At 71.5% G+C, this 56,180-nt stretch carries 51 protein-coding genes and 1 pseudogene (2 of these 52 running past the window's edge); 27 read left to right on the forward strand and 25 right to left on the reverse strand.

All coding sequences use genetic code 11. The annotated features are described in order from the left end of the window. Positions 1–814, reverse strand: partial view of a family 16 glycosylhydrolase gene (locus ACVDFE_RS19580; protein ID WP_458431334.1) — the 5' portion only. 410 nt of this gene lie to the left of the window's left edge; the window shows 814 of its 1,224 coding nt (coding positions 1–814); its start codon is at positions 812–814; its stop codon lies beyond the left edge, outside the window. A gap of 209 nt (positions 815–1,023) precedes the next feature. Here ACVDFE_RS19580 and ACVDFE_RS19585 point away from each other — a divergent pair, with 209 nt between their 5' ends. Then, positions 1,024–1,587 carry a TetR/AcrR family transcriptional regulator gene (locus ACVDFE_RS19585; RefSeq protein ID WP_360396356.1) on the forward strand — a complete coding sequence of 188 codons (564 nt, stop codon included), beginning with the start codon at positions 1,024–1,026 and terminating at the stop codon, positions 1,585–1,587. Between the two features lie 54 nt (positions 1,588–1,641). Here ACVDFE_RS19585 and ACVDFE_RS19590 read toward each other — a convergent pair whose 3' ends face one another. Continuing rightward, entirely contained in the window at positions 1,642–2,103 is a 462-nt protein-coding gene (locus tag ACVDFE_RS19590; protein ID WP_458431335.1) for a nitroreductase family deazaflavin-dependent oxidoreductase, read from the reverse strand. Continuing rightward, on the reverse strand, positions 2,103–2,867 hold the full coding sequence (locus tag ACVDFE_RS19595; RefSeq protein ID WP_360396358.1) for a LuxR C-terminal-related transcriptional regulator: 765 nt from the start codon (positions 2,865–2,867) through the stop codon (positions 2,103–2,105). Before ACVDFE_RS19595 ends, ACVDFE_RS19590 begins: the two co-directional genes overlap by 1 nt. A 115-nt stretch (positions 2,868–2,982) precedes the next feature. On the opposite strand from ACVDFE_RS19595, the gene ACVDFE_RS19600 reads away from it, so the two are divergent. The 3 genes from ACVDFE_RS19600 (at position 2,983) to ACVDFE_RS19610 (ending at position 6,744) form a co-directional block, all read left to right on the forward strand. After that, positions 2,983–4,659, forward strand: a complete 1,677-nt coding sequence (locus ACVDFE_RS19600) for an AMP-binding protein (protein ID WP_458431336.1) — start codon at positions 2,983–2,985, stop codon at positions 4,657–4,659. A gap of 76 nt (positions 4,660–4,735) precedes the next feature. Further along, the gene (locus ACVDFE_RS19605) at positions 4,736–5,557 is read left to right on the forward strand and encodes an SDR family NAD(P)-dependent oxidoreductase (RefSeq protein WP_458431337.1); all 822 of its coding nucleotides are present in this window, start codon (positions 4,736–4,738) and stop codon (positions 5,555–5,557) included. Beyond that, the gene (locus ACVDFE_RS19610) at positions 5,533–6,744 is read left to right on the forward strand and encodes a hypothetical protein (protein WP_360396364.1); all 1,212 of its coding nucleotides are present in this window, start codon (positions 5,533–5,535) and stop codon (positions 6,742–6,744) included. The genes ACVDFE_RS19605 and ACVDFE_RS19610 overlap by 25 nt, the downstream gene beginning before the upstream one ends. Here ACVDFE_RS19610 and ACVDFE_RS19615 read toward each other — a convergent pair. Together ACVDFE_RS19615 and ACVDFE_RS19620 are read right to left on the reverse strand one after the other, a co-directional pair. Further along, positions 6,722–7,582, reverse strand: coding sequence for an AraC family transcriptional regulator (locus tag ACVDFE_RS19615; RefSeq protein ID WP_458431338.1), 861 nt, complete (start codon positions 7,580–7,582; stop codon positions 6,722–6,724). The two genes, ACVDFE_RS19610 and ACVDFE_RS19615, sit on opposite strands and share 23 nt — an antisense overlap. A 28-nt stretch (positions 7,583–7,610) precedes the next feature. Next, positions 7,611–8,279: a nitroreductase family protein gene (locus tag ACVDFE_RS19620; protein ID WP_458431339.1), complete on the reverse strand. Its 669-nt coding sequence runs from the start codon at positions 8,277–8,279 to the stop codon at positions 7,611–7,613. A 71-nt stretch (positions 8,280–8,350) separates the two neighbouring features. Here ACVDFE_RS19620 and ACVDFE_RS19625 point away from each other — a divergent pair, with 71 nt between their 5' ends. Beyond that, positions 8,351–9,256, forward strand: coding sequence for a LysR family transcriptional regulator (locus ACVDFE_RS19625; protein WP_458431340.1), 906 nt, complete (start codon positions 8,351–8,353; stop codon positions 9,254–9,256). 250 nt (positions 9,257–9,506) lie between these two features. Then, a complete protein-coding gene (gene paaZ / locus ACVDFE_RS19630; RefSeq protein WP_458431341.1) occupies positions 9,507–11,528 on the forward strand; it encodes a phenylacetic acid degradation bifunctional protein PaaZ in 2,022 nt (673 codons plus the stop codon). A 65-nt stretch (positions 11,529–11,593) separates the two neighbouring features. Here the strand turns inward: paaZ and ACVDFE_RS19635 are convergent, their stop codons facing one another. Continuing rightward, positions 11,594–13,075, reverse strand: a complete 1,482-nt coding sequence (locus ACVDFE_RS19635; protein WP_360396374.1) for an FAD-dependent oxidoreductase — start codon at positions 13,073–13,075, stop codon at positions 11,594–11,596. Between the two features lie 63 nt (positions 13,076–13,138). On the opposite strand from ACVDFE_RS19635, the gene ACVDFE_RS19640 reads away from it, so the two are divergent. From ACVDFE_RS19640 to ACVDFE_RS19650, 3 genes are all read left to right on the forward strand, one after another. Beyond that, the gene (locus ACVDFE_RS19640; protein ID WP_458431342.1) at positions 13,139–14,407 is read left to right on the forward strand and encodes an NAD(P)/FAD-dependent oxidoreductase; all 1,269 of its coding nucleotides are present in this window, start codon (positions 13,139–13,141) and stop codon (positions 14,405–14,407) included. Between the two features lie 31 nt (positions 14,408–14,438). Next, positions 14,439–15,365: an SRPBCC family protein gene (locus tag ACVDFE_RS19645; protein WP_458431343.1), complete on the forward strand. Its 927-nt coding sequence runs from the start codon at positions 14,439–14,441 to the stop codon at positions 15,363–15,365. A gap of 150 nt (positions 15,366–15,515) precedes the next feature. After that, positions 15,516–16,343 carry an extensin family protein gene (locus ACVDFE_RS19650; RefSeq protein ID WP_458431344.1) on the forward strand — a complete coding sequence of 276 codons (828 nt, stop codon included), beginning with the start codon at positions 15,516–15,518 and terminating at the stop codon, positions 16,341–16,343. A 183-nt stretch (positions 16,344–16,526) separates the two neighbouring features. On the opposite strand, the gene ACVDFE_RS19655 is transcribed toward ACVDFE_RS19650, so the two are convergent. The 3 genes from ACVDFE_RS19655 to ACVDFE_RS19665 all read right to left on the reverse strand — a co-directional run bounded on the left by ACVDFE_RS19655 (position 16,527) and on the right by ACVDFE_RS19665 (position 19,603). Beyond that, positions 16,527–17,036, reverse strand: coding sequence for an ATP-binding protein (locus ACVDFE_RS19655; protein ID WP_360396381.1), 510 nt, complete (start codon positions 17,034–17,036; stop codon positions 16,527–16,529). A gap of 621 nt (positions 17,037–17,657) precedes the next feature. Further along, the gene (locus ACVDFE_RS19660) at positions 17,658–18,926 is read right to left on the reverse strand and encodes an ATP-binding protein (RefSeq protein ID WP_458431345.1); all 1,269 of its coding nucleotides are present in this window, start codon (positions 18,924–18,926) and stop codon (positions 17,658–17,660) included. 11 nt (positions 18,927–18,937) lie between these two features. Further along, positions 18,938–19,603, reverse strand: a complete 666-nt coding sequence (locus tag ACVDFE_RS19665) for a response regulator transcription factor (RefSeq protein WP_360396385.1) — start codon at positions 19,601–19,603, stop codon at positions 18,938–18,940. A gap of 23 nt (positions 19,604–19,626) precedes the next feature. Here ACVDFE_RS19665 and ACVDFE_RS19670 point away from each other — a divergent pair, with 23 nt between their 5' ends. After that, on the forward strand, positions 19,627–20,181 hold the full coding sequence (locus ACVDFE_RS19670; RefSeq protein ID WP_360396387.1) for a hypothetical protein: 555 nt from the start codon (positions 19,627–19,629) through the stop codon (positions 20,179–20,181). A 66-nt stretch (positions 20,182–20,247) separates the two neighbouring features. Here the strand turns inward: ACVDFE_RS19670 and ACVDFE_RS19675 are convergent, their stop codons facing one another. Beyond that, the gene (locus ACVDFE_RS19675) at positions 20,248–21,441 is read right to left on the reverse strand and encodes a glycoside hydrolase family 88 protein (RefSeq protein ID WP_458431346.1); all 1,194 of its coding nucleotides are present in this window, start codon (positions 21,439–21,441) and stop codon (positions 20,248–20,250) included. 176 nt (positions 21,442–21,617) lie between these two features. On the opposite strand from ACVDFE_RS19675, the gene ACVDFE_RS19680 reads away from it, so the two are divergent. The 3 genes from ACVDFE_RS19680 (at position 21,618) to ACVDFE_RS19690 (ending at position 23,723) form a co-directional block, all read left to right on the forward strand. Further along, positions 21,618–21,758, forward strand: coding sequence for a hypothetical protein (locus ACVDFE_RS19680; protein ID WP_154697563.1), 141 nt, complete (start codon positions 21,618–21,620; stop codon positions 21,756–21,758). A 20-nt stretch (positions 21,759–21,778) separates the two neighbouring features. Continuing rightward, entirely contained in the window at positions 21,779–22,855 is a 1,077-nt protein-coding gene (locus ACVDFE_RS19685; protein ID WP_360396391.1) for a nucleotidyltransferase family protein, read from the forward strand. A gap of 145 nt (positions 22,856–23,000) precedes the next feature. Further along, entirely contained in the window at positions 23,001–23,723 is a 723-nt protein-coding gene (locus tag ACVDFE_RS19690) for a nucleoside-diphosphate kinase (RefSeq protein WP_360396393.1), read from the forward strand. On the opposite strand, the gene ACVDFE_RS19695 is transcribed toward ACVDFE_RS19690, so the two are convergent. Both ACVDFE_RS19695 and ACVDFE_RS19700 read right to left on the reverse strand, forming a co-directional pair. Next, on the reverse strand, positions 23,670–24,644 hold the full coding sequence (locus ACVDFE_RS19695; RefSeq protein ID WP_458431347.1) for a hypothetical protein: 975 nt from the start codon (positions 24,642–24,644) through the stop codon (positions 23,670–23,672). The two genes, ACVDFE_RS19690 and ACVDFE_RS19695, sit on opposite strands and share 54 nt — an antisense overlap. Then, positions 24,641–25,582: a GNAT family N-acetyltransferase gene (locus ACVDFE_RS19700; protein WP_458431348.1), complete on the reverse strand. Its 942-nt coding sequence runs from the start codon at positions 25,580–25,582 to the stop codon at positions 24,641–24,643. Before ACVDFE_RS19700 ends, ACVDFE_RS19695 begins: the two co-directional genes overlap by 4 nt. A gap of 131 nt (positions 25,583–25,713) precedes the next feature. Between ACVDFE_RS19700 and ACVDFE_RS19705 the strand changes: the two genes are divergently transcribed. From ACVDFE_RS19705 to ACVDFE_RS19720, 4 genes are read left to right on the forward strand one after another with little or no spacing between them, the layout of a single operon-like run. After that, positions 25,714–26,913, forward strand: coding sequence for a tRNA lysidine(34) synthetase (locus tag ACVDFE_RS19705; protein ID WP_360396398.1), 1,200 nt, complete (start codon positions 25,714–25,716; stop codon positions 26,911–26,913). Further along, positions 26,906–28,618 (forward strand): aminotransferase class I/II-fold pyridoxal phosphate-dependent enzyme, encoded by a 1,713-nt coding sequence (locus tag ACVDFE_RS19710; protein ID WP_458431349.1) that lies wholly within the window; start codon positions 26,906–26,908, stop codon positions 28,616–28,618. The genes ACVDFE_RS19705 and ACVDFE_RS19710 overlap by 8 nt, the downstream gene beginning before the upstream one ends. Next, complete coding sequence (locus ACVDFE_RS19715; RefSeq protein ID WP_458431351.1) at positions 28,615–30,267, forward strand: DUF4910 domain-containing protein; 1,653 nt, start codon at positions 28,615–28,617, stop codon at positions 30,265–30,267. The genes ACVDFE_RS19710 and ACVDFE_RS19715 overlap by 4 nt, the downstream gene beginning before the upstream one ends. Continuing rightward, complete coding sequence (locus ACVDFE_RS19720) at positions 30,267–31,451, forward strand: MFS transporter (RefSeq protein ID WP_458431352.1); 1,185 nt, start codon at positions 30,267–30,269, stop codon at positions 31,449–31,451. Before ACVDFE_RS19715 ends, ACVDFE_RS19720 begins: the two co-directional genes overlap by 1 nt. On the opposite strand, the gene ACVDFE_RS19725 is transcribed toward ACVDFE_RS19720, so the two are convergent. After that, on the reverse strand, positions 31,430–32,407 hold the full coding sequence (locus ACVDFE_RS19725) for a hypothetical protein (RefSeq protein WP_458431353.1): 978 nt from the start codon (positions 32,405–32,407) through the stop codon (positions 31,430–31,432). The two genes, ACVDFE_RS19720 and ACVDFE_RS19725, sit on opposite strands and share 22 nt — an antisense overlap. Positions 32,408–32,522: 115 nt before the next feature. Between ACVDFE_RS19725 and ACVDFE_RS19730 the strand changes: the two genes are divergently transcribed. Next, positions 32,523–33,407, forward strand: coding sequence for a Ppx/GppA phosphatase family protein (locus ACVDFE_RS19730; protein ID WP_360396406.1), 885 nt, complete (start codon positions 32,523–32,525; stop codon positions 33,405–33,407). Positions 33,408–33,414: 7 nt separating this feature from the next. On the opposite strand, the gene ACVDFE_RS19735 is transcribed toward ACVDFE_RS19730, so the two are convergent. The 3 genes from ACVDFE_RS19735 to ACVDFE_RS19745 form a co-directional block, all read right to left on the reverse strand. Further along, on the reverse strand, positions 33,415–33,768 hold the full coding sequence (locus ACVDFE_RS19735; protein WP_360396408.1) for an STAS domain-containing protein: 354 nt from the start codon (positions 33,766–33,768) through the stop codon (positions 33,415–33,417). A 78-nt stretch (positions 33,769–33,846) separates the two neighbouring features. Continuing rightward, positions 33,847–34,059, reverse strand: coding sequence for a DUF6480 family protein (locus tag ACVDFE_RS19740; protein ID WP_360396410.1), 213 nt, complete (start codon positions 34,057–34,059; stop codon positions 33,847–33,849). Positions 34,060–34,079: 20 nt separating this feature from the next. Continuing rightward, entirely contained in the window at positions 34,080–34,475 is a 396-nt protein-coding gene (locus ACVDFE_RS19745) for an ATP-binding protein (RefSeq protein WP_360396411.1), read from the reverse strand. A 95-nt stretch (positions 34,476–34,570) separates the two neighbouring features. Here ACVDFE_RS19745 and ACVDFE_RS19750 point away from each other — a divergent pair, with 95 nt between their 5' ends. Beyond that, the gene (locus ACVDFE_RS19750) at positions 34,571–34,939 is read left to right on the forward strand and encodes an STAS domain-containing protein (protein WP_360396413.1); all 369 of its coding nucleotides are present in this window, start codon (positions 34,571–34,573) and stop codon (positions 34,937–34,939) included. An 86-nt stretch (positions 34,940–35,025) separates the two neighbouring features. On the opposite strand, the gene ACVDFE_RS19755 is transcribed toward ACVDFE_RS19750, so the two are convergent. Then, on the reverse strand, positions 35,026–39,174 hold the full coding sequence (locus ACVDFE_RS19755) for a hybrid sensor histidine kinase/response regulator (RefSeq protein ID WP_360396415.1): 4,149 nt from the start codon (positions 39,172–39,174) through the stop codon (positions 35,026–35,028). Between the two features lie 800 nt (positions 39,175–39,974). On the opposite strand from ACVDFE_RS19755, the pseudogene ACVDFE_RS19760 reads away from it, so the two are divergent. Beyond that, positions 39,975–40,676, forward strand: a pseudogene (locus tag ACVDFE_RS19760) (PP2C family protein-serine/threonine phosphatase); the annotation flags it as partial. Positions 40,677–40,754: 78 nt separating this feature from the next. Here ACVDFE_RS19760 and ACVDFE_RS19765 read toward each other — a convergent pair. After that, positions 40,755–41,612 (reverse strand): helix-turn-helix transcriptional regulator, encoded by an 858-nt coding sequence (locus ACVDFE_RS19765; RefSeq protein WP_458434364.1) that lies wholly within the window; start codon positions 41,610–41,612, stop codon positions 40,755–40,757. Positions 41,613–41,745: 133 nt separating this feature from the next. On the opposite strand from ACVDFE_RS19765, the gene ACVDFE_RS19770 reads away from it, so the two are divergent. Further along, positions 41,746–42,690, forward strand: coding sequence for an SDR family oxidoreductase (locus ACVDFE_RS19770; protein WP_458431354.1), 945 nt, complete (start codon positions 41,746–41,748; stop codon positions 42,688–42,690). Here the strand turns inward: ACVDFE_RS19770 and ACVDFE_RS19775 are convergent. Both ACVDFE_RS19775 and ACVDFE_RS19780 read right to left on the reverse strand, forming a co-directional pair. Next, positions 42,656–43,264 (reverse strand): alpha-ketoglutarate-dependent dioxygenase AlkB, encoded by a 609-nt coding sequence (locus ACVDFE_RS19775; RefSeq protein WP_360396422.1) that lies wholly within the window; start codon positions 43,262–43,264, stop codon positions 42,656–42,658. The two genes, ACVDFE_RS19770 and ACVDFE_RS19775, sit on opposite strands and share 35 nt — an antisense overlap. A gap of 37 nt (positions 43,265–43,301) precedes the next feature. Continuing rightward, on the reverse strand, positions 43,302–43,841 hold the full coding sequence (locus tag ACVDFE_RS19780; protein ID WP_458431355.1) for a TetR/AcrR family transcriptional regulator: 540 nt from the start codon (positions 43,839–43,841) through the stop codon (positions 43,302–43,304). Between the two features lie 49 nt (positions 43,842–43,890). Between ACVDFE_RS19780 and ACVDFE_RS19785 the strand changes: the two genes are divergently transcribed. Further along, a complete protein-coding gene (locus ACVDFE_RS19785) occupies positions 43,891–45,486 on the forward strand; it encodes an AMP-dependent synthetase/ligase (protein WP_458431356.1) in 1,596 nt (531 codons plus the stop codon). A gap of 60 nt (positions 45,487–45,546) precedes the next feature. Here the strand turns inward: ACVDFE_RS19785 and ilvD are convergent, their stop codons facing one another. Continuing rightward, on the reverse strand, positions 45,547–47,226 hold the full coding sequence (ilvD, locus tag ACVDFE_RS19790) for a dihydroxy-acid dehydratase (protein ID WP_458431357.1): 1,680 nt from the start codon (positions 47,224–47,226) through the stop codon (positions 45,547–45,549). A gap of 20 nt (positions 47,227–47,246) precedes the next feature. Beyond that, a complete protein-coding gene (locus ACVDFE_RS19795; RefSeq protein ID WP_458431358.1) occupies positions 47,247–48,416 on the reverse strand; it encodes an alginate lyase family protein in 1,170 nt (389 codons plus the stop codon). Between the two features lie 105 nt (positions 48,417–48,521). On the opposite strand from ACVDFE_RS19795, the gene ACVDFE_RS19800 reads away from it, so the two are divergent. Genes ACVDFE_RS19800 through ACVDFE_RS19810 form a run of 3 tightly spaced genes read left to right on the forward strand, consistent with a single transcriptional unit; the run spans position 48,522 to position 50,384 of the window. Further along, positions 48,522–48,986: a TetR/AcrR family transcriptional regulator gene (locus ACVDFE_RS19800; protein WP_458431359.1), complete on the forward strand. Its 465-nt coding sequence runs from the start codon at positions 48,522–48,524 to the stop codon at positions 48,984–48,986. 1 nt (position 48,987) lies between these two features. Further along, complete coding sequence (locus ACVDFE_RS19805) at positions 48,988–49,341, forward strand: hypothetical protein (protein WP_360396436.1); 354 nt, start codon at positions 48,988–48,990, stop codon at positions 49,339–49,341. Continuing rightward, on the forward strand, positions 49,338–50,384 hold the full coding sequence (locus ACVDFE_RS19810; RefSeq protein ID WP_360396437.1) for an alpha/beta hydrolase family protein: 1,047 nt from the start codon (positions 49,338–49,340) through the stop codon (positions 50,382–50,384). Before ACVDFE_RS19805 ends, ACVDFE_RS19810 begins: the two co-directional genes overlap by 4 nt. A 240-nt stretch (positions 50,385–50,624) precedes the next feature. Here the strand turns inward: ACVDFE_RS19810 and ACVDFE_RS19815 are convergent, their stop codons facing one another. Further along, positions 50,625–52,088 carry a DUF1996 domain-containing protein gene (locus tag ACVDFE_RS19815; RefSeq protein ID WP_458431360.1) on the reverse strand — a complete coding sequence of 488 codons (1,464 nt, stop codon included), beginning with the start codon at positions 52,086–52,088 and terminating at the stop codon, positions 50,625–50,627. 84 nt (positions 52,089–52,172) lie between these two features. Continuing rightward, on the reverse strand, positions 52,173–53,066 hold the full coding sequence (locus ACVDFE_RS19820) for a DUF4142 domain-containing protein (protein ID WP_360396441.1): 894 nt from the start codon (positions 53,064–53,066) through the stop codon (positions 52,173–52,175). A gap of 139 nt (positions 53,067–53,205) precedes the next feature. Between ACVDFE_RS19820 and ACVDFE_RS19825 the strand changes: the two genes are divergently transcribed. Next, the gene (locus tag ACVDFE_RS19825; protein WP_360396442.1) at positions 53,206–53,964 is read left to right on the forward strand and encodes an SGNH/GDSL hydrolase family protein; all 759 of its coding nucleotides are present in this window, start codon (positions 53,206–53,208) and stop codon (positions 53,962–53,964) included. 36 nt (positions 53,965–54,000) lie between these two features. Here ACVDFE_RS19825 and ACVDFE_RS19830 read toward each other — a convergent pair whose 3' ends face one another. Continuing rightward, on the reverse strand, positions 54,001–54,771 hold the full coding sequence (locus tag ACVDFE_RS19830) for a hypothetical protein (RefSeq protein WP_458431361.1): 771 nt from the start codon (positions 54,769–54,771) through the stop codon (positions 54,001–54,003). Positions 54,772–54,864: 93 nt separating this feature from the next. On the opposite strand from ACVDFE_RS19830, the gene ACVDFE_RS19835 reads away from it, so the two are divergent. Next, on the forward strand, positions 54,865–56,180 hold the 5' portion of the coding sequence (locus ACVDFE_RS19835; RefSeq protein WP_360396446.1) for a cellulose binding domain-containing protein. It continues 34 nt past the right edge of the window; only the first 1,316 of its 1,350 coding nucleotides appear in the window; it begins with the start codon at positions 54,865–54,867; the stop codon falls past the right edge of the window.

The following is a 56,180-nucleotide window of genomic DNA, read 5'->3' on the forward strand; positions in this document are numbered from 1 at the left end:
GGACCCAGTCGATCACGAGCTGCTGCGGGAACGTCGTGCTGGCGTCGGGGTAGCCGGGCCACTCACCACCGACCGCGAGGTTGATGATGATGAAGAACGGCTTGTTGAACACCCACGGGTTGCCGTTGACGTCGGTCGGGGTGTTGCGGGCGTAGACGTTGCCGTCCACCGACCACGTGATCTCGCCGGGCTTCCAGTCGACCGCGAAGTTGTGGAAGCCGTCGGAGAAGTTCGGGCCGTTGTAGGCGTGCGACTTGCCGCCGGCACCGGAGTAGCCGGGGCCGTGGATGGTGCCGTACACGGTGTTCGTCTGGTGGCCCAGGAACTCCATGATGTCGATCTCACCGGAGCCCGGCCACGGGTTGCCGGTGTTGATGTCGGCGCCCAGCATCCAGAACGCGGGCCAGATGCCCTTGCCGCGCGGCATCTTCATGCGCGCTTCGAAGCGGCCGTAGGTCTGCGTGAACTTGTTCGCGGTGTTGATGCGCGCGGACGTGTACTGGCAGCGGCCGTACCAGCAGTTGTAGTTGCCGGGGTTCTCCTTCTTGGCGGTGATGACCAGGTTGCCCTGGCCGTCGTGCGCCGCGTTGGAGGTACCGGCCTGGTACCACTGGTGTTCCCTGTTGTTGCCGTTGTTGTTGCCCACTTCCATGTTCCACTTGCCACCGTCGACACCGGTGCCGGCGGGAGCGTTGAACTCGTCGGCCCAGGTCACCGCCGCGTTGGCAGGGGGAGCTTGGCTGGTGGTGGCGACGGTGATCCCTGCGGCCACCATCAAGGCGGCGGCAAGGGCCGTCCCGATGCGTCGCTGCATCGAACCGACCTTTCCGGGTGTTTAGTTGTGCGCCCAGTGGTTCGGAAGTGTTGTCGCGCCGTGACTCTCGGTCAACTTGTAAACGTTTTCAGGTTGTCGTCACGTGGGAGCGCTCTCAAGAACTCCAGGCCGTGACCAGCAGGTTTGGAGCCAGTTGACACGAACGGACTCGCTTGCGCGATGAGGCTAAGGGCATTAGCCTCCGGGCTGTGAACGTTCGAGCCAGGCTGAGCACCGCCGCTGTCGTGGACGCCGCGGTGGCGGTGCTGGACGAGCACGGGGTCGAGGGCTTGACGCTCGCCGCCGTCGCCGCGCGCACCGGGGTGGCCACGCCCTCGCTCTACAAGCACGTCGGCAGCCTCGCGGAGCTGAAGGCGCACGTCGCCGTGCGCGCGCTCGACGACATGACCGAGCGCTTCACAAAGGCGGTCCTCGGCAGGGCGGGCGACGACGCGGTCACCGTGCTGATGCACGAGTACCGCGCCTACGTCCGCGAGCACCCGAGGCGGTACGCGGCCATGTCGGTCGACCCGCTGCACGACCCGTCGTTGCGGGAGGCGGGTGTGCGGCTGATGGAGGTCATGCTCGCGACGCTGCGCGGGTACGGCCTCGAAGGTTCCGACGCCGTCCACGCCACGCGCCGGCTGCGGGTCCTCGTGCACGGGTTCGCCGACCTCGAGGCCCGCGGCGGGTTCGGCCTGCCGGAGGAGCTCGACGACACCTACGACCAGCTCGTCCGGATGTACCTCGACAGCCTCGGGGGGACCACGTGAAGATCGCGCACGGCGTGCTGCTGCCGACTGGCTGCGCGTGGCTCGCCCGGGAGCTCAGCCGGACGCGGGAACCAGCCGGAACACCCGCGGTGCCCGCCCGGAGCGCGTGACGTAGCCGTCGAACGCGGGCCACACCGCGAGCATCTTGCCCCACGCCTCGTCCCGTTCGGCGCCTTCGAGCAGCCGGGCGCGGACGGGGCGGATGGTGCCGCGGACGTTCGTCTGCGCGTCCGGGTTCTTGAGCAGGTTCGCGGTCCACGCCGGGTGGTCCGGCCGGCCCCAGTTCGTGCCGGCGACCAGCACGCTGTCGCCGTCGGGCACGTACTGCACCGGCGTCTCGCGGCGCTGACCGCTCCTCGCGCCCGTCGAGATCAGCGTCAGGCCCTTCTGGCCGCTGAACGACGTCGTCATCACCCGGCCGCCGCTGACCCGGTACAGCGCGCGGTCGAACGCCATGACGACCGGGCGCAGGTTCGCGAGCCACCTCTGCTCGCCGAGCCACCGGGCGAGTGCCATCACAGCACCCCTGAGGACCGTGCCGCGTGCACGGCGGCCGTGCGGTTGTGGACGCCGAGCTTGCGCATCGCGCCCTTCAGATACGCCTTCACGGTCTCGGCGCTCAGGCCGAGCTCGCTCGCGATCTCCCGGTTCGCCGCGCCCACGGCCGCCAGCCGCAGCACGTCGAGCTCCCTCGGGGTCAGCGTCGTGGGAACGGAGCCGGTCACGGGTTCGCCGCCGAGGTCGTGGTGGACCTTGCGGAGCCGGTCGCGCAGCGCCGGGTCGTCGACGAGGCGGGCGACCTCGGCCAGTTCGCGGAGTGCCGCTTGGGTGTGCAGAGAAGGCATGTCCAGGTCCTGTGCGAAGCCCTGCGCGATCGCGCCGGCCAGCCTGATCGCCCGGTCGCCGACGGTGGCGTTGCCGCGCACGGCGCCGTAGAGCACGCCCTGCACAGTGCCGCGCACCGCGACCGGATAGGCGAACACCGAGGTCAGGCGCTCCTCACCGACGACCATCGGGTCGAACTCGTGGGTGATCGCGCGGGTGGAGGCGTAGTCGTTGACGCGCACGGGCGTGCCCATCGCGACGGCCGTGCCGCCCAGCCCGCGGCCGGAACCGACCCGCAGGCCGTGCAACGACGTGCCGCGGGTGCCGTGGAAGTGCGAGAGCAGCAGCTGGTTCGCCGCCGTGACAGCGCCGCCGAACACCACGGGCAACCCGGTGGCGCGGCGGAGCATGTCCAGGCGTTGCGGCAGCAACGCGGGGAAGCGGTCCGGCAGCACGTCCAGCAGTCTTGCTGACGGGAGCACCCTCGAAAAGGGGTGCACCCCCGTCCGGGGGTATCGGCGTGCCCTCGGGCCACCGCACCCTCGTCAGCCAGCGAAAGGAGGCCAACCGATGGCCAGTCACGACACCTACCGCGCGGCCCGCGACCTGATGCTCACCGACCCGGGGTCGTTCCGCTGGCCGAGCTTCCCGGACGCCTTCAACTGGGCGCACGACTGGTTCGACGTCATCGCCGAGGGCAACGCCGCCACCGCGCTGCACATCGTCGAGGAGGACGGCCGCGAGCGCGCGCACTCGTTCGACGAGCTGCGCCGCCGGTCCAACCGGGTCGCGCACTGGCTCGCGCGGCACGGCGTCGGCAAGGGCGACAGCGTCATGATCATGCTCGGCAACCAGGCCGAGCTGTGGGAGTCGATGCTCGCGGTGATGAAGCTCGGCGCGGTGATCATGCCGACCACCACCGCACTCGGGCCCGCCGACCTCGCCGACCGGCTGCGGCGCGGTGCCGTCCGGCACGTCCTCGCCCGTGCCGAGGACGCGGACAAGTTCGAGGGCGTGGCCGGGGAGGACACCGGCACGGTGCTGATGGCCGTCGGCGGCGGCGCGCGGGCCGGCTGGCTCGACTACGCGCAGGCCGGCGACGAGCCGGACACCCCGCTGCCGCACCCGCAGACCCGCGCCGACGACCGCTTGCTGCTGTACTTCACCTCCGGCACCACCAGCCGCCCGAAGCTGGTCGAGCACACCCAGGTCTCCTACCCGGTCGGGCACGTCACGACCATGCGCTGGATCGGCATCCGGCCCGGCGACGTGCACCTCAACATCAGCTCGCCCGGCTGGGCCAAGCACGCGTGGAGCTGCTTCTTCGCGCCGTGGATCGCCGAGGCGACGATCTTCGTCTACAACTACGCCCGCTTCGACGCCGCGGCGTTGCTGGAGCAGCTCCGCTCGAAGGGCGTCACCACGTTCTGCGCGCCGCCGACGGTGTGGCGGATGCTGATCAAGGCCGACCTCAGCGGCGGACCCGGTGCGCTGCGGGAGGTCGTGGCCGCGGGCGAACCGCTCAACCCCGAGGTGGTCGAGCAGGTCCGGCAGCACTGGGGCCTCACCCTGCGGGACGGGTTCGGCCAGACCGAGACCACGCTGTCGGTCGGCAACCTGCCCGGTGAGGTCGTGAAGCCCGGCTCGATGGGACGGCCGCTGCCCGGTGTGCCGGTGGTGCTGGTCGACCCGATCACCGGTGAGCGCGGCGACGAGGGCGAGATCTGCATCGACCTGGGGGAGCGGCCGATGTCGCTGATGGCCGGCTACCACGGCGACGAGGAGCGCAACGCCGAGGCGATGGCCGGCGGTCACTACCACACCGGCGACATCGCCTCCCGCGACGAGGACGGCTACCTGTTCTACATCGGACGGTCCGACGACGTGTTCAAGGCCTCGGACTACAAGATCTCGCCGTTCGAGCTGGAGAGCGTGCTGATCGAGCACCCGGCCGTCACCGAGGCCGCCGTCGTGCCCGCGCCCGACCCGCTGCGGCTCGCCGTGCCCAAGGCGTACGTGGCGCTGAGCCCCGGCTGGGAGCCGACCAGGGAGACCGCGCTGCAGATCCTGCGGCACGCCCGCGAGAACCTGGCGCCCTACCAGCGGATCCGGCGGCTGGAGTTCGCCGTGCTGCCCAAGACGGTGTCCGGCAAGATCCGCCGCGTCGACCTGCGCGGCCGCGAGGAGCAGGGCGTCGAGCAGGCGGCGGAGTGGCGCGACGAGCAGTTCCCCGAACTGCGCGGGTGACCGTCGCTCGACCTGGTGCCGACCGGCGATCACTGGGAGCGTGGACGACCTCGCCCACGACGACAGGAGCACACCCATGGTGCGCAAGATCGCCGGTCGGCCCGCTGTGATCACCGGTGCCGCCTCCGGCATCGGCCGCAGCCTCGCGCAGCGGCTGTCCCGGCACGGCTCCCCGGTGGTCATCGCCGACGTGAACGAGGAGGAGCTCGCGAAGACGGCGGCCACGCTGTCCGGGCCGGTGCTGAGCCGGGTGCTCGACGTGCGCGACGCGGAGGACTTCCGGCGCTTCGCCCGGGAGACGCGGGAGTGGCTCGACCTGCCGCTGGCCGCCGTGTTCAACAACGCGGGCGTGGCGACGGCGACGAGCGTGCTGAACGCCGTGCCCGAGGACGACACCTGGCTCTTCGACATCGACTACTGGGGTGTCGTGAACGGCACGCGGGCGTTCCTGCCGATGCTGGTGGAGCAGAACTACGGCGTCGTCGTGAACACCTCCAGCGTCTACGGGCTGGTGGGCATGCCGAACAACAGCGCCTACTGCGCGGCGAAGTTCGCGGTGCGCGGCTTCACCGACTCGCTGCGGCAGGAGCTGCGCGGCACCGGCGTCAGCGCGGTGACCGTGCACCCCGGCGGGATCAAGACCAACATCATCCGCAACGGCCGCATCCGCCGCGACCCCGAGGACCGCGGCCGGGACCTGGAGCAGATCGCGGCCGACTTCGACGCCATCGCGCTCACCACGCCCGACCGCGCAGCCGAGGTCATCCACCGCGGGGTGGAGAAGGGCAAGGCGCGCATCCTCGTCGGACCGGACGCGCACGTGTTCGACGCGCTGGCCCGCATCGCGCCCACGCACTACTTCAGCGCGATGGCGTGGTTGTTCGACCGGCGGCGGTGACGCTGCCGCCGGAGGACTGGGGGAAGATCTCGCGCATGCGTTCCTCGACCGCGGTCCGGCGGACCGAGCAGTGGTTCGTCCGGCAGGGCGCGCCGACCATGATCGAGGGCTACGCCTTCCTCACGCACGTGCTGCCGCGGATGCTGCCGGTGCTCGCGTTCATCGCGGCCGGCAGCCTCGCGTGGCTGGTGCCGCTGCGGGCGGCCGGACCGGGCCGGTGGGTGCTGCTCGGCGTCGTCGTCGCGGTGACGGTGGGCGCCTGGGCGGTGATCTCGGTGTTCGTGCGGCGGCTGCCGACGTTCTCGCGGCGCACGACCTTCCTGCTGCTCGGGGCGTACGCGGCGATGCCGGTCGCGGTTCCGCTGCTGCAGCTGGTGATCGACGACACGATCACCGCGCCGGGCGAGGAGCTGTTCGGGCTCGTCGGGTTCGTCGTCTTCTTCGGGGTGGCGTTCGTCGCGGCGATGGTGTTCACGACCTACGGCGTGGCCGGGCTGGTGCGGGCGGCGGTCCGGCACGTCCTGCACGACCTGCGCAACAGCGTCCACCTGCTCGGCCGCGCGTTGCCGCCGATGCTGTTCGTGACGCTGTTCCTGTTCTTCACCGGTGAGCTGTGGCAGGCGATGAACCAGCTGTCGTGGCAGCGGGTGAGCCTCGTCGTGCTGCTGTTCGCGGCCATCACCGTGCTCGCCGCGGCGGCCCGGCTGCGCGAGGAGATCGGGCGGGTGGAGCAGGACCTGCGCCCCGAGGTGCTGGCGCGGGCGTGCGAGGGCACCCCGCTGGCCGGTGTCGAGGTCGCGGAACCGTTGCAGCCCAAGCGGCTCACCGGCAGGCAGCTGCGCAACCTGCTCGTCATGCTCGCCACCAGGCAGCTCGTGCAGGCCGCGGTGATCGGGCTGGCGCTGTTCGCGTTCTTCGTGCTGCTCGGGCTGATCGTGGTCACGCCGGCGGTGGCCGAGCAGTGGATCGGGTCGCCGCCGGTCATGTCCCCGGTCCTGGGCCTGCCGTCGGCGATGCTGCGCAACGCCACGCTGTTCGCGGCGTTCGGCAGCATGTACCTGTCGGTGACGTCGATGAGCGACAACGAGCACCGGCGGCAGTTCTTCGCCTCGGTCGTGGAACGGGTCGAGCGCACGCTGGCGGTGCGCGCGGTGTACCTGGACCTCAGAAAGCAGGTTCGGGGCTGAGCGCGGTGTCGCGGCTGGGCGGCACGCCGAACCGGCGCCGGTACTCGCGGCTGAACTGCGACGGGCTGTCGTAGCCCACCCGGTGGCCGGCCCGCGTGACGTCCGTGCCGGTGGCGAGCAGCACCCTGGCCTCCTGCAGGCGGATCTGCTTCTGGAACTGGATCGGGCTCAGCGCGGTGACGGCCTGGAAGTTGCGGTAGAACGCCGACTCGCTCATGCCCGCGACCCGTGCGACGTCCTCGACCTTGAACGACTCCGCGTAGTGCGCGCGGATCCAGCTCACCGCCCTGGAGATGTGCGCGAGGCTGGAGTCGCCGCTGCCCAGCTGCCGCACGGCGGCGCCCTGGTCGCTGTTCACCACCCGCCAGAGGATCTCCTGCTTGACCAGCGGGGCGAGCACCCGCGCGTCCCGCGGCCGCGCGACGAGCCGGGCCAGCCGGGTGACGGCGTCGAGCAGCTCGGGGGTGGCGTCGCTGACGGCCAGGCCCTGCGGGGTGCCGGTGGTCCGCGGCAGGTCGTGGCGCAGCAGCAGCTCGGCCACCGCCTCCGGCCGCAGGACGATGCCGAGGCCGAGCGCGGGGTGCGCCGGGCTCGCGCCGACCCAGTCACCGGTGATCGGCAGGTCGACCGAGGCGACGAGGTACTGGCCCGCCCGGTAGTCGTGGACCCGGTCGCCGAGCGCGATGCGTTTGCGGCCCTGCGCCACGAACGCGAGGATCGTGCCGGTCGTCGACGGGCCCTCGTGGCTGCGGACGACCTTGGCCATGAGCACGTCCTCCACCGGTGTGCTCAGGTCCGGCCGGGCGTGCCGGAGGATCAGGTCACGCAGCTCGTCCACCGCGGTGATGGTCCTCGCCGCCGGAGGATCAGGCAAGCCCGTCCACGAACGTCAGCGCCTCCGACAGCGGTTTGCGGTGCAGGTCCGGCACCTCGCAGTCGTCGGCGGGGTACCCGACCGGGAACAGGATGTAGGGCCGTTCGGACTCGCGGCCCAGCAGGTCGGTCAGGAACGTCATGGGGTTGGGCGTGTGCGTCAGCGTCGCCAGGCCCATCGAGTGCAGCGCGGCGATGAAGAACCCGCACGCGATGCCGACGCTTTCGTTGGTGTAGTAGGTCTTCCGGCCGTTCTGCTGCTTCTGCGCGAACACCACCACGAGCCAGGGCGCGACCTCCAGGAACTCCTTGTGCTCGTCGGTCTCCAGCCGCGCCAGCGCCGCGTGCCACTCGGGGACGCCGCGCTCGCGGTAGAAGTGGCGCTCCTCCCGTTCGGCGGCCTCCCGCACCCGGCGCTTCACCTCCGCGTCGGCCGTCGCGACGAACCGCCACGGCTGCTGGTGCGCGCCGCTCGGGGCGGTGTTCGCGGCCCGCACCGCCACCTCGATCGCCTCGGCGGGAACGGGGTCCGGCGAGAACCAGCGCACCGAACGGCGCCGGTCGAGCAGCCGGTGGAACTCCCGGCCGCGGTCGAGGCCCTCCGCGATCGGCAGGCGCGGTGGCGTGTACGGCAGGAACGGGTGGCGGTGCTCTCGGGTCACGCCCTGGACGATGCCGATCCGCGCAGCCGAAGACCAGCTCAAGTTTCTCAGGCCAGTTGTAAGTTCAGCTCATGAATCTGCCGAACGTGACGCTGCGGCAGCTGGAGTACCTGGTCGCCGTCGCCGAGACCGGGTCGCTGACCGGCGCAGCGGCCCGGTGCCACGTCTCGCAGGGCGCGGTCTCGCTGGCGCTCACCGAGCTCGAACGCGTGCTGGACCTGCAGCTGGTCGTCCGGTCACCGCGCAGGGGAGCGGCACTGACCGCCGCCGGCCAGCGGGTGCTCGCCGACGCCCGCAGGGTGGTCGGCGCACTGGGCGACCTCGGCGCGCAGGCCCGCGGGCTGAGCCGGACGGTCGGCGGGACGCTCGTGGTCGGCTGCTACGCGCCGATCGCGCCGTTCCACCTGCCGGCGGCGATGGCCACGTTCGAGCAGGCCAACCCCGGGGTGTCGGTGCGGTTCGTCGAGGGGAGCCTGCCGGAGATCGGCGAGCACCTGCTCACCGGCCGCTGCGAGATCGCGTTCCTCTACGACCAGGACCTGCAGCCGGGTCTCGCGTTCCGCAGGCTGTACGACCAGGAGCCGAAGGTGCTGCTGCCGCAGGGACATCGGCTGCGCCGGCGACGCGCGGTGCGCCTGCGTGACCTGGCGGGTGACCCGTTCGTGCTGCTGGACGTCCCGCCGAGTGAACACTACTTCCGCTCGGTGTTCGCGGCGGCGGGGCTCGACATGGTGGTGGCGCACCGGGCCCGCAGCTTCGAGCTGGCCCGGTCCCTGGTGGCGCGCGGCCTCGGCTACTCGATGACCGTGCAGCAGCCGGCGGTGTCGCAGTCCTACGAGGGGCTGGAGGTGGTGAGCCTGCCGTTGCGCGACGCCGTGCCCACCACGCCGGTGGTGCTGGGCTGGGCGCAGGGCGGTCCGCTGACCCGGCGCGCGCAGGCGTTCGCGGACCACTGCGCGGTCCTCTTCCGCCCGTGAGCAACTGCAAGTACCACCAACACATGATCAAACCTCCGCTGACCACCACCAACATGTTCGTCACCTGCCGAAGCAGACTTGCGTGCGCAGGGCGGCCGGGGGTGCTGTTGGTAGTGGAAAAGTGCCTGTTGATGTTGGGTTGGTGGTACTTGCAGATGCGTGGGTCAGGGAGGGGCGGGGTGGTCGCTGATACGTTGCCGTGGGACGGGTGGTGAGGATCCACCACCCCTCGCGGAGAAGGGTTGGCTCGATGAGCTTGCTGCGCAGTTACGTGTCGGGGAAGTGGCACACGCCGGACGCCGAGGGCGCGCCGTTGCACGACGCCGTCACGGGTGAGGAGATCGCCCGGATCTCGTCCGCGGGCATCGACATGGGTGCCGCGCTCGACCACGGGCGCCGCGTGGGCGGGCCGGCGTTGCGCGAGCTCACCTTCCACCAGCGCGCGCAGCTGCTGAAGGCCCTCGGCCTGTACCTCAAGGAGCACAAAGCCGAGCTGTACGCGTTGTCCGCGCGCAGCGGTGCCACGAGGTCCGACTCGTGGATCGACGTCGACGGCGGCTTCGGCGTGCTGCTCGGCTACGCCTCCAAGGCCAAGCGCGAGCTGCCCAACGACAAGGTCTACGTCGACGGGCCGGTCGAGCCGCTGGGCCGCGGCGGCACGTTCGTCGGCCAGCACATCTGCACGCCCCTGCGCGGTGTCGCGGTGCAGATCAACGCCTACAACTTCCCGATGTGGGGGCCGCTCGAGAAGTTCGCGCCCGCGTTCATCGCCGGGGTGCCGTCGCTGATCAAGCCCGCCTCGCAGACCGCGTACGTGACCGAGAAGCTGGTCGAGCTGATGCTCGCCTCCGGTCTGCTGCCGGAGGGGTCGCTGCAGCTCGTCTGCGGGTCGGCCGGCGACCTGCTCGACCACCTGACCGAGCAGGACCTGGTCGGGTTCACCGGCTCCGCGTCGACCGCCCAGCACCTGCGCACGCACCAGGCCGTGATCCGGTCGTCGGTGCGGTTCAACGCCGAGGCGGACTCGCTCAACTGCTCGATCCTCGGGCCGGACGCCGTGCCGGGCACGCCGGAGTTCGACCTGTTCGTCGGCCAGCTCGTCGCCGAGATGACGACCAAGGCCGGTCAGAAGTGCACAGCGATCCGCCGTGCGCTGGTGCCGTCGTCGCTCATCGACGCGGTGGGCGAGGCGACGGCCGCGAAGCTCGCCGAGGTGGTGATCGGCAACCCGGCCGACAGGTCGGTGAAGATGGGGGCGCTCGCCGGTCTGGAGCAGCGCGAGGAGGTGCTGCGGTCGCTGAAGGCGCTGCGGGAGAACGCTTCCGTGGTCTACGGCGACGGCGCGCTGTCCCTCGTGGACGCCGACGCCGAGCGCGGTGCGTTCATGTCGCCGATGTTGCTGCGCGCGCCGGCGGACGCCGTGCAGCCGCACGAGGTCGAGGCGTTCGGGCCGGTGTCCACGCTGATGCCGTACGACTCGGTGGACGACGCGGTGACGCTGGCCGCCAGGGGCTCCGGCTCGCTGGTCGGGTCGATTGTCTCGGCGGACACCGGCTTCGTGCGCGACGTCGTCGTCGGCGTGGCGCCGTGGCACGGGCGGCTGCTGGTCCTCGACCGCGACGACGCGGGGGAGTCGACCGGGCACGGGTCGCCGCTGCCGATGCTGGTGCACGGCGGACCGGGCCGCGCCGGCGGTGGCGAGGAGATGGGCGGCATGCGCGGCGTGCTGCACCACATGCAGCGCACCGCCGTGCAGGGCTCGCCCAAGGCCCTGGCCGCCGTGACGAACCGGTGGGTCGCCGGGGCGCCGCGCACCGAGGCCGAGGTGCACCCGTTCCGCAAGACGCTCGCCGAGCTGCGGCTCGGTGACACCGTGGTGGCCGGCCCGCGCACGGTGACGCTGGCCGACATCGAGCACTTCGCCGAGTTCACCGGGGACACGTTCTACGCGCACATGGACGAGGAGGCCGCCGCGGCCAACCCGTTCTTCGGCGGGCGGGTCGCGCACGGCTACCTGGTGGTGTCGTTCGCGGCGGGCCTGTTCGTCTCGCCGGAACCGGGGCCGGTGCTCGCGAACTACGGCCTGGAGAACCTGCGGTTCGTCACGCCGACGTTCCCCGGCGACGAGCTGACGGTGACGCTCACGGTCAAGCAGATCACGCCGCGCGAGGACCAGGACTACGGCGAGGTGCGCTGGGACGCCGACGTGGCGAACCAGAAGGGCGAGTCGGTGGCGCGCTACGACGTGCTGACGCTGGTCGCGAAGAGCTGACCGCACAGCACAGCGGGCCGGCGGCGACCTGCGCCGCCGGCCCGCTGTGTTCAGGAGGAGCCGGGTTACTTCGGGTCGCGCCGGGGCAGCGGCCGCGTGGCCGGTCCCTCCAGCACGTTGCCGTCCACGTCGAACCGCGAGCCGTGGCACGGGCAGTCCCAGCTGCGTTCGGCCGAGTTGAACCGCACCAGGCACCCGAGGTGCGTGCAGCGCATGGACACGGCGTGCAACTGCCCCTCCGGGTCGCGGTAGACACCGGTCTTGCCGAGGCCGTCGCGGATGACGTGCGCGTGGTCGGGCGGCAGCGCGTCGCTGTTCGTGGCGTCGGCCGGCAGCACCCGGTCGCCGACCATCTCCACGGCCACCTCGGCGTTCTTCTTCACGAGCGCCGGCAACGACTTCAGCGACAGCCGGTGCGGGCTGAACCGCTCGGCGAGGTCGTTCGGCTTGCCGGTCACGAGGTCCGCGAGCACGGTGGCGGCGAACGTGCCGGAGGTCAGGCCCCACTTCATGTACCCGGTGGCGGTGAAGATGGTGTCCGCGCCGGGCGTGTAGCTGCCGATCATCGGCAGGCTGTCGTAGGCCGTGGGGTCCTGGGCCGACCAGCGGTGGGTCACCTCGGTGACCGGCCAGTGCCGCCGGGCGAACTCCTCCAGCCGCCGGTACGGCTCCTGCACCGGCTTGCCGGTCTCGTGACCCTGCCCGCACACGATCAGCTGGTCGCCGTACGCGCTGATCGACCACGACGGGCTGCCGGCGCTGATGGCGAGCGCACTGGGCGGCGGACCGTCCAGCCGGGCGGCGATGGCGTAGGAGCGCGGCGTCTTCAGCCGGGCGAAGAACAGGCCGCGGTCGAGCAGCGGGTAGTGCGTCGCGAGCACGAGCCGGTTGAAGCGCACCTCACCGTCCTTGGTGGACAGCTTCTGCCCGGTCACGTCGAGGACGCGGCTGTGCTCGTATACCTTGCTGCCGTCACCGTCGACCGCGGCGGCCAGGCCGTGCAGGTACTTCACCGGGTGCAGGGTCAGCTGGTCGTCCAGCCGCACCGCGGCGTGCACCTCGAACGGCAGGTCGAGGTCCGCGTCGAGGCGGACCGGCAGCCCGGCCTGCCGCGCGTGGCGGAACTCGGCCTCGACGGTCGCCACCTCGTCCTCGGCGTAGGCGTAGGTGGCGGCGGAACCGCGCCGCAGGTCGCAGGCGATCTCCTCGCGCTGCACGAGGTCGGCGACCTGGCCCACGGCCGCCAGTGACGCGGCGGCGTAGTCGGCGGCGGTCGCGACGTCGTGCGTGCGCACGAGGGTCGAGTACACAGTGGACTGCAGCGCGGTCACCTTGGCGGTGTTGTTGCCCGACGCGCCGGACGCCACGCGGTCGGCCTCCAGCACCACGACCCGCAGGCCGCGGCGTTTGAGCAGCAACGCGGTGGTCAGACCGGTGATGCCGGCGCCGACGACCGCGACGTCGAACGAGTGGGTGCCGGTGAGCTGCGGACGGGGTCGGGCGGGCAGTGCGGAGAGCCAGAGCGACTGGTCGCCGGTGGTGGTCATGGCGGCCGGGTACCCGCGAGTGGTCTCTGCATGCCTGCGGCCGTGGCGGGGTATGCGGGGTGCATGGGTAAGCACCGGGTAGTCGTCGTCGGCGGAGGGTTCGGCGGCCTGAACGTCGTGCGCGGGCTCAAGGACGCCGACGTCGAGGTCACGCTGATCGACCGCACCAACCACCACCTGTTCCAGCCGCTGCTCTACCAGGTCGCGACGGCGTTGCTGCCGGCAGGGGACATCGCGCCCGCGTTCCGCGCCATCCTGCGCAAACAACGCAACGCGCACGTGCTGCTGGGCGAGGTGACCGGGTTCGACACGCAGCAGCGGCTGGTCGACGTCGACCTCGCGGACGGCACCGCCCACCGGGTCCCGTACGACACGCTGGTCGTGGCCGCCGGTGCCCGCGACAGCTACTTCGGCAACGACCAGTGGGCCGAGCACGCGCCGCCGATGAAGACCCTGGAGCAGGCCGTCGACCTCCGCTCACGGCTGCTGCGGTCGTTCGAGCACGCCGTCACCGGTGACCCGAAGGAGTGGTTGTCGTTCGCCGTCATCGGCGCCGGCCCGACCGGCGTGGAGCTGGCGGGCCAGCTCGCCGACCTCGCCCGCCGCGCCCTGAAGGGCCAGTTCCGCGAGATCGACCCGCGCGACCTGAGCATCACGCTCCTCGATGCCGTGCCGCACGTGCTGCCGCCGTTCTCCGACCCGCTGCGCAAGCACGCGCGGGCCAAGCTCGAACAGCTCGGCGTCACGGTCATGACCGGTGCCATGGTCGAGTCGATCGACGACCGCGGCCTGACCACGAAGGACGGTGACCGGGTCGAGGCGCGCACGATCATCTGGGCCGCGGGCGTGCAGGCCTCGCCGCTGTCGCGCAAGATCGCCGAGGCCACCGGTGCCGAGCTCGACCGCAAGGGCCGGATCAAGGTGGACCCCGCCGACTGCTCGGTGACGCCGGAGATCTTCGCGATCGGCGACATGGCGAACCTGAACGACCTGCCGGGCATCGCCGAGCCCGCGATCCAGGAGGGCCACCACGTCGCCCGCGTGATCAAGGCCCGGCTCACGGGGCGCACCCACCGGCCGTTCAAGTACCTCGACCTCGGCACCATGGCCACGATCTCGCCCGCCGACGCCGTCGCGGACATCAAGAAGCTGCGGCTCAAGGGCGTCATCGGCAAGGTGGCGTGGGCGGTGGTGCACATCGCGTTCCTCGTCGGCTTCCGCAACCGGATCGCCGTGCTCGCGAACTGGGGCTGGAACATCGTGACCGGCCGGCGGACCCAGTCGATCATCCTGCAACCGGTGCAGGCGCGGGACGGGTCCACCGGCAGTTAGCGCCGGCGCGGGTGCGGGTACCCGCCCTGGCGTGAACACCGAGCTGCTGGGCCTCTACCTCAACGACCACCTGACGGCCGAGGCGGCGAGCACCGAGCTGGCCCGCCGGATCAGCCGCACCCGGCCCGAGCTGCGGGCGCTCGCCGACGACGTCGAGTCCGACCGCGAGGAGCTGCTCGACGTGATGCGCGGCTACGGCGTGGAACCCCGCGCGGCCAGGGCCGCGATCGGCCGGCTGGCGGAGAAGGCGGGGCGGCTCAAGCTCAACGGCCGGCTGCTGAGCCGCTCACCGCTGAGCGACGTGCTGGAGCTGGAGGGCCTGCGGCTGGCCGTCGAGGGCAAGGCGGCGCTGTGGCGGACGCTGCGCGCGTTGCCCGGGGCCGACACCGACCGGTTCGACCGGCTGCTGAGCCGGGTGGAGGGCCAGGCGGGCGTGGTCGAGCGGGAGCGGATCCGGATCGCCCCGAAGGTGTTCACCGCGGAGCAGCCCGCCGGCGCCGACGCCGGCGGCCTCGGGGGAGTGGACGTCGAGCGCACGTTCACCGTCGCCGCCTCCCCGGAGAACGTCGTCGGCTACCTGCGCGACTTCGCCCGCACCGAGCAGTGGGACCCCGGCACCGTCACGTGCGCGCGGCTGGACGACGGCCCCGTCGCGGTCGGCTCGCGCTGGCGCAACGTCTCCACGTTCCTCGGCCGCCGCACCGAGCTGGTGTACGAGCTGACCAGGGACGACCCGGACCGGCTGCGGTTCGAGGGCCGCAACGGCACCGCCACCACCGTCGACGACATCTCGGTCACCGCGGGCGGCACACCGGGCACGACGAAGGTCGGCTACCACGTGCACGTGGAGCTCACCGGCCTCGCGAAGCTCGGCGCGCCGGTGGCGAAGCTCGCACTGGAGAAGCTCGGCAGCGACACCGAGCGGTCGCTGATCCGGGTGCTCGGCGACGTCGGCTGAGCCGTCGCGCACAGCGGTAAAGGCAAAGGAAAACCGCAGGTCAGGACGCGTTCCCCGGCTCGGGGGCGATCCCTAGACTCCCTCAGGCCGGTTGCACGGACAGGCTCTTCCTCCTGGCGGCACCGGCCTGAGCACAGAGGGAGAACTGGGGTGTTCGAGAACAACGTCACCAGGCGCGGTTTCGTCACGGGCGCGGCAGCGGTCGCCGGTCTCGCCGGCCTGTCCACCGTCGCACCGGGCCTCGCGGCCGCCGACCCGAAGATCGGCGACCAGCACCGCGAGGAGGAGTTCACCGCCTCCGACGTCAGCGCCGCCGCGCTGATGACGTTCCAGAAGATCGACGGCACGCCCGTCTACTACTGGCGCTCCAACCGCGGCAACACCACCGCGCGCAACTGGCAGTGCACCGACGCGTTCTACACCGCGCTCGTCGCGTGGATCCGCGACCTGCGCTCCCTGTCGTCGAGCTACGGCTCGATCAGCTACATCGTCTCGGCCGGCTTCTACGTCGACAAGGCGGGCCAGCACGGCGCCGGCACCGCCATGGACCTCGACCACGTCCGCTGGTCCGGCGGCAACACCACCTCCCCGCTCGACCAGGCCCACGCGTCGGGCACCGCGTCGGTCCGCAAGCGCTACCTGGCCACCGAGGCCGTGTGCCGCCGCCGGTTCCGCTACGTGCTCGACGGCTGGTACAACGCCGACCACGCCGACCACATCCACGCCGACTTCGGCGGCATGCCGGTCCGCGCGGTCAAGGACTCCGAGTCCGACACCAAGTTCGTCCAGGCCGTGTGCAACAACTTCCGCGGCGCCGGCCTCGCCATCGACGGCATCTGGGGCCCGGCCACCACGAGCGCGTTCACCGGCCTCAAGTCGGCGCTCGCCATCACCGGCGACCCGCACACCAGCTCGTCGGTGTGGCAGTCGATGCTGTCGAAGATCGCGACCAAGGGCTTCGCGAACCAGAACATCTGACCCGCGCTCCGCATCGACCGGCTTTGCCGTGACATTCCGCGGTCGGCCGGTCTCGATTCACGAGCGGTGCGTTCACCGCACCTCGTGAATGCGCGAGGAAGCTTGGGGAATTGCCGCGCTGAAAACGGCGAGGGGCGCATCCAGCACCGTGGATGCGCCCCTCGCCGTGAGGTGGGGAAGTGCCTACCTGGGCGCGCTGCCGCCCGGGCCGCCGAGGCCGAACAGGATCCGCTGGATGAGTTCGGGATCGACCTCCGGCTCGTCGCCCAGCGCCTCCGCGGCCGGCGAGCGGCGGCGTTCGCGGCGGGGGAGCGGGACCGCGGTCGCGTTCACGCCGGTCGGGAGCGGGATCTCGCACCAGATCAGCTTCACGCCACCGCTGAGCTGCAGCTCACCGGTGCGCAGGTCGGGGGAGGTGGGCGGCATGACGAACCGGGCCGCCTCCAGCTCCACCACCAGGTAGTCGCCGGTCAGCCGCAGCCGCAGCGTGATCAGCCGTGAGGTCTTCGGGTCCGCGGCCTCGATCGCCGCCTCCACCAGGGCGCATGCGACGGCGGAGCACTCGCCGACCATGTTGCGCAGCCGCCACTCGCCCAGTGTGAACCGGACGAACAGGTCCGCGCAGTTCACCGCGGTGGGCAGCGCGATGAGTGTCAGGTCGTCGACCTGGGCGGTCGGGGCGTTCGCCTGCATGCTGCCTCCGTTTCGCGTGCGGCGCGCGAGGCCACGACAGACACCCACATGGCCGTCGCGGTGTGCCGGAATCTACATGGGTATACGGAGGAAGCAACGGCCCGGTTGACCCGTCCGTCAAAAGTCACGCTCAAGTCACGACCAGAGGGCCTGTTGTTCACTCAGTGTGGGAATGGCGGGGCCCCATGATCACTTTCCGTGATAACGGGAGTCGGCATCGCTTCCGGGCGAACCGGTACCGGGTGCCGGGAGGGGCGCCTGCTGCGGCGGGGCGACGAGGGGGACGGTGCCAGGCCGTCGCGCTGGTCGTGGGGCGCATTTCCATTTCGGGGTGGTGGCGACATCACGGCACTTAAAAATATTTAAAACGGATTAATCGTCTGAACGGTGGATCAGCGGTACCGGGCCGTCGGCTAACTTCGGTCGTGATCGCCACAGCGGTCACCTCGACCACCTGAACACGCCGGTCCCCACACCTGGCGCCGAGAGCCCCGGCAGATCCACCTCACCACACCGGTGTGGAAGGGCACGTGCGCACTGCTCACCGGTTCCTCCCTCCTGCTCGGAACCCGGTGGTGCGGCAGCGGTGCAGCGCGGCCGGCCGGTGCCCGCCGGCGGTGTTCACGACACGACCCTCCGGAGCCTCAGTTGGACGCGTGCACCACCCAGAGGCCCGCGGTCGACGTGGAGGGAACCACCCGTGCTCTCCGCGACCCTGCGGGCGATGTCGAGCCCCAGCCCGGTGGACCCGCCACCGCTGGTGCCGCGCAGCACCGCGTGCCCGGTGTCCCGGATGCCGGGGCCCGCGTCCTCGACCACCAGCGCCACCAGGTCGGCCTGGTGCACCAGCGCGACACCGAACCGCGTGCCCTCCCGCGTGTGGCGGAAGACGTTGCCCAGCACCGCGTCCAGCGCCGCGGTGAGGTCGGTGCGGGCCAGCGGCACCAGCGCCGGGCGGTCGGCGCCCCTGACCGTCCACGGCCGGTCCTGGTCGTCGGCGAGCGCGGACCAGAACACCAGCCGGTCGCGCACCACGCCCGAGGCGTCCACGGCCGTGCTCTCCGGCTGGAGACCCGACCGGGCCGCCTTGATGATCTCGTCGACCTCTCTCTCAAGCCCCTTCACGGCCGCGCGGATGCGGTCCGCCCCCATCCCCTGTCCGAGGGTGTCCGCGTCCAGCAGCAGGGCCGTGAGGGGTGTTCTGAGGCGGTGGGAGAGGTCGGCGACCACCTCGCGTTCGGCGGCGAGCAGGTGCCGGACGCGTTCGGCCATCGCGTTGAACGCCCGCCCGACCTCCTTGAGCTCGGGCGGGCCCTGCACCGGGACGCGGGCCGACAGGTCGCCGTGCCCCATGCGCCGCGCGCCGTCCGCGAGCGCCCTCGTGGCCTTCACCGCCCGCGCGCCCAGCCGGTCGGCGACGAGCACCGACCCGGCCACCAGGCCGACCGCCACACCGGCCAGCGCGAGCCAGGTGCCCATGACGCCGTGCGTGAGCTGCTCCGCGGGCACGAACGCCTCGACGATCGCGATCTCGTTGCCGCCCAGGGCGATCGGCTGCAGGTAGGCGACGCCGTCCGGGCGTTCGGCGACGCCGGCCCTCGCCTGCCTCACCGCGTCGGCGAGGTCCTTCGCGGTGATGTGCGAGGTGCCGACCGTGACCGGTCCGCTGAAGTGCACGGCGAGCCGCTGCTGCCCGCCGTAGCGGGTGCTCGCGATGGCCTGCCGCACGTCCTGCGGAGTACGCGAGATCACCAGTGCGGGCGTGAGGGCACCGGCCTGCTTCTGCGCCTCGCTGAGCGCGCGGTCGTGGGCGGCGCCCTTGACGACGATCGCGAGCGGGATGAGGAACGCCAGCGCCACCATGCTCGTCGCCGCGAGAGCGACGAGCACCAGTGACCGCCTCACCTCGGTGCGACCAGGCGCACGCCGACACCGCGCACCGTGTGCAGGTACCGCGGCCGGGCGGCCCGTTCGCCGAGCTTGCGCCGCAACCAGCTCAGGTGCACGTCGAGCGTCTGGTCGTCGCGGTGCGAGGGCCACAGGTGCCGCAGGATCTCCGCACGCGGCACGACCTCGCCCTGCCTGCTCGCGAGGAACGCGAGCAGCTCGAACTCCTTGTGCGTCAGCGACAGCTCCTGACCGTCCACAGCTGCCCTGCGGCGGTCCACGTCGACCTCCAGCCCGCCGACCCTGAGCTGCCGGTGGTCCTTGGCCCGCCGCAGCACCGCCTGCACCCGCGCGCCGAGGTGCTCGCTGGAGAACGGTTTGACCAGGTAGTCGTCGGCACCGGCGTTGAGCAGCCGGACGATCTCCTGCTCGTCGTCGCGCGCCGTGGCGATGACGACGGGCGTGTCGGTGACGCCCCGGATCATCCGCAGCGCGTCACCGCCGTCGAGGTCGGGCAGGCCGAGGTCGAGGACCACGACGTCGTAGGCGTGCGCGGAGACTTCGCGCAACGCCTCGATCGCGAGCGCCACACCGTGCACGACGTGGCCCTGGTCGGTGAGCGCGCGCGTGATGGCGGCGCGCACGGCGGAGTCGTCCTCCACCAGGAGTACCGATGCCATGTCGCTAACGGAGGGACGTCGCGGTGAGACGGTCGATCGGGTACCTGACCGCGTGGGCGGTCGTGACCGCGGCGGCCGTCGGGCTGTCCTGGCTCGGAATCCGGTCGGCCATGGAACCCGCCCCCGTTGCCGTCGCCGATGCCACCGGTGGGCCCGGGATTCTGCCGATGCCGACCTTCGAGTCGATGAGCGTGGCCGTGCCGACCACCACCACTACCGCTCCCGCCGCTGTTGCCACCACGACCACCAGGCCTCCCCTGCGCTCGTCCGCTCCGGTGTCAGCTGTTCCGACGAGTACTACGGATGGGCGGGCGTCGGCGGCTCAACTCCCGGCCGGCGAATGGCAGGCGGACGGGTCGTACGTGCACGCGTTCCACCTGCGCGGCGGGGACGTCGTGGTGCGGTTCCGGGCGTCCGGGGTGCAGGCGCTGTCGGCCACGCCCGCGGAGGGGTGGGCGGTGGGCGTGGAGCAGCCCGGTGGGCCGTTGGTGGTGAACTTCCAGGACCCGGCGGGGAGGTTGTCGCGGTTGGAGGCCACTTGGGAGGGTGGGCCGACCGCGCGGGTGGTCGAGAGGTAGACGGCGGCGCGGACGTTGCCCCGCCGCGGAACCGCCCGAGTGGCGGCTCCGCAACGGGGCCACGGGCTACAGGCCGATGGCCTTCGCGATCTGCGCCGGCCGGAGCACCCGCAGGATCGCCTCGAACAGGTAGTAGTCGCCGTACGGCAGCGAGACCTCGACGCCGTCCTCCGCGGGCCGGTTGCGGGTGCCGCGCGCCAGGACCGCCTCCGCCCGGCTCGACTGCGACGTCAGGCAGGTGCGGACGAGACCGTCGAGGATCAGCAGCGCGCGCCGGCGGTAGCGGTCCTGGCCGGTGGCCTTCGCGAGGTCCAGCAGGCCGCAGGCCAGGATCGCGCCCGCGGAGGAGTCCTTGACGTCGTTGGCGCCCAAGGGGGAGCGGTAGTCCCACACCGGGACGTTGTCGGGGGTGAGGACGGACAGGGCGTAGTCGGCCATCCTGCGGGCGGTGTCGCGGAACTCGCGCAGGCCCGTGCGGCGGTACATGGTCGTGAAGCCGTAGACGCCCCAGGACTGGCCGCGCGACCAGCACGAGGCCGGGCTGTAGCCCTGGACGGTGCCGGGGCCCAGGGGTGCGCCGGTGTCCGGGTCGAAGTCGAAGACGTGCGGGGTGGAGCCGTCGGCGCGCACGAAGTGGGTCTGGGTGGTGCGGGCGTGGGCGGTGGCGATGTCGATGAACCCGCGGTCGCCGGTCTGCTCGGTGGCGAACGCGAGGAGGTCGAGGTTCATCATCGTGTCGATGATGACGCGGCCCGCGTTGCCGGGGGTGCCGAGGCGGCCCCAGGCGCGGATGAACCGGCCGGTGGCGTTGTAGCGCCGGGTCAGGGTGTTCGCCGCGTCGACGGCGCCGTCGCGCCAGACCCGGTTGCCCGTCAGGCGGTACGCCGTGACCCAGGAGGGGGAGAAGAGGAAGCCCAGGTCGTGGTCGCGGGGGTCCAGGCGGCGCGGGGCCAGGCGGTCGTTCGCGGCCTCGGCAAGGGTGCGGAACAGCGGGTCGCCGGAGTCGAGGTGCGCGAGCCAGAGGGTGCCCGGCCAGAAGCCGCCGACCCAGCCGCCGTCGGCGACGTGGGTCCACTTCTCGAAGCGGGTGATCTCCGGGAACGAGGTGGTGCCCGGTGCGACCGCGCGGAGCTTCGCCAGGCCGTAGTCCAGTGCCGCGCGCAGGCGGGCCGGGTCGGCGGAGGCCGTTCCGGTGCCTGCGGAGGCGACCAGCGGGGTGGTCGCGGCGGACGCGAGGAGGGTGCGTCGAGAAAGGTTCACGAGACCGTCCAGTCCCTTCCGGATTCCGTGCGCCCGGCGCCACCCTGCCAGAGACGATCAAGGTCCGGCAAGAGGTATTCGGGTTGTGCATGGGCAGTACGGAAAACCTTGGGATTGACGGTGTGAAAAATTGATTCTTACGCTCGATTGCGTCGAATCGAGTTGGAGGTCTTGAGATGGCACAGGTACGGGTTCGCAAGCCGGTCGCGCCGGTCGTGCTCACGCCGTCGCTGGTGCAGGCGATGATCGCCCGCCGGCAGGCCGTCCAGGTGGCCAAGTTCCGCACCACCTGCACCGACTGCCTGCCCAACTACTGAGCGGCTGAGGGGACTTCGCCGTGGAGCTCGACGCTGATGCGCTGATCCGCGCCTTGGCGGTGTGCTGCGGCGAAGAACCCGCCGACCCGGCGGAGGCGGTGTGGCTCGCCCGCAAGAAGCAGCCGTCGTTCCTCGCCACCCTGTGCTCCGCGTGGGGTGAGCTGAACGACGGGCTGGCCTTCGAGCTGGCCGCGCAACGCGACCGGGTCGCGTTCTACCGGGTGCTGGCGGCCTCGCTGGACTCCCCGGAGATCATTCCGCTCAAGGGCCTGGAGGTCGGGCGGCTCTACCCGGCCGGCTGGGTCAGGTACATGAACGACCTCGATTACCACGTTGGAAAACCCGAACTGCTGTGGGAGGTCGCAGCCGCTTTGGTCGAACGCGGCTGGACGCTCGACTCCGGCACGTTCACGAGGGTGGACAACTCACTGCAGGTGCTGCTGAGCTTCCGGATGCCGCACCCCGACCGCTACCAGCTCCCCTACGGTGTGGAGCTGACGAGCTACGTGAGCCTCGGCGACCTCGGTGCGGTGCCGCCGGTGCTCACGCTCACACCGGACCTGGCGCCGGTGAAGAACCTGATGATGCTGCTGTTCGAACGGTTCGAGCAGCCGTTCCGGGCACGCGACCTCCTCGACGGGGCGTTGCTCGTCGAGGCGGCGCAACCCCGTGACGTGGAGCGGATGCTGGACCGGCTCGACCTGTGGCCCGAGTACGCGGAGCTGGCGTCGCTGCTCGCGCGCGCAGAACTGGGACCGTCGCCGCAAGTCCCGCGTGACGCCGTGGTGAGAGCACGTCGGCGTCGCGCGGGACGGGCCGTGCGCAGCGTGCTGTCCACCGCCGGGCTGGCCCGCAGGGCGCAGCACCGGATGGTGGACCGCGGGCTGCCCGCGGCCGGGCGCAGGGCGTTCGAACGGGTCGGTGCCCGCTGGGCGCTCGACTCGGGGCTGCTGTGCTTCGGGCTGCCGGTGGACGGGCGGTCCGACCGCGTGCGCGTCGGCGGGCGGGGGGACCTGACGTGGGTCGACACCCCGGTTGCCCGGTTCCTGCTGACTCCCGGCGACGAACTGCCGTCGTCCGCCGAGGAGTTCGTCTGAGGAGGTGTGTTGGTCATGGCCGTGAACTCCCGCAAGCCCAAGCTCCCGACGAAGAAGTAGGAGGACTCCAGATGGCGAAGAAGCACGGTCACAAGCAGGCGGTCAAGCCGAAGATCAAGAAGCGGCGCTAGGAGGTCGGGACGCTGTGGTGTTCGTGCTGCTGGGACCCGACGCGGTGGCGCGGCAGCTCGGCGTCCCGATCCTGGACCGGCTCGAAGGGGCCGGTTTCACCCCGCTGCGCTGGCACCTGATCGGCCGGCGACCGTCCGGTTTGGACGCCTTCCACGCCGAGAACATCGACAAGCACTGGAAGGGCTACCTCTACCGGCTCGTCGACCGGCTGTTCGCCCACGGCCCGTTCCTGGCGCTGGAGGTCAGCGGGTCGCACGAGGAGCTGCGGGCCCTCAAGGGCTCCAGCGACCCCGCCCAGGCCGCCCCCGGCACGATCCGCGGCGACCTCGGGACGATCAACGTGGTGCTCGCGCTCATGCACAGCTCGGACACGCCCGCGGACTCCGCACGCGAGAGCGCGGCGTTCCTGCCCGGCGGTTTCGCCGGCACGGGCGACCCGCGGCCGGTGCTCAAGACGCTGGCCCGCGGCGGGGTCGCGGAGACGCGCGGGTTCGACGAGGTGCTCGTCGGGCTGCACTCGCGGATCGAGGCCGCGCTGTGGCACGAGCCGCCGGGCCACCCGGTGGAAGCGGTGCTGGAGCACGACTTCCTGACACCGGAGCTCGACGTGGAGCACGCCGCGGCGCTGGCGGCGACCGTCGGCGTGCGGATCGACCCGTGGGAACGGCTGGTGCTCGCCACCTCACAGCACTTCGCGCCGCGTCGTGGCGGCACTGCGGCGGAGCACCTGCGCTAGCTCCGGGTCGCGGGTGCGGACCCAGCCGTTGAGCGGCGTTCCCGTGCACCCCCTGCCGCGCTTGGCCGCCCACGCACCCTGGCCGTAGCCGATGGTCCGCACGCCCTCCGCGTACGCATGCTCCGCGGCCGCGTAGAAAGCGGTGCCGAAGTAGGCCAGCCGCGAGCGGTCGTCGGTGTAGTCGAACCCGACCGAGGTGCAGGTCCAGTCGCCCTCGTGGCGGGCGAACATCGCGTAGCCGACGGCGTTGCCGCTGTCCGGCCGGGCCACGAGCGTGGTCGCGTCCATCGCCGCGAGGTCGGCGAGCTTGCGGCGTTCGGCGGCGAAGTCCGCGCTGCCGCGGTACTTCCGCGCGAGCTGGCACTTCAGCGCGGCGAGCTCGTCGAGGTCGGGCTCCTCGCGGCGGACGTCCGCGGCGGACCGCATCTCGCGGCGGATCTCCTTGCGGCGCTTGCGGGGGAACGCGGCGAGGTAGTCGGCGACGCCCGTGCCCGGCAGGTGCAGGTCCCACGTCATCGACAGCGGCACGCACGTGAAACCGCGCTCGCGCAGCACCGGTTCCAGCGGACCGGGCCGGGTGTAGAGGAACGCCGTCGTCGGGACGTCGTGCGCGAGCGCCGCGTCGACCAAGCCGTGCAACGCCTCCGGGTCGGTGGCGCGCGGACCGACGGGCAGGCACTCGTAACCGGGCACCATCACGGTCAGCACCGGCACCCACGGCGGCGAGTCGATGGGCTCGCGGGTGATCGGCAGCGCGGGCGCCGGTCCGGCCAGCGCGTACCCGAGGTCGAAGAACTCGGTGGGCAGCGGCTCGTGCTGGACGAACGCGTGCGCCTCGACCCCGTCGGCGCGCAGCGGAACCGGCGGGGGCAGCCGGCCGCCCATCACGGCGATCCACGTGGGAGTGGTGAGGATGCTCATGCGCGCAGCAGCACGCCGTCGAGGTGGCGCGGGCCCAACCCGTGCCGCTGCTTGAAGACGGCGTTGCTGCGCCCGCCTTCGAGCACCGGTTTGCCCAGGGCGAGCGCGAGCCGCACCGACTCGGCGAACAGCACCCCGTACGGGCTGTGGTTGCCGTCCACCGAGTAGTCGACACCGCACGTCCAGGTGTGGAACCGCGTCGCGTCGGTGAGGCAGACACCGGCCGCGACGAGCCGGCCGCGCTGGCGCACCTCGATCACGTGCGCGCGCTCGCCCAGCGCCAGCACGAACTTCGCGAACGTGCCCTCGGGGTAGAAACCGCCGTTCTCGAACCGGGCCGCTGTCCGGCCGCACAACGGCGTGATCTCGTCGAGCGACGCCGACGCCACCGGCAGCACCTCCGTCGTGACACCGGCCTCGCGCGCCCTGCGCTCGTTGCGCCGCAGGTTCGCCCGCGCCCGTTCACCCAGCCGGGACAGGTAGTGCTCGTAGTCGGTGACACCGGTCAGGTCGGCCGCCCACCGGTCGACCAGGTGCCGCGCGGGCAGGCCGTTCGCCCGCAGCTCCTGGCCGAACTCGCTGCCGCGCCGCACGTTCACGAACCCGCACCACTGCGCGCGGAACAGCGACGCGGTGCGCAGCATGGCGTTGATGACCGTCGGCACCACGTCGATGCCGATCGTGGACGGCACGTGCGCGTCGTAGCAGTGCCAGGTGTGGCTGAGCAGCGCGGGCTGGTCGCGGGCCTCCGGGTAGGCGGTGTACAGGCAGCCCAGCGGGTCCGCCGCCGTCTGGAGGTACATCGGGTTCACCGCGACCGCCTGCTCGCCGCGCCGCACCACCAGGTAGGCGAAGGCGTCGATGGCCGTCAGCGGTGCCTGCTCGTAGGCGTCGAGGTACGCGTGCTCGTAGAACACCGGCGCTCCGGCCGCGTGCACCACCGCATCCCAATCGGCAGCATCGAATTCCCTTATGGAGCGGGAAAACTCGACGCGCATCGACGTTGACGCAGGTGGTTTCGGCACGCCCATACTCTACGACCTGTGCCAGGGCGAACGAGGAGATCGAGATGGCATCGGTGTACTTCCTGACGAAGCTGGGCACGACCGAGGAGCTCGCTGCCTCCCCCGGCCAGCCGCTGCCGGACGTGTTGCGCCGGCACGGGATTCCGGTCAACGCGGTGCTCACGTCGGTCAACGGCGAGATCGTCGCCGAGGACACCGTCGTGATCGGCGCGGACGACGTGGTGCAGGTGCGGCAGGTCCGCTTCTACGACCTGGACGTGGCGCGCCGCCCCAAGACCGTCGTCTACGGCACGCCGAACCCGGTCTACACCAAGAAGGTCATGTTCGACACCAACGGTTCGCTGGAACACCGGTGCGAGCAGCTGGACGCCGACTCGTTCGTGCAGTACGTCGAGGAGGCGTTCGTCCAGAGCTACGTGCTGAACGCCGGTGAACGCGTCGTCATCGGCCTGTCCGGCGGACGGGACAGCGTGGCGTACCTGACGCTGCTGGAGCGGACCCGCGACCGGCTGCCCGCGGTCGACATGACCGCGGTGACGATCACCGGCCTGCCGGACTGGGAGGAACCGGCGACGTTCGCTGCGGCCCGCGAGTCCGGCGCACGGCTCGGCATCGACCAGGTGATCGTGACCGCCGAGGACGTCGAGCGGGTGTTCCGGCTGCGCAAACCGTTCGTGGAGGCCATGAACGAGGTCGTCGCCGGCGACGGCGCGCACCTGACGATGGTGATCGGCCACCAGGTGCTGCGGCGGATGCTGGAGGAGGACGCCCGTGCCCGCGGCGCCTCGACGGTGGCGTTCGGCTTCAACGCCGACGACCTCGTGGCCTCCATGGTCACCTGGTACACGACCGGTTTCCGGATGGGCGGCATCCCGGCGCGCGAGATCGGCGGCCTGCGGTACGTGTTCCCGTTGTACCGCATCACGAAGAAGGAGCTGACGCTGTACCTGGAGCTGGTCGCGCCCGAGCTGAACCGGCAGGGCACACCGGGCCGCTTCACCACGGGACCGGACGAGCGGTCGATGTCGTACGCGGTGACGGACCACCTGTTCGACCTGTGGCCGGGCGTGGACTACTACCTGTTCTCGGCGTTCGAGAACATGCAGCGGTACATGTTCCCGATGGTGGAGGCCAAGTGCCGCTACTGCGGCGGCGTCTACCTGCTGCAGGAGGGCATGCAGAACGCCTCCGACGTGTGCGACGTCTGCGACTTCTTCGCGCGCCGGGAACTCAACTTTGCGTGAGCACCCGTTCTTCACGCGGGACTACTGGGTCTTCGCCGCCGCCGAGTACTCGCCGGCCCGCACCGCCGCCGAGGTCGCCTACCTCACGTCGGTGCTGCCGGCCGGTGGGCGGGTCCTCGACCTCGGGTGCGGGGTGGGTCGGCACGCGCACGGGCTGGCGCGCGCAGGGTTCGACGTGGTCGGGGTCGACGTGTCGGAGTGGGCGGTCGACCAGGCCCGGCGCGGGCCGGGGGTCTTCGTGGCGGCCGACCTGACGAGGGCCTGGCCGGACTTCGCCGGCCTGGGTTCCTCGGGGCCGGGTTCCGCTGGGCCGAACTCCGCTGGGCCGGGTTCCGACGGACCAAGTGCACCCCCTGGGGGCCCGCCACGCGGGATCGATCCAGGGTTCGACGCCGTCGTGTGCGTGCAGGCGTTCGGGTGGGGCGGTGACGCGGACCAGGTGCGGTTGCTGCGGCGGGTGCGGTCGGTGCTGAGGCCCGGCGGGGTGCTGGTGCTCGACCACTCCAACGCCACGGCGATCCTGCGCGGCTACCGGGACCACGCGGTGGCGGAGGTCGACGGCCACACGTTCACGTTCCACCGCCGCTTCGACCCGCTCACCGGGCGCAGCGGGGGAGAGGTGCGCGTCGAACGGCCCGACGGGTCGTCGTGCGTGCTGCACGACGACGTGCGGCTGTACCACCCGCCGGAGGTCGCCTCGCTGCTCGACCGGGCCGGGTTCGTCGTCGAGCACGTGGACGCGGACTTCACCAGGGGTGCCCCGGTCACCGCGGACACGCGGTACGTCCAGTTCGTCGCCACCGCTCGGGTGTCGGCGCTGGAGGGGCACCGCGGGGCGGCGGAGGGGGTCGACCTGCGGTGGGCACCGGACGAGGTGGAGTTCGTCCAACCCGCCATCGACCGGGCGTGGGCGGCGCTGGGCGGTGTGGCGGAACGGGCGCGCCGCTACGACGTGGCCGACCCGTACGGTGCGAAGGCGGCACCGGTGCTGCAGCGGTACTTCGGGATGTTCCTGGAACCGGAGCAGGTCACCTGCGGTGCGGGTGCGACGGGGTTGCTGCGGTCGCTGGCCGCGCTGGCGGTCGACGGCTTCACCTGCGCCGGGCACCCCGAGTTCGCGCTCGCCGCTGCCGCGATCGGGGCGCCGGAGGGCTCCGCCGTGGTCGTGGTGGACCGGCCCGGCGTCTCCGGTGAGGTCATGGGGCTCGACGAGATCGGTGAGATCGAGGCCGACGTCCTCATCGTCGACGAGACGTGTGCCGCGTACCTGGAACCGCACGACAGCGCGGTGCGGTTGCTGCCGCACCGCCGCGGGCTCGTCGTCATCAGGAGCATGTCGAAGGGCTACTGCTGCGGCGGGCTGCGGGTCGGGTTCGCGCTGGCGTCCAGGGACATCGCGTCCAGGGTGCGGGAGGTCGCCGCACCGCTGGCCGTGTCGGCGCTGTCGCTGGACCTGGCGCTCGCCCTGCTGGAACAGGGGGACGTGCTGCGGCCGCTGCGGGACCGGATCAGGGCGGTGAAGCCGTCGTTCGTGGACCTCCTGCCCGACGTGGCACCCGGCGACCCGCGGGTGCCGTGGGTGCGCGTGCCGTTGTCGGCCGAGGTCTGGCTCAAGGAACGCGGTCTGCAGGGCAAGGTGCTGCCGGACGGCATCAGGCTGTCGGTGCCGTTGTCGCAGCAGCGGCGCGAGGCGGTGTTCGGGTGAGGTTGCAGGAGCTGGTGGACGCGCTGCACCGCGGCTTCGACGCCGAGGCGGCGATGGCCGACGTGAAGGCGCTGTGCGAGTTCGACCGGTACCAGGTGTCGGCCGGGCTGCAGGCGGCGGCGGAGTACGTGGCGGACCGGGTGCCGCTGCGCGACGTCGAGGTGCGCCAGCACCGGCCGGAGAGCCGGTGGTGGACCTTCCGCGGGCCGCCGGCGTGGACCCCGGTGTCGGCGACCCTGGAGGTCGGCGGCACCGCGCTCGTGTCGTACCCGGACCAGCCGTACGCGCTCGGGGCGTTCTCGGCCGCCTGCGCGGGCCGCACGGTGCCGGTGAGCGCGGAGACCCGGCCGGGGGCGCTGGTGCTGGCACCGGAGCTCTCACCGCACGAGCTGGCCCGCCGCGGGGTCTTCGGCTTCGTCACGCGCGCCGGGCGGGTCGAGCTGCCCCCGCACAGCCCGCTGGTCGCGTTCTGCGTCGACGAGGAGCAGCTCGCGGTCCTGCGGCAGGCAGGGCACGCGCGGGTCTCGGTCGAGCTGGGCGAGCCGGTGCAGATGCCGGTGGTGTCCGGGCTCCTCCCGGGAACGGGACCGGAGCTGCTGCTCACCGCCCACCTGTGCCACCCGCGGCCCAGCGCCAACGACAACGCCTCCGGTGTGGCGGCGTTGATGGCGGTCGCGTCGCTGCTGCGCGAGACGGCCGGTGCGCCGGTGCGGTTCGTGTGGGGACCGGAGTTCGTGGGCACGGCCGCCTACCTGCAGGACGCGCCGGTGCCGGCGGTCGCGGTCAACGTCGACATGGCCGGGGAGGACCAGGCGCTGTGCGGCGGGCCGCTGGTGATCGAACGGTCACCGGACGAGAAACCCTCGTACGTCACGGCGCTGGCCGAACGGGTGGCCGCGCTGATGCCGGGAACGCGGTCCTACAGCGGGGCCGTGCCGTGCGACGTGTGGTCGTGGCGGTCGGTGCCGCACGTCGGTGCCTCGGACCACGCGCTGGTGCCGTGCCCGAACGTCGGCCTCAACCACTGGCCGGACCGGTTCAACCACACCGCGTCCGACACGTTCGACAAGGTGTCGGCCGACGAGCTGCGCCGGACCACCGCGCTCGCGGCCGCGGTGATCGGTGCCATTCGGGTTGATGATGGCTCGCTCAAGGCCGACGTCGCGGACGCGACCTCCGCGTGGGCGGCGGCCTACGTGGCGGGCGGGCTGGCCGGTGCGGCACCGCGGCGGCAGCTGGAGTGGGACGAACCCGTCTACGACCCGTGGGCGACGACGGCGGCCGCACGCCGGCTCGCGCACCGCAGGGCCGTGGCCCAGGCGACCGTGGCGTCGCTGCGGCAGCCACCGACCTCCGGCGAGCCGCGCAGCGGTGGCGTGGTGGCGTTCTGGGACGGGCCGTTCAACCTCCGCGCGCTGGCGGAGGACTGTTCTCAGCAGGACCGTGCCTGGCTGGACGCGCGCATCGCCGAGGACCGCGGCGGTGCCTACGCGCGGATGTCGGCGCTGGCGCGGGGGATCGACGGGCGGCGGTCGCGGTACTCGGTGGGGTGGTGGGCGGCGCTGGCCTCGGAGCTGACGGTTCCGGTCGCGTTCGCGCAGCGGTTCCTCGACGTGCTGTGTGCCGCGGGATGGGCGGGGGAGTCGTGATGTGGCGCAAGGTGCTGAGGGACCGGCGGCTGCGGGTGCTGTTCGTCGGGCAGGTGCTGAACATGTTCGGCAACACCGCCCTCGTGATCGCGCTGGGCATCTGGGTGCTGGAGCTGACCGGGTCCAGCGGCGCGGCCGGGGTGATCTTCTTCCTGATCGCCGTGCCGACGCTGTGCGCGCCGTTCATCGGGCTGCTGGTGGACCGGTTCCCGCGCAGGACGGTGCTGATCTGGGCGGACCTCGGCGCCTGCGTGCTGGTGGGTCTGCTGGTGTTCTGGCCGTCGGTGTGGCTCATCTACGTGGTCACCCTCGGGTACGGGGTGTCGGCCCAGGTCTACCGGGCGGCCCGCGGCGGGCTCGTGCACTCGATGGTCACCGAGGACGAGCTCGGCGACGTCAACTCGGTGTTCGGCGCGCTGAACCAGGGGCTGCGGATCGTGGGACCGCTGGCCGGTGCGGCGGTGTTCGCGGCGTTCGGCGGGTCGGCGGTGGCCGCCCTGGACGCCGTGACGTACCTGGCGTCGATCGTGTCGCTGCTGCTGTTGCGCGGTGTTCCCGACCTGACCAGGACACCGGAGCGGGAACCGATCGTGCCCGCCCTGCTCGCCGGGGTGCGGCACATCTGGGCCACCCCGGCGTTGCGGCAGATGGTGATCGCGGGCGCGGTGGCGTTCACCGGCGCCGGGATGCTCAACGTCGCGGTGTTCGACCTCGTGACCGCGGGCCTCGGCCGGCCACCGGAGTTCCTCGGGGTGCTCGGGTCCGTGCAGGGCGCGGGGGCGGTGCTCGGCGCGGTGGCGGTCGGCCGGTTGATGCGGCGGCGCGGGGAGTTCGTGACCGCGGCGACCGGGTTCCTGCTGAACGGCCTGGGTCTGGGGCTCGCGGCCACCACGACCCTGACCGGCGTGTGCGCGGGCGCGGTGCTGATCGGGCTGGGACTGCCGATGATCCTCGTCGCCGCGATGACCCTGGTGCAGCGCAGGACCCCGAACGAGGTGCAGGGACGGGCCATCGCGGCGTCCGAGGCGATGGTGGACCTGCCGTACACGGTGGCGATCGGCGTCGCCACCGTGGTCATCAGCGCGGTCGGGTACTTCGCGATCTACGTCGTGCAGGCGGCGGTGTTCGTCGTCGTCGGGCTCGTGGTGCTGCGCATCCGCGATCAGGTGCGCCAGACGGCGTAGGGCACCTCGACCTCGTCGCGGCTCACACCGCCGTGCTCGAAGCGCGCGGACGGGTCGGGTACCGGGAACGCCGGCGACGCCGCCACGGCCACCACCGGGCCCGCCTCCGGCTGCGGCAGGCCGAGGTCGGACGCGTGGTGCACGGTCGCCGCGTCCCCCAGGGTCGTTGCCACGCGGTCGAAAACGGCCTCCAGCCGGTCCGGCCTCGGGTACAGCCAGCGCATCCGGCCCGCCCCGCCGGACGGGATCGCGCACTCCTCGCGGACGATCGCGTCCCACGCCTCGACGAGATCGGGGTCGGCCGCGACCGGGACCTGGCCGTGGTCCGAATGCGCGACGACGGTCCAACCCGCTGCGGCCCAACGGGAAGCGTGTGCGTCCAGACGCAGCATCGCCTCGTGCACCGACTCGTCGTACCCGTTGCGGTGCACGTGGTCGTCGATGTTGACGTAGGTCCACAGGAAGCCGTGGTCGGCCGAGACCTTGTCCAGGTCCGCCACGACGTTCGCGACGAGCAGCGGTGGGTCCTCCGCCTGCGCGGTGAGCTTGTGCTGTGCGGGCGCGGGTATCCGGGTGCACCCCCGCAGCAGCGCCCGCGCCCAGGTGCCGGTCAGCAGGTCGATCTCCCGCGCCAGGACCGCGGCGCCGTGGCGTTCCAGCACGGTCGGCAGCGACGGGATCGACGGTGCGCCGGTGATGGCGTGCACCAGGCCGGAACCGTTGCGGTACACCGTTCCCGGAACGCGGTGGACGTCGGCGGGGGCACCGGTCAGCGCCGTCAGCCAGGCCGTCGCCGACGTCGACGGCAGCGTGGAGGTGAGCGTGGTGATCTCGGCTTCGAGCCACGTCTGTTCGGCCACGTCCGATGAGAGCCCGTCCACGGCGAGGACGATGACGCCCCTGTTCGCGCTGCGCACCGCGTCGTCGAGCCGGGAAGGCACCTCTGCCAATGACATCGCAGCACTGTAACGCACGTCATCGGGTGACTTTTGCGCGGTTGGGCGCTAAAAGTTCGGGTATTCGAGCCGGATGCGGTAAAGAGGTCCTTTACGGGTGAGGGAAGGCGGGCGGATGGCGGTCGGGGTTCTGGACGTCGGGTGCTTCAGCGCACACCTGGTGGTCGTGGAACGTGACCTGACGCGTCCGCTGGTGTCCCACAAGGTCCGGCTGCGGCTCGACCGCGAGCTGAGCGCGGAGGGCGCCATCAGCCCGGCCGGGATCGACTCGCTGTGCGAGGCCGTGCAGGCCGCCCGCAAGGCCGCGGGGGACACGCCGTTCCTGCCGTTCGCCACCTCGTGCGTGCGCGACTCCGCGAACGCCGGCGAGGTGATGCGCAAGGTGTCGCGCCGCACCGGCGTGGAGCTGAAGGTGTTGTCGGGCAAGGAAGAAGCCCGGCTGTCGTACGCGGCCTCGCGGCACTGGTTCGGCTGGGGCGCCGGCCCGCTCGTCGTGCTCGACGTCGGCGGCGGCACGGTCGAGCTCGCCGCCGGTGACGGCGCCGAACCCGAGTTCGCGATCTCCTTGCCTTTGGGGGCAAGGACTTTGACCCGCTCCGGCCTCGCGGTGGAGGACATGCGGGAAGAGGTGCGCGAGCGCATCGAGGCGGTGTTCCCGCGCTACGACGGCGCTCGCGCGATCGGGTGTTCCAAGGTGTTCCAGCAGCTCGCCCGGCTCGCGGGCGACCGGCGGTCGGCGTCCTCCGCGACGCGGCAGCTGCGGGCCAAGGACCTGGAGAAGTGGATCCCCCGGCTGGCCAAGCTCTCCGTGCGGGAACGTGCCGCGCTGCCGGGGATCTCCCGGCACCGCGCGCGGCAGTCGCTCGCGGGGGCGGTGGTGGCCGAGGCGTTGATGCGCGCCACCGGACATGACGTCGTGGACATCTCGCCGTGGTCCACCAAGGAGGGTCTGCTGCTGGACCTGGTCGAACGGTCGCGCCGCGTCACACCGGCCGCCTGACCCGCCCTCAGCGGGTGTTGACCAGAGCGGTCACGGCGTTGTCGACGCTGCCGAAGATGAGCAGCAACTGGTCGACCGCGGTCACTTCGAGGGGCTGCAGCACAGCCCTGCTGTTGCTCACGACTCCGAACCGGATGCCGAACTCGTCGGCCGTGTTCTGGGTCTCCACGAGCGTGCGGATGCCTTCGGAGCCGAAGAAGCGGACCTCGCGCAGATCGATGACCAGCGCGGGCGGCCTGCGGTCGAGCAGAGCGGCGATCCTGCTGGTCACCGGCGCTGACGACATCATGTCTATCTCGCCGGTGAGAGAGACGACCGGGATGGACTGGACATAGGTCGTTCGCTGTTGAAGTTGGTTCATAGGGGACTCCCGTCCGCACCGACCGTACGCGCCCTCCCACGACACCCACAACCCGGACGGGGTCCCCCACCGCGCCGCTCAGGTGAGCAGGAAGGCCCTGACCAGCAGCATCGCGGCCACCAGCACCGCGAAGGCGATGATGACGATCACGGCGATCCGCCCGAGGTTGCGCGGCGGCGTCGCCTCCTGGTGGGACAGCCCCGAGGTCTGCCCGGCCTCCGGGGGTGTGTCACCCGGTTGCACCCCTCCGCCGGGTTCGAGTCCAGGTGTGCGTTCTGGGTCAGCGGTCATAGGGGCACAGGTACCCGTTTTCAGTCTTCCAACTCCGCCCAGACGACTTTGCCGCCACCATCGGGTGTCGTCCCCCAGCGCACGCTCAACGCCTGCACGAGCTGCATGCCGCGCCCGCGCGCACTGGTCGGGTCCACCGGACGCATCTGCGGCAGCCGCTCCGACAGGTCGTGCACCTCGACCAGCATCCCCGCCGCACGCCGCGTCACCGTCAGCGTGATCGGTCCCTTGCCGTGGTCGATGCCGTTCGACACCAGTTCCGTGACGATCAGCTGCGCGTCGTCGGACAGGTCCTCCGACAGTCCCCAGGAGGTCGCGGCCTCCCGTACGACCTGACGTGCGCGCGCACACGACCCGCCCTCGGCGGTCAGGGTCACCCGCACCTCTGCCAGTGGGTCGTTCAACACAGGGCGCATCGTCGCACATCCGGTGGGTCGTCCGGATCTTTCAGCCCCCCGGTGGTCGCACGGGTGGACGTCGTGCTGCACGATTTGGGTCGCACGAGTCGGGCGTGGCGGAAGGAACGGCGACGATGGAGCTCAACGTCGGCAGCGAGGTCCAGCGGGGGTGGCGGGTGCTCGCCGTCGCCGGTGAGCTGGACATCGACACCGTCCCCGTGCTGTCCGCGCGGATGGACGCGGACGTGACCGGGAAGCACGCGGTGCTCGACCTGGAGCTGCTGCAGTTCATGGACTCGACCGGGCTCGCGCTCGTGCTCGACTGGCACCGGCGGCTCGCCGAGTCCGGCGGTCAGCTGCGGATCGCCGCTGTTCAGGCGCCCGTGCTGCGGTTGTTCACGCTGGCCGACGTCGCCGGGGTGCTGAGCCTGCACGAGAGCGTGGACGCGGCGGTGCAGGAGTCCGTGGAGAGCGCCCTCTAGCGGCGTCCGCTCCAGCGCGGGTGGGCTGAACGCGAGCCCACCCGGGGTGCTGTCACGGGTGAGACCACCCCGGCCGGGCTCCGCGCTCACACCTCCCCGGACACCCCCAGGTAGTACGCGATCAACCGGATCAGGTGCTCGGTGTCCACCGGCTTCGTCACGTAGTCGGTGGCACCGGAGGCCAGCGACTTCTCCCGGTCGCCCTTCATCGCCTTCGCCGTGACAGCGATCACAGGCAGGTCCGCGTAGCGCTCCATCGCCCGGATGGCGGAAATTGTGGCGTTGCCGTCCAGCTCGGGCATCATGATGTCCATCAGGACGATCGCCACGTCGTCGTACTGCTCCAGCGCGCGCACGCCGGTGATGCCGTTGTCGGCGAAGATCGCTTCCAGGCCGTGCAGCTCCAGCACGGACGTCAGGGCGAAGACGTTGCGCAGGTCGTCGTCCACGACCAGGACCTTCTCGCCGTGGAAGCGCATCGAGTCGGACGGGGCCAGCGGCGCGGCCGGCGCCACGATCGGCGCGGGTTCGGGCAGGACGACCGCGTCCGACACGACCTTGCCCAGCGGCAGGCAGAGGGTGAACGTCGAGCCGATGCCCGGCTCCGAGCGCACGCGCAGGGCACCGTTGAGGAGCTGGGACAGCTCGCGGCTGATGGACAGGCCCAGGCCGGTGCCGCCGTACTTGCGGGACGTGGTGCCGTCGGCCTGCTGGAACGCCTCGAAGATGACGGCCAGCTTCTCCGCGGGGATGCCGATGCCCGTGTCGTGCACGTCGAACGCCACGGTCGAGGGGTCGTCCATGCGCACGTGCAGGCGGATGCCACCGTCGTGGGTGAACTTCACCGCGTTCGACAGGAGGTTCCGCAGGATCTGCTGGAGGCGGTGCTCGTCGGTGCGCAGGGTCTCCGGCACGTCCGGGTCGACGCGGACCGAGAACTCCAGGTGCTTCTCGGCGGTCAGCGGCAGGCAGAGCGTCTCGACGTAGCGGACCAGCTCGTCGAGGCGCACCCGGTCCTCGTGCAGCGTCATGTGGCCGGCCTCGACCTTGGTCAGGTCGAGGATGTCGTTGATGAGCTGCAGCAGGTCCGAGCCCGACGAGTGGATCGTGCGGGCGAACTCGACCTGCTTCGGGTTCAGGTTGCCGTCGAGGTTGTCGGCCAGCAGCTTGGCGAGGATCAGCAGCGAGTTCAGCGGCGTGCGCAGCTCGTGCGACATGTTCGCCATGAACTCGGACTTGTACTTCGAGGCCGTCTGGAGCTGGCGGGCGCGGTCCTCCAGCTCCTCGGAACCGGCGCGCAGCTCGGTGGTCAGGCGCTGCGACTCGACGAGCAGGGCGTCGGTGCGGGAGTTGGCGAGCATCGTGTTCACGTTGACGCCGATGTTCTCCTTCAGCTGGTCCAGCAGGTCCAGGTGGACGTCGGAGAACTCGTTCAGCGAGGCCAGCTCGATCACGCCCAGGGTCTCGCCCTGGAACAGCACCGGCAGGATGACCAGGTTCACCGGTGCCGACGAGCCCAGCGCGGAGGACACCGTCAGGTAGCCGGCGGGGACCTTGGTGACCAGGATCGTCTTCTTCTCGAACGCGGACTGGCCGACGAGCGACTCGCCCATCTCCACGCGGGTCGCGCGGGCGGCGTCGAGGCGGAAGCCGTAGGAGGCGGTCAGCTCCAGCGTCTGCTTGCTGTCGTCGTCCTCCTGGAGCTGGTAGAACGCGCCCTGGTGGGCGCTGACCAGCGGCGTCAGCTCGCTCATGATCAACGACGCCAGCGCGCGCAGGTCGCGGTGGCCCTGCATCAGGCCGGACAGCCTGGCCAGGTTGGTCTTCAGCCAGTACTGCTCGCGGTTCGCGCGGGTGGTCTCCTTCAGGTTCGCGATCATCTGGTTGACGTTGTCCTTGAGCTCGGCCAGCTCGCCGGACGCGTCCACGGTGATCTGCCTGGTCAGGTCGCCCGCGGTCACGGCGGTGGCGACGGCGGCGATCGCGCGGACCTGGGTCGTGAGGTTCGAGGCCAGCTGGTTCACGTTGTCGGTCAGCTTCGACCACGTGCCGGCCACGCCGTCGACCTCGGCCTGACCGCCCAGCTTGCCCTCGGTGCCGACCTCCCGGGCGACGCGGGTGACCTCGTCGGCGAACGACGACAACTGGTCGACCATCGTGTTGATCGTGGTCTTCAGCTCCAGGATCTCGCCGCGCGCCGAGACGTCGATCTTCTTCGTCAGGTCGCCCTGCGCCACGGCGGTGGTGACCTGGGCGATGTTGCGGACCTGGTTGGTCAGGTTGTCCGCCATGAAGTTCACCGAGTCGGTGAGGTCCTTCCACGTGCCCGCCACGCCCGACACGCGCGCCTGACCGCCGAGGATGCCCTCGGTGCCGACCTCGCGGGCCACGCGGGTGACCTCGTCGCCGAACGCGCGCAGCGTGTCGACCATGCCGTTCAGCGTGTCGGCGAGGGTCGCGACCTCGCCCTTCGCCTCGACGGTGATCTTCTTCGACAGGTCGCCGTTCGCGACCGCGGTGGCGACGGCGGCGATGTTGCGGACCTGGTCGGTGAGGTTGTCCGCCATCAGGTTGACGTTCTCGGTCAGGTCCTTCCACGTGCCGGCGACGCCCTGCACGCGCGCCTGGCCGCCCAGGCGGCCGTCTGTGCCGACCTCGCGGGCGACGCGGGTGACCTCCTCGGCGAACGAGGACAGCTGGTCGACCATCGTGTTCAACGTCGACTTCAGCTCCAGGATCTCGCCGCGCGCGTCGACCGTGATCTTCTGCGACAGGTCGCCGTTCGCCACGGCCGTCGCGACGTGCGCGATGTTGCGGACCTGGTTGGTCAGGTTGTTCGCCATGAAGTTGACGTTGTCGGTCAGGTCGCGCCACGTGCCCGCCACGCCGGGCACCTGCGCCTGGCCGCCCAGGCGGCCGTCGGTGCCGACCTCGCGGGCGACGCGGGTGACCTCCTCGGCGAACGAGGAGAGCTGGCCGACCATCGTGTTGATCGTGGTCTTCAGTTCGAGGATCTCGCCGCGCGCGTCGATCGTGATCTTCTGCGTCAGGTCGCCGCGCGCGATGGCGGTGGTCACCGAGGCGATGTTGCGGACCTGGGTCGTCAGGTTGTTCGCCATGACGTTCACCGACTCGGTCAGGTCGCGCCAGGTGCCTGCGACACCGGGGACCTGGGCCTGACCGCCCAGCCGGCCGTCCGAACCGACCTCGCGGGCCACGCGGGTGACCTCGTCGGCGAACGAGGACAGCTGGTCGACCATCGTGTTGATCGTCGACTTGAGCTCCAGGATCTCGCCGCGCGCGTCGACGGTGATCTTCTGGGTCAGGTCGCCCTGCGCCACGGCGGTGGTGACCTGGGCGATGTTGCGGACCTGGGTCGTCAGGTTCTCCGCCATGAGGTTCACGTTGTCGGTCAGGTCGCGCCAGGTGCCCGCCACGCCCGGCACCTTCGCCTGACCGCCGAGCTTGCCGTCCGTGCCGACCTCGCGGGCGACGCGGGTGACCTCGTCGGCGAACGAGGACAGCTGGTCGACCATCGTGTTCAGCGTGTTCTTCAGCTCCAGCATCTCGCCGGAGACGTCGACCGTGATCTTCTGGGTCAGGTCGCCGTTGGCCACCGCCGTCGCCACCTGGGCGATGTTGCGGACCTGCTTGGTCAGGTTGTTCGCCATCGAGTTCACGTTGTCGGTCAGGTCGCGCCACGTCCCGGCGACGCCGGGAACCCGCGCCTGACCGCCCAGGCGGCCGTCGGTGCCGACCTCGCGGGCGACGCGGGTGACCTCGTCGGCGAACGAGGACAGCTGGTCGACCAGGCCGTTGACCGTCGAGCCGAGCGTGGCGAACTCACCGCGCAGCGTCTGGTCGGACATGCGCTTGGTCAGGTCGCCCTCGGCCACGGCGGCGAGCACGCGGCTCAGCTCGGTCGTCGGCCGCATCAGGTCCTCGACCAGGCCGTTCACCGAGTCGGCGATCAGCGACCAGCCACCGGCGGTGCCCGCGGGCGCCACCCGTTCGGTGAGCCTGCCCTCCTGGCCGACCGCCTGCCGGACCCGGCCCAGCTCGCCGGCCAGCCACTGGTTGCGCTCCGCGATCTCGTTGAACACGTCCGCGAGAGCCGACACGGGCCCGTTCCCCGGCACCACGAGCCTGCGGCGGAAGTTGCCGTCCCGCAGGTCTCTCATGGCGGAGAGCACCCGGTCGAGGGTCGCGTCCGTCTCTTCGTTGGCCGTGGTCACTCCAAGCCTCCGTGCCTCGGTGGTCGCAGCCAAGCCTGCCACGTTAGGTTGGGAGCGAGGTAACTTGATGCCGCGATGCACGCCAACGACCCGCAGGAGGCCGTGATGACCCGGCCGTCCGCGCAGGACCAGAGCGGATGAGCAGCACCGTGGGCATCGACCTGGACGGCTGGCAGCGCCTGGTGGACGGGCTGCGCGAGGCGGTCCTCGTCGTCGACCCCGCCGGTGCCGTGCGGGTGCGCAACGCCGCGGCCGCCGAGCGGTTCCCCCGGCTGTCCCCCGGCGAGCACCTCGACGTGCACGTCGCCGGCCGGCAGCTGGACCTCGGTGACGGCTGGAGTGCCTGGTACTTCACGGACTCCGCGCTCGACCACGCCCACCTGCGGCTCGCGGGCGGCACGTCGCGCGAGACGACGCTCAAGACCATCGTGCAGCTCGCGGCCGAGCTGCTGGGCGAGCACTGCGTGGCCGTCGTGCCCGCGACGCGCGACCGGCTGGAGTGGTGGCGGTGCGGTGGCGGCGAACCCACGGTCACCCGCACGCCGCGCCGGGCGACGGTGCTGGCGGAGGTCCTGACCGGCACCTCGACGCTGACGAGGATCACCTCCCTGGGTGACGGCAGCTGGGGCGTGCCGGAGGACTTCGGCACCGCGCTGGCCGTGCCGCTGGGCGTCGGGGGAGCGCTGGTCGTCGTCCGACGGGGTGAATTCCCGCCGAACGACGTCGAGCGCGTGCGGTTGTTCGGCAAGCACGCGGCGGCGGCGCTGGAGTCGTCGTCGAAGCTGACCGAGCAGCGGCGGATGATCGAGGTGCTGCGCTCGGCGCTGCTGCCGCTGCCGCTGCCCGAGCTGCGTGGTGCCTCGCTCGCGTCGGTGTACCTGCCCGCCCACCAGCGGGCGGAGGTCGGCGGCGACTTCTACGACGTGCACCCGCGCACCGACGGCTCGGCGACGTTCGCGCTGGGCGACGTCTGCGGCCACGGGCTGGAGGCCGCGGTCCACAGCGGACGGGTGCGGCAGTCGCTGCAGGCGCTGTCGCTGGTCGAGACGAACCCGGTGCGGCTGCTGCACCTGCTGAACACCTCGTTGCGCGCCACCGGCTCCAAGCTCTTCACCACGATCGTCGTCGGCGAGCTGGTGCCGCTCGCGTCCGGGGGAGTGCGGCTGTCGCTCGCGTCCGGGGGCCACCCGTCGCCGCTGGTGCTGCGCGCGGACGGCACGGTGCAGGAGATCAGCGCCCCCGGTGCGATCGTCGGCATCCTGGCCGACGTCCGGTTCACCGGCGAGCAGGTGACCCTGGCACCCGGCGACACGCTGCTGCTCTACAGCGACGGGTTCACCGAGGCCCGCGCGCACACCGACCGCAACGAGCTGTTCGGCGAGCAGCGGCTCCGCGCGGTGCTCGAGGAGTGCAAGGGGCTGCCGGCGGAGGAGATCGCGCGGCACTGCCAGGAGGCGGTGCTGCGGTGGCTCGGCAGCGGCGACCACGACGACCTCGCCCTGCTCGCGGTCCAGGCCGTGTGCGCTCGCCCGGGTGACGAGCGTCCCCGGTCCGCGCACCGGGCACGGCGGCCGCCGGTGCTACGCCGACCCGGTGTTCGCCGACGTCATCTGAGTGCCGACGACGGACAGCAGCCGCAGCTTCTCGTGGCTCTCACTGCCCGGCGTGGCGGTGTAGACGAGCAGGAAGTGGTGCTGGTCGGGGTCGAGCAACGTCTGGCAGTGCAGCTCGAGCGCGCCGACGGCCGGGTGGACGTACCGCTTGACCTCGCGCGGGCGCAGGCCGATCTCCTGCCGGTCCCAGACGGTCCGGAACTCCTCGCTGGTCGCCAGCAGGAGGTCGGCGTAGTGCGCGGCCCGCGAGCCCGGTCCGCGCCGGGTCAGGGCCTCCCGCAGCCCCGAGGCGAACATGCGGCCCAGGAACGCGTGGTCGGCTGGCTCGTACAGCGCCCGCGACGACGGGTCGCTGAACCAGCGGAAACCGAGGCTGCGCTCCGGTCCGGTGCGGGCGGCCGCGTCACCGGTGAGCGCGACGCCGAGCGGGGTCTGGCGCAGCGTCTCGCCCAGCTCGGTGACGACCTCGGCCGGGGTGTCGTGCAGGCGGTCGAAGATCCGGGCGAGGCCGGGGCTCACGTGGTCGCTGGTCCCGCCCCTGCCCGGCGGTGGGTGGCCCGCGAGGCGGAACAGGTGGTCGCGCTCGTCGAGGGACAGGTGCAGGCCCTGGGCGATGGCGGCGATCATCTGCTCGGACGGGTGCGGCCCGCGTTCCTGCTCCAGCCGCGCGTAGTAGTCGGCGGACATGCTGCAACGGGCGGCGACCTCCTCGCGGCGCAGGCCGCTGGTCCGGCGGCGCCGCCCGCGCGGCAGGCCGATGTCCTCCGGCTGCAGCGCCTCCCTGCGGTGCCGCAGGAACGCGGCCAGCCCGGCTCGGTCGATCACGGCGTCTCCTCTCGCTGTCCCCTTTCTAACGCTCACGCCCCGCCGTAGCCACGGACTCCCAGGTCCTGGATGTGCGCGCGCCGTCCGTCCACGGTGGAACGGAGAGACCGCGGACGAACCAGGGGAGTGTGCGATGAGCAGGAAGTTCGACGTCGAGGTGCCGGACCTGACCGGGAAGCGTGCGGTCGTCACCGGCGGCAGCGACGGGGTCGGGCTCGGCATCGCCGGACGGCTCGCGGCGGCGGGGGCCGAGGTCGTGTTGCCCGTCCGCAACCCGCGCAAGGGTGAGGCCGCGCTCGCCGAGATCCGGCGGCGGACACCCGGCGCGACCGTCTCGCTGCGCTCGCTCGACCTGTCCTCGCTGCGCTCGGTCGCCGCGGTGAGCGCCGAGCTGCTGGAGGAGGGCGCGCCCGTGCACGTCCTCGTGAACAACGCGGGCGTCATGACCCCGCCCGAACGGCAGACGACCGCCGACGGGTTCGAGCTCCAGTGGGGCACCAACCACCTCGGCCACGTCGCGCTCGTGACGGCGCTGCTGCCGCTGCTGAAGGCCGGCCGCGCCCGCGTCACCTCGCAGATCAGCATCGCCGCCAACCAGAACGCCATCAACTGGGACGACCTGAACTGGGAGCGCTCCTACAGCGGCGGCAAGGCCTACAGCCAGTCGAAGATCGCACTGGGCCTGTTCGGGCTGGAGCTCGCGCGCCGCAGCGAGGCGGGCGGCTGGGGGATCACGAGCAACCTGGCCCACCCCGGCGTGGCACCGACGAACCTGCTCGCCGCCCGCCCCGAGGTCGGCCGCGCGAGCGACACCCCGGCCGTGCGCCTGATCCGCGTCGCGTCCGCGGTCGGCGTGCTCGGCACCGTGGAGTCCGCGCAGCTGCCGGCTCTGCTGGCCGCCACCGCGCCGCACCCCGCGCCGTTCTACGGCCCGACCCGCTTCGGGCACCTCAGCGGTCCGCCCGCAGAGCAGGCGCTCTACAGCCGCCTGAGGTCCGCCGACGAGGCCCGGCGCGTCTGGGAGGTGTCGGAGGAGCTCGTCGCTAGCGGACTCCGTGCGGGCGGAACTGGACGCTGATGCGCGGCCCGACGACCTTCGCGGTCTTCGGGATGGCGTGCTCCCACGTGCGCTGGCACGACCCGCCCATCACCAGCAGGTCGCCGTGGCCCAGCGCGTACCTGTGCGTCTCGCCGCCGCCGCGGGGCCGGAGCAGGAGCGCGCGCGGCGTGCCGACGGACAGGATCGCGACCATCGTGTCGTCGGTGGCGCCGCGGCCGATGGTGTCGCCGTGCCACGCGACGCTGTCGCGGCCGTCGCGGTAGTAGCAGAGGCCGGCGGTGGTGAACGGTTCACCCAGCTCGGGCCGGTAGTGCTCCGAGAGGGCGGCACGGGCGTTCGTGAGCACGTCCGAGGGCAGCGTGCCGTAGTAGAAGCAGAGCAGGCGTGGCACGTCGACCACGGTGTCGTACATCTGGCGGCGTTCTGCCCGCCACGGCACGGTCTCGACCAGCTCGTCGAACACGGCGTCCGCGCCGGAGAGCCAGCCGGGCTGCACGTCGACCCAGGCGCCGTGGCCGAGCTCGGTGCGGCGCGGGGCGAGCGGGGCCAGGACCGGCTCCGCTTCCAGGTCGAAGAGGGAACCCTGGCGCATGGCGCGCAGCCTAGTCGAACAGGTGTTCTACGACCACTCAGGGCCGCAGCACGGCGCAGACCGCGTCCGCGACCAGGTCGCGGGCCGCTGCCAGGTCGAACACGCCGAGCAGGAACCGGCGCACCGACTCGTGCGCCGGACCCATCGCCACGGGTTCCAGCGCCCACGGCGGCACGGTCCGCAGCTCGCCCGTCTCCATTCGCGCCAGGAACCACGTCAGCACCGGGGCGAACTCCGCCTGCTTGGCCGCGGGGTCGGCGTGGTCCGGTGCGGCGTAGAGGAACCGCGCGCGGCTGGGGTTCGCGGTGACCCAGTCGAGGTAGCGCAGCGCCAGGTCGCGGACGGCCGCGAGGGCGGGCCGGTCGTCGAGCGCGGGGGTCATCGCGGCGACGCAGCGGCCGTAGGAGTCGGCGTAGAGCTGTGCGAACACGCCCGCGCGGCTGCCGAAGCGGTGGTAGATGCTGCCGTTCGACATGCCGGAGCGCTCGGTCAGCGCCGCGATGGTGACGGCGTCGAGCCCGCCCTCCTCGACGAGCCGCAGCGCTGCGTCGAGAAGGAACTGTCGTCGGTCGGCCATGGGGGTTAGAGTACCGCTCTGGAGCAACGCTCCAGAGAAGGGGAGAGCAATGGCGCTGTCGATTCCCGGCCTCCTGCGCGACCGGGTCGCCCGCACGCCCGGTGCCGAGGCGGTGCGGTACCGCTCCGGTACCGGCTGGGTCTCGCTGACCTGGGCGGAGCTGCAGGACCGCGTGGCGCGCGAGGCGTTCGGGCTGCGCGAGCGGGGGCTGCGGCGCGGCGACCGGGTCGCGCTCATGGGCCGCACGAGCATCGAGTGGATCGTCACCGACCTCGCCGTGCTGGCCGCCGGTGGCGCCACCACCACGATCTACCCCAACAGCACCGCCGCCGAGGTCGCGCACATCGTCAGCGACTCCGGCAGCAAGCTCGTGGTCGTCGAGACCGACGAGCACGCGGCGCTGGTGCCGGACCTCGACGTGCTGCGGTTCGGCGCGGTCCCGCGGGCCGACGGCGACTACGCCGCGCTGATCGCCGAGCTGAGACCGGACGACCTCGCGACGCTGATCTACACCTCCGGCACGACCGGCACCCCGAAGGGCGTCGAGCTCACCCACGCGAACTGGGTGACCACCGCGGAGGCCATCGCCTCGCTGGGCATCCTGCGCGAGGACGACCTGCACTTCCTGTGGCTGCCGCTGTCGCACGCGTTCGGCAAGGTGCTGACCATGGCGATGATCGCCGTGGGCGCCGCCACCGCTGTCGACGGCTCGGTCGAGCGGATCGTGGACAACCTCGGCGAGCTGCGGCCGACGATCGTCGCCGCCGCCCCGCGCATCTTCGAGAAGATCCACGGCCGCATCGTGGCCGGCGCGCGGGAGAAGGGCGGGCTCACCGAGAAGGTCTTCCGCTGGGCCGACCGCGACCACGGCGCCGCGACCCGCTGGCTCGCCGACCGGCTGGTGTACCGCAGGCTGCGCGACCGCGTCGGCGGCCGGATCCGCTACTTCGTCTCCGGCTCCGCCCCGCTCGCCGGTGAGATCGCCGAGTTCTTCTCCCGCGCGGGCATCACGATCCTGGAGGGCTACGGCCTCACCGAGTCGTCGGCGGCCACGTTCTTCAACCGCCCCGGCATGATCAAGATCGGCACGGTCGGCCCGCCGATCCCCGGCACCGAGGTGCGGATCGCCGACGACGGCGAGGTGCTGCTGCGCGGCCCCGGTGTCATGCGCGGCTACCACAACCGCCCGGACGCCACCGCCGAGGCGCTCGTCGACGGCTGGCTGCACACCGGTGACATCGGCGAGGTCGACGACGCGGGCCGGCTGCGGATCACCGACCGCAAGAAGGAGCTGATCAAGACCTCCGGCGGCAAGTACGTCGCCCCGGCCCCGGTCGAGAGCCTGCTGAAGGCCGCGTCCCCCTACATCAGCAACGTCATCGTGCACGGCGACCGCCGCAGGTACTGCGTGGCGCTCGTGACGCTGGACCCGGACACGCGGGCGGGGCTGCCGGACCCGGAGGCCGAGATCGGGCGCGCGGTGGAGGTCGTCAACGCGCAGCTGCCGCGGCACGCGACGATCAAGCGGTTCGCGGTGCTGGAGGAGGACTTCAGCGTCGAGGACGGGTTGCTGACCGCGTCGCTCAAACCCCGCCGCCGGGAGATCGAGAAGCGGTACGCGTCCACATTGGACGACCTGTACTAGACGCCTGTGCGGGCTCGTTCGGGGCGCGCCTCGAACGGAGCCCGCACGGGCGGTGGGTGCTCAGTCGCAGACGGCGCCGCGGGACGCCGAGCCGACCAGCTTCGCGTACTTGGCGAGCACGCCGCGCTGGTAGCGCGGGGGCAGCGGGGCCCACCCGTCACGGCGGCTGTCGAGGTCCGCGTCCACGTCGAGGGTGCCCTCGGCGACGTTGAGCGTGATGCGGTCGCCGTCCTGGACGAACGCGATGGGCCCGCCGTCGACGGCCTCCGGGGCGACGTGACCGACGCACAGGCCGGTGGTGCCGCCGGAGAAGCGGCCGTCGGTGAGCAGCAGGACGTCCTTGCCCAGGCCCGCGCCCTTGATGGCCGCGGTGATCGCCAGCATCTCGCGCATGCCGGGACCGCCCTTGGGACCCTCGTAGCGGATCACCACGACGTCGCCCGCGGTGATCGTGCCGTCCTCCAGGGCGTCCATGGCGGCGCGTTCGCGGTCGAAGACCCTGGCGGTGCCGGTGAAGACGTCCGAGTCAAAGCCCGCGGACTTGACCACGGCGCCGTCCGGGGCGAGGGAGCCCTTCAGGATGGTGATGCCGCCGGTGCGGTGGATGGGCTTGTCCAGGGCCCGCAGGACGTTGCCGTCGGGGTCGGGCGGGGCGATGTCGGCGAGGTTCTCGGCGACGGTCCGGCCGGTGACGGTGAGGCAGTCGCCGTGCAGCAGGCCCGCGTCCAGCAGCGCCTTCATGACCACGGGCACGCCACCGATGCGGTCGACGTCGGTCATCACGTGTCGGCCGAACGGCTTGACGTCCGCCAGGTGCGGCACGCGCGCGCTGATGCGGGTGAAGTCGTCGAGGCTGAGCTCGACCTCGGCCTCGTGCGCGATGGCGAGCAGGTGCAGGACGGCGTTGGTGGAGCCGCCGAACGCCATGACGACCGCGATGGCGTTCTCGAACGCCTCGCGCGTCATGATCTGCCGTGCGGTGATGCCCTTGCGCAACATCTCCACGACCGCTTGGCCGGACCTGCGCGCATAACCGTCGCGCCGGCGGTCGGTGGCCGGTGGCGCGGCACTGCCGGGCAGGGACATGCCGAGCGCCTCCGCCGCGCTGGCCATGGTGTTCGCCGTGTACATGCCGCCGCACGCGCCCTCGCCGGGGCAGATCGCGCGTTCGATCAGGTCCACGTCCGCGCGGCTCATCAGCCCCCGCGCGCACGCGCCCACGGCCTCGAACGCGTCGATGATGGTCACCTCGCGTTCGGTGCCGTCGGTCAGCGTGACCCGGCCCGGCAGGATCGACCCGGCGTAGAGGAACACGCTGGCCAGGTCCAGCCGCGCGGCCGCCATCAGCATGCCCGGCAACGACTTGTCGCACCCGGCCAGCAGCAGCGACCCGTCGAGGCGCTCCGCCTGCATCACCGTCTCGACGCTGTCCGCGATCACCTCCCGCGACACCAGCGAGAAGTGCATGCCCTCGTGGCCCATCGAGATGCCGTCCGACACCGAGATCGTGCCGAACTCCAGCGGGTACCCGCCGGCCGCGTGCACCCCGTCCTTGCCGGCCTTCGCGAGCCGGTCCAGCGACAGGTTGCACGGCGTGATCTCGTTCCACGACGACGCCACACCGATCTGCGGCTTCTCCCAGTCCTCGTCGCCCATGCCGACGGCCCGGAGCATGCCGCGCGCGGCGGTGCGCTCCAGGCCGTCGGTGACGTCCCGGCTGCGTGGCTTCACGTCTGTCATGCCACGCACGGTAGTGCCAATCAGGCGGGATTCGCCGCATGGGTGAGCGTTTCCCACGCGACGAACAGGTTGTCCGTCCCCTGTGGACGCTGGCTCTCGGTGTAGAGCTGGGTGTTCGCCATCCCGATCCCGAGCCGGGTGCTCAGCGCGGTGAAGCTGACCTCGCTCGTCGGCCCGAGGTGGCGGTTGAGCGTGCCACCGCACAACCAGCTCGGCGTCGGCTCACCGTTCTGGTACCTCGTGTGCAGTCCCCACGCGTGGCGCATCCGCTCCCGGATCTCGCCCCAGAGGTCCTGGCCCTGGTGCCTGGCGGTCTCCGCGAAGTGCGCGGCGGCCGCGAGCCCGTAGGCGGTGTGGGTGAAGTCCCGGCACGTCTCCTGGGTGAGCCCGTCGACGAACGTGTCCTGGCCGTACCAGTAGGAGATGATCTCGCCCCTGGTGTCGACGGCACTGCCCGGCCGCGTCTTCGGCAGCGCTCCGTCACCGGTCAGGTAGATGAACGCGGGAAGGCGCCCGCGGAAGATCCCGACCGCCCTGTCGTAGACGGCCCGGTCCTCCAGGAACACGGCGATGCCCAGCGTCGCCTCCATCATGCTGAGCTCCCAGTTGCCGGCGGTGTCGACCCGGCCGTTCCCGATCTCCGGCAGGTGGACGTCGCGCAGCATGGTGGCGAACCGGCCGCTGTTCGGCCAGTTCCCGCGGACGTGCTCGATGATCTCGGCGGCCTTGGGCCAGCTGCTCGCCGACCACGCCGTCTGCAGCGGGGCGTTGGAGCCGGTGTGGTCGCGGATGGTGGCCGACCAGGCGTCCATGAGCTGGATCGCCTTCTGCGCGTAGCGGTCGTCGCGGGTGATGTACCAGGCGAGCGACATCGTGTACGCGGCGATGGCGTCCTCGCGCTCGTCGGTGCAGCCGAGGTTCGGGTTGGAGTAGGAGCCGCACTCGACGACGGCCCGCGGTTTCGGGACGCGGTTCAGGTCGGCGTACTTGCTCGCCATCATGCGGTCGTAGGCCGTCTTCCACGGCTGGGCGCCGGCCTGGACCTTGGCGCGGACGAAGTCGAGCTGCGGGCGGGAGACGACGACACCGGGGTGGGTGAAGGTGGCAGGAGCGGCGGTCGCCGTCGTGGTGGCCGGGGCGATGAGGGACGCGAGCAGTGCGATCAGCACCGCGCAGGAACGGGTGACCATGCGGACCAGTGTCAGAGGTGTGGACCTTCGCCGTCAAAGACCGGCGCAGATTTTTAGGAACGGTCGTTCTTGACTGATCGTTCCCGAAAACGCTAGGGTCGTGACATGGGACGACGGAGGTCTTTCGACGTGGACGAGGCCGTGGCGGCGGCTGCGGACCTGTTCGCCCGCCGGGCCTACGACGGGGTCTCGATCGACGACCTGGTGACCCACACCGGCGTGCACCGCAACAGCCTCTACGGCGTGTTCGGCAGCAAGCGCGGGCTGTACCTCGCCGCGCTGCGCCACCACGTCGAGCAGGACGTCCGCCCGCGGCTGGCCGAGGCGGCCGGAGCGGGGCACGTGCCGGGGTGGGACCTGCTGCTGCTCGCGGCGGTCGACCGGGCGCGCGAGGACCCCGAGGTCGCCGGGCTCGTGTCCGCGGTCCTCGGCGAGGTCGACGCGGCGACGGGGGACCCGAGCGCCACCGAGGAGCTGCTGGGGCGGTGGCTGCGCCACCGGGCTGCGGCCGGCGACGGCGTTCCCGACAACGACGAGGCACCGGGAACGGTGCGGGGTGAGGAGAGCTGACGTGGCGGTCATCAGTGTGCAGGGCGAGGACCTGGTCGTGGAGATGGAGGGCCTGGACAAGCTGTGGGCGTTGAAGAGCAGGCTGACCATCCCGCTGGCGAACGTGCGGGGCGCGACGGCGGACCCCGGGATCGCGGGTGAGCCGAAGGGGCTGCGGGCGCCGGGGACGCACCTGCCGGGGGTGATCACGGCGGGCACGTTCCACCGGGATGGCGAGAAGGTGTTCTGGGCGGTCCGCGACGGCAAGAACGCCGTGGTCGTGGAGCTGGCCGACGAGCAGTTCACCCGGCTCGTGGTCGAGGTCGACGACCCGCGCGAGGCCGTGGCCCTGGTCGAGAAGGCGATCCGCCGGTGATCGGCAAGGTCGCGGTGGCGCTGGTGGCCGTGGTCTCCGCCGCGGCGGGCGTGGCACCGCCCTTCGTCGCGGGCACCGCCTCCGCCGTCGCCCACACCGCGCGGCACGGCTCCTGGGTGCCTGCGCACGACGAGGAGGTGTCGTTCGTCGTCGACGGCACGACCACCTGGGGAACGCTGCACGTGCCGGCGCGCCGCCGCGGTGAGCGCCTGCGCGCCGCGGTGCTGCTGCCCGGCAGCGGCCCGACCGACCGCGACGGCAACCAGCCACCCGCGCTCATGGCGAACACGCTGCGCGACCTCGCCGGAGTGCTGGCCGCCGACCGGGTCGCGACGCTGCGGTTCGACAAGTACGGCACCGGCCGCACGGGACTGGGCGCGTACGCGGGACGTCCGCAGGACATCGACTACCCGGCGTTCGTCCGGCAGGCCGCGGCCGCACGCGACCTGCTGCACCGCCGTCCTGAGGTCGACCAGCGCCGGGTGGCGCTCGCCGGCCACAGCGAGGGCGGCATGACGGCGCTCGTGGTCGCCGCGCAGGCGCCTCGGCACCGCCGGGCCGCCGCGCTGGTCATGTTGCAACCGCAGGCGTTGCGGTTCCTGGACGTGCTCGCGATGCAGCTGCACGGCCAGATCGCCCAGCTGGTCGCGGCCGGGCAGCTGTCCGAACAGGACGCGGCGGTGATCGACCGCGCGGTCGACACGGCCGTGACCGACCTGCGCACCGGCCGGGCGGTCGACACGACGGCCATGCCACCGGCGCTCGCCGCGCTGTTCGGCTCGCTGGCCGGCCCGAACCGGAAGTTCGTGGTGAGCGACGACGCGGTCAACCCGCCCGACGTCGCCCGCACGCTGCCGCCGCGCACGCCCGTGCTCGTCACCTGCGGCGAGCTCGACCCGCAGGTGCCGTGCCACACCACGGACCAGCTCGTGTCCGTCGTGGGCGGCCGGGTGGTCCTGCCCGGTGCGGGGCACGCGATGACCACGGCCGACGGGACGTTCTCACCCGTTCTCGTGCGCAGCCTCAGGGCACTGCGGTGGTGACGGGCAAGTCCTGAGTGGACAGAGCGGACCCTGGCTCTGCCGGCGCCTGCAAGTACCACCAACTCAACATCAACAAGCACTTTTCCACTACCAACTGCGCCGTCGGCCGTCCGTAGACCTGGAACCTGGTTCGACGGGTGGTGACCATGTTGGTGGTAGTCAGCGGCGATTCGATCATGTGTTGGTGGTACTTGCAGACGCCTGGGCAGCAACGAGGGGGCGGGCCAGGTGCCTAGAGGGTCACTCGCGGCACTTCTTGCCCGTGTTCACGCAGTTGACCAGACGGTTCATGATCTTCTGCGACATCACGTTCGCGAAGTCGTCGTGGTCGGTGAGCGGGTTGTGCTCCTCCTCCGGGAAGGAGTCGACCAGGTAGCGGCCTTCCTTCTGGACGTCGAGCGGGATGTCGTAGGTCAGCGAGATGCGCAGCTGCGGCACGGCCTTGAAGCCCTGCTTGCAGCGGCCGTTCTGGTCGGGGAACACGATGTGGTCGCGGTGGTTCGCGGAGTCGATGTTCTTGCCGTCCCAGCAGCTCGGGAAGTCGTGGACCCGCTTGACCTTCGCGCCCTGCGGGCAGATCGGGTACTTGTCCATCAGGACCTTGTCCTCGAACCCGGTGCAGGTCCAGGAGGCCCTGGCGTTCTTCGGGCCGTTCTGGCCCGCCTTGGCGTCGCCGTAGAGCACGCGGAGGAACTTCGGCATCGCGGTGACCTTGCCGACGGGCGAGCCGCGGAAGGTCAGGTCGACGACGGCCGGGCGCTGGATCTCGCCCTCGTTGCCCTCGAGCTCGTTCTCGGCGTTCTCCTCGGCGTTGTCCTGGTCCTTCTTGCCCTCGGTGCCCTCGGCCTGGGCGTTGTCGCTGTTCTGGCCGCCGTTGTCGAGGCCCTGCTCACCCTGGGCCTGGTCCTTGACGGCGCAGGCGGCGGCCGGGTTCAGGTCGGGGGCCTGCCGGCCCTGGCGGCTGAACGCCAGCATCATCCGGTCGAGGATGGCGGCGCGCTTCTCGCGCGTCGGGCCGACGATGACGTTGTCGCGGTCGGCGGCCTTGGTGGCGGCCACCTTCTTCTCGGCCTCCTCGGTCACCTTCTCGATGTTCTCGAGCTCGCGGTCGATCTCCACCTGGGCCGCGTCCGGCACGTCCTCGGGCAGCAGCGACGCGACGTCGGGACATTCGAGGCGGGCCTCGGCCTTGGCGGCCTTGTCCTTGTCCTGCTGGGCCTTGTCGTCCTTCTTCGGCGGAACCTGCTCGCCGCCCTCCGCGGCCTCCTCCTCGTCGATGATGCGCACGACGGGCCAGAAGTAGGCGGACCTGTCACCGTTCTTGCAGGTCGTGCCGGCGGCCTGGAGCGACTTGTTGTTCGAGTCCGCGTTCGTGGACAGGTTGCCGACGTAGTCGTGCAGGTGCTGGGCGCCGTTGCGGACGCCGGGCTGCGCGATGAAGTTGTCCGGGTTGAAGTGCCCGTTCTCGTTGCGGCCGCAGTTGACGGTGAACGTGCCGGTGGTGGCGTTCTGCTGCTGCCTGGGTTTCTTGACGTTCGGCTTCACCTTGGTGATGTCGACGAACAAGCTCTTGTCCGCACCGTCGGCGAGCGCGGCGCCATCAGAAGAACTGACGGCCACCACCGCGGCGCCGCCAGCGACCACGGCCATCGCCGCGGCGGCAGCGGTGAGCCAGATCGTGGATTTCCTCCGGTGAATAGCCATGTGCCACCTCGTGGTAGTCCGGAAAAACGGCATGCTGAAGAAGGCGGCGATGAGCCGCGTGTTCGGTTCGAGCTCGGTGTGCGGTCAGTGAGAACGGGAACTGCGTCGTGACTTCTTCTTCGACCGGGAGATCATCCGCATTCCGACCAGTGCCAGTGCCAGAACGGCGATGGCGCCGAAGAAGACGCCGTTGTTGTCGCCGAAGACGCCCTGTTCCGCGGTGCGGGTGAACCTGGTGCCCTCCGGCACGGTCGGGATCACCCCGTCGGTCGGGTTGACCGAGGCGTCCGCGTCGGCGGCGTCCGTCGTGCCCGCCGGGTCCGGGGTCCCGGACGCCGCGGTCGGGGGAGCGAGCGGTTTCGGCGACTCCAGTCCGGCGAAGTCGACGCGACCGGTGTCCTCCAGCACCTTCATGTGGTCGAAGACGGTGATCATCGCCTGCGTGGAGAGGATGCGGATGAGCTCGTTCTTCGTACCCGCGCGGATCTGCGCCGCATAGGCGTAGACCTTGCCGTGCGCCGCGCGGAGCCGGTTGGCGAAGACGGCGTCGAACTCGTCACCGGTCGCCGCGTCCATCTCGGCGAGCCAGCCCTTCTGCTCGTCGGAGGCCTCGGTGGGCAGCGTGTGGCCGAGCAGCACGCCCGCCCTGTTCACCACGTTGTCCAGCAGCGTGTGGCCCTCGACGAGGTGCTTGCTCGCCTCTAGGATCTTGGGCTGGTCCGGCCGTTTGGCCCTGCCCTTGTCGCCGGCGGGCTTCTCCCACAGACCGGCCTGCTTGACGCGGTTCATGAAGTCCCGGTCAGCGGGACCGAGCGGCCCCCACTGCGTCTGCACGACCTCGTCACCCGTGCCGGCGCTGCCGGGCGGCGGGGTGGAGATCGGCGTCGACGGGTTCGCGGGTTGGCCGATCGCGCTCCCGGTGCTGAGCAGCACGGCCAGCGCACAGCCGGCCAGCGCGACGAGCAGTCGCGCCGGCATTGCCAGGTCCATGGGGAGTCGCACGAACGGGAGTACGGCCGGGGGCGGGAGCGCGCCTCAGTTCGAGACCCCGGCGTTATCGAAGCGTTATCCGGACCCGCGCAACCCGGCCGCGCGGCCTCGACCTACCGTGAACGCCATGAGCAAGCGTTTCGTGGCGTTGGGGGACTCGTTCACCGAGGGAGTGGGCGACGACGACGCCGGTCGACCGAACGGTGTCCGCGGCTGGGCCGACCGCGTGGCCGAGGTGCTGGGTGCGGCGGACCCGGAGTTCGGCTACGCCAACCTGGCCGTGCGCGGCCGCCTGCTGCCCCAGGTGCTGGGGGAGCAGCTGGAGCGGGCCCTCGCGATGAAGCCGGACCTCGTGTCCCTGTACGCGGGCGGCAACGACCTGATGCGCCCCAAGGTGGACATCGACGGCCTGATGCGCCGGTACCGGGCCGCCGTGGCGCGGCTGACCGTCGCGGGCGCGCGCGTGGTCCTGTTCACCGGCGTCGACGGCGCGGACGACCCGGTGTTCCGCCGGATGCGCGGCCGGGTGGCCATCTACAACGAGCACGTGCGCGCCATCGCGGCCGAGCACTCGTGTGTCCTGGTCGACATGTGGTCGATGCGGCAGCTGCGGGACCGCCGGATGTGGTCGGTGGACCGCCTGCACCTCAACGCGCTGGGGCACCGCGAGGTCGCGATCTCGGTGCTGGACGGCCTCGGCGTGCGGCACTCGCTGGAGCGGACCGTGCTGGACATCGCGCCGCTGGTGGACCGGCGGGTGCGGCGTGCGGAGGACCTGCGGTGGGCGCGCGAGCACGTCGTGCCGTGGGTGGTGCGGCGGCTGCGCGGGCAGTCGTCGGGGGACGTCGTCCGGCCGCGGTGGCCGGAGCTGTCGCCGCCGTCGTGAGTCGATCTTTCCTGCCGCGAGAACGTGTTGTGGCAATTAGCGTGCTGTGAGCGCGTAGGCGGGCAACGGCACGTTGCCGTGCTTGGCCGCCGACTGCCGCAGCAGCTCCTTGGTCAGCCCGTCCGGTGCCTCGTGCAGGGCGATCGCGACCTCCCAGTCGGCGTCCTGCAGCTCGCCGGTGTCCACGTCGGACACCCGCTCGACCTCCCACCCCGTGCGGCCCAGTGCATCGAGCACCGTCGCGCGGGTCAGCGGTGCGCGCACGTTGACGTCGGTGTCCCCGGTGATCCGGTCCTGGGCGAGCACGGCCAGCAGGTGCGGCAGCTGGTCCACCGCGGCGGGCTGCGGGTCCCACTCGGCGAACGCGAGCCGGGCGCTCAGCTCACGCGCCTTCGCCAGGGTCCGTTCGAGCAGGCCCGCGGACGCGAAGTACCAGGAGCAGTGCGCCAGCACGACGAGGTCGTACCCGGTTCCGACGTCGTCGGTCAGGACGTCGGTCTCGAACCGCATGTCGATCCGCGCACCGAGCGGTCCGTCGAGCAGGTGCCGGGCGGACTGGCCGACGGTGACCGGCGCGCCGTAGTCCCGCGACGCGACGTCGACGCCCACGACCGTCCCGTTCGGACCGGAGAGATCGGCGAGCACGGCGGTCATGTCGCCTTGGCCGCAGCCGATCTCCAAAGTCCTGCCACCGACGGGGATTTGCCAGTTTTCGGCCAGTTGCAGGCGGTATCGGGTCTGCACGGCCTGGATGTCCGGACTGGCGGCCCAAGCGGCCATGTGTCGCGCGATCTCTGCTGCCCTCATCGCGACCGAGACTAGACGTGCGCACCCTTGAACCAATGGTCCAGACCAGTTAACGTGCTCGCCATCACGTATCCCTGCACGTGAAGGAGCACCATGAAGAGGTTTCGCTGGCAGTTCCTGACCATTGGGGTGGCGGTCGCCGCCGTGGTCGGAGGCGTGCTCGCCGCTCCCGCGAGCGGTGCGACAGGCGTGACGGCCGCGTTCACCAAGACGTCCGACTGGGGCAGCGGCTACGAGGCCAAGTACACGATCGGCAACGGCGGCTCGACCGCGCTCACCTCGTGGACCCTGGAGTTCACGCTGCCGAGCGGGCAGTCGATCGCGTCGCTGTGGGACGGCACCTACACCGCGAACGGCCAGACCGTCACGGTGAAGAACAGCTGGAACGGCAACGTCGGCGTCGGCGGCTCGACCAGCTTCGGCTTCACCGTCCGCGGCTCCGGCGGCAGCCCCACCGGCTGCAAGATCAACGGCGCGTCGTGCGACGGCACCGGTGGCACGACGACGACCACCACCAAGACGACCACCACTACGACCACGACCACGACCACGTCGAACCCGCCGCTGCCCGGCACCGGCCGCGGCGCGCCCTACCTGTACCTGGGCTGGGGCAACCCGCAGAGCGCCACGCAGGTCATGAGCCAGACCGGCGTCAAGTGGTTCACGCTCGCGTTCGTGCTCTCCGGCGGCGGCTGCACCCCGTCGTGGGACGGTCAGCGCCCGCTGACCGGCGGTGTCGACCAGCAGACGATCAACGCGGTCCGCGCGGCCGGTGGTGACGTCGTGCCGTCGTTCGGCGGCTGGAGCGGCAACAAGCTCGGCCCGAACTGCTCGACGCCGGAAGCGCTGGCCGGCGCCTACCAGAAGGTGATCGACACCTACGGCCTCAAGGCCATCGACATCGACATCGAGAACTCCGACGAGTTCGAGAACACCACCGTGCAGGACCGCATCCTGACCGCGTTGAAGATCGTCAAGCAGAAGAACCCCGGCATCCAGACGATCGTCACGTTCGGCACCACGACCACCGGGCCGAACTTCTACGGCGCCCGGCTGATCGACCAGGCCAAGGCGCTCAACGCGAACGTCGACGTGTTCACGATCATGCCGTTCGACTTCGGCAGCTCGAACGTCCGCACCGACACGATCGGCGCGGCCACCGCGCTGAAGAACAAGCTCAAGTCGACCTTCGGCTGGAACGACGCCGAGGCGTTCAAGCACGTCGGCATCTCCGGCATGAACGGCCTGTCCGACCAGCGCGAGGTGACCAGCGTCGAGGACTGGACCGCGATCCGCGACTGGTCGAAGGCGAACGGCCTCGGGCGCCTGGCGTTCTGGGCGGTCAACCGCGACCGCGGCGGCTGCGACGGCCAGGTGGCGGACCAGTGCTCCGGCATCGCGCAGGCCGA

The sequence above is a fragment of the Lentzea chajnantorensis genome (assembly GCF_054300775.1).

Coding starts and splice junctions, on each gene's coding strand:
- ACVDFE_RS19785 (WP_458431356.1), top strand. CDS start 43,891: ATGGCGCTGTCGATTCCCGGCCTCCTGCGCGACCGGGTCGCCCGCACG.
- ACVDFE_RS19775 (WP_360396422.1), bottom strand. CDS start 43,264: ATGCGCCAGGGTTCCCTCTTCGACCTGGAAGCGGAGCCGGTCCTGGCC.
- ACVDFE_RS19600 (WP_458431336.1), top strand. CDS start 2,983: ATGGCCAGTCACGACACCTACCGCGCGGCCCGCGACCTGATGCTCACC.
- ACVDFE_RS19655 (WP_360396381.1), bottom strand. CDS start 17,036: ATGCAGGCGAACGCCCCGACCGCCCAGGTCGACGACCTGACACTCATC.
- paaZ (WP_458431341.1), top strand. CDS start 9,507: ATGAGCTTGCTGCGCAGTTACGTGTCGGGGAAGTGGCACACGCCGGAC.
- ACVDFE_RS19605 (WP_458431337.1), top strand. CDS start 4,736: ATGGTGCGCAAGATCGCCGGTCGGCCCGCTGTGATCACCGGTGCCGCC.
- ACVDFE_RS19735 (WP_360396408.1), bottom strand. CDS start 33,768: ATGAACCAACTTCAACAGCGAACGACCTATGTCCAGTCCATCCCGGTC.
- ACVDFE_RS19770 (WP_458431354.1), top strand. CDS start 41,746: ATGAGCAGGAAGTTCGACGTCGAGGTGCCGGACCTGACCGGGAAGCGT.
- ACVDFE_RS19680 (WP_154697563.1), top strand. CDS start 21,618: ATGGCACAGGTACGGGTTCGCAAGCCGGTCGCGCCGGTCGTGCTCACG.
- ACVDFE_RS19705 (WP_360396398.1), top strand. CDS start 25,714: ATGGCATCGGTGTACTTCCTGACGAAGCTGGGCACGACCGAGGAGCTC.
- ACVDFE_RS19720 (WP_458431352.1), top strand. CDS start 30,267: ATGTGGCGCAAGGTGCTGAGGGACCGGCGGCTGCGGGTGCTGTTCGTC.
- ACVDFE_RS19815 (WP_458431360.1), bottom strand. CDS start 52,088: ATGGCTATTCACCGGAGGAAATCCACGATCTGGCTCACCGCTGCCGCC.
- ACVDFE_RS19695 (WP_458431347.1), bottom strand. CDS start 24,644: ATGAGCATCCTCACCACTCCCACGTGGATCGCCGTGATGGGCGGCCGG.
- ACVDFE_RS19825 (WP_360396442.1), top strand. CDS start 53,206: ATGAGCAAGCGTTTCGTGGCGTTGGGGGACTCGTTCACCGAGGGAGTG.
- ACVDFE_RS19635 (WP_360396374.1), bottom strand. CDS start 13,075: ATGACCACCACCGGCGACCAGTCGCTCTGGCTCTCCGCACTGCCCGCC.
- ACVDFE_RS19800 (WP_458431359.1), top strand. CDS start 48,522: ATGGGACGACGGAGGTCTTTCGACGTGGACGAGGCCGTGGCGGCGGCT.
- ACVDFE_RS19725 (WP_458431353.1), bottom strand. CDS start 32,407: ATGTCATTGGCAGAGGTGCCTTCCCGGCTCGACGACGCGGTGCGCAGC.
- ACVDFE_RS19665 (WP_360396385.1), bottom strand. CDS start 19,603: ATGGCATCGGTACTCCTGGTGGAGGACGACTCCGCCGTGCGCGCCGCC.
- ilvD (WP_458431357.1), bottom strand. CDS start 47,226: ATGACAGACGTGAAGCCACGCAGCCGGGACGTCACCGACGGCCTGGAG.
- ACVDFE_RS19820 (WP_360396441.1), bottom strand. CDS start 53,066: ATGCCGGCGCGACTGCTCGTCGCGCTGGCCGGCTGTGCGCTGGCCGTG.
- ACVDFE_RS19830 (WP_458431361.1), bottom strand. CDS start 54,771: ATGAGGGCAGCAGAGATCGCGCGACACATGGCCGCTTGGGCCGCCAGT.
- ACVDFE_RS19640 (WP_458431342.1), top strand. CDS start 13,139: ATGGGTAAGCACCGGGTAGTCGTCGTCGGCGGAGGGTTCGGCGGCCTG.
- ACVDFE_RS19625 (WP_458431340.1), top strand. CDS start 8,351: ATGAATCTGCCGAACGTGACGCTGCGGCAGCTGGAGTACCTGGTCGCC.
- ACVDFE_RS19590 (WP_458431335.1), bottom strand. CDS start 2,103: ATGGCACTCGCCCGGTGGCTCGGCGAGCAGAGGTGGCTCGCGAACCTG.
- ACVDFE_RS19745 (WP_360396411.1), bottom strand. CDS start 34,475: ATGCGCCCTGTGTTGAACGACCCACTGGCAGAGGTGCGGGTGACCCTG.
- ACVDFE_RS19780 (WP_458431355.1), bottom strand. CDS start 43,841: ATGGCCGACCGACGACAGTTCCTTCTCGACGCAGCGCTGCGGCTCGTC.
- ACVDFE_RS19730 (WP_360396406.1), top strand. CDS start 32,523: ATGGCGGTCGGGGTTCTGGACGTCGGGTGCTTCAGCGCACACCTGGTG.
- ACVDFE_RS19795 (WP_458431358.1), bottom strand. CDS start 48,416: ATGGTCACCCGTTCCTGCGCGGTGCTGATCGCACTGCTCGCGTCCCTC.
- ACVDFE_RS19740 (WP_360396410.1), bottom strand. CDS start 34,059: ATGACCGCTGACCCAGAACGCACACCTGGACTCGAACCCGGCGGAGGG.